The organism is Variovorax sp. VRV01, assembly GCF_014852545.1.
Lineage (GTDB): Bacteria > Pseudomonadota > Gammaproteobacteria > Burkholderiales > Burkholderiaceae_C > Variovorax > Variovorax beijingensis_A.
The window spans coordinates 339,484-395,770 of the sequence record NZ_JACVBS010000002.1; the positions used below are offsets into that span (position 1 = coordinate 339,484).

Annotated in this window: 54 protein-coding genes and 1 tRNA gene (2 of these 55 running past the window's edge); 35 read left to right on the forward strand and 20 right to left on the reverse strand. The window is 65.4% G+C overall.

The genetic code is table 11. The features are described from left to right. The 3 genes from IB278_RS05300 to IB278_RS05310 all read right to left on the reverse strand — a co-directional run. Positions 1-604 carry the 5' portion of a Bug family tripartite tricarboxylate transporter substrate binding protein gene (locus IB278_RS05300; protein ID WP_318646670.1) on the reverse strand. It extends 356 nt beyond the left edge of the window, so 604 of the gene's 960 nt are visible here — the first part of the coding sequence; its start codon is at positions 602-604; the stop codon falls past the left edge of the window. Positions 605-816: 212 nt separating this feature from the next. After that, entirely contained in the window at positions 817-1,743 is a 927-nt protein-coding gene (locus IB278_RS05305; protein ID WP_192322878.1) for a GntR family transcriptional regulator, read from the reverse strand. 45 nt (positions 1,744-1,788) lie between these two features. After that, entirely contained in the window at positions 1,789-2,772 is a 984-nt protein-coding gene (locus tag IB278_RS05310; protein WP_192322879.1) for a Bug family tripartite tricarboxylate transporter substrate binding protein, read from the reverse strand. 92 nt (positions 2,773-2,864) lie between these two features. On the opposite strand from IB278_RS05310, the gene IB278_RS05315 reads away from it, so the two are divergent. The 5 genes from IB278_RS05315 (at position 2,865) to IB278_RS05335 (ending at position 10,240) form a co-directional block, all read left to right on the forward strand. Then, positions 2,865-3,953, forward strand: a complete 1,089-nt coding sequence (locus tag IB278_RS05315) for a lactonase family protein (protein ID WP_192322880.1) — start codon at positions 2,865-2,867, stop codon at positions 3,951-3,953. After that, positions 3,950-5,137: a 2-methylaconitate cis-trans isomerase PrpF gene (gene prpF / locus IB278_RS05320; RefSeq protein WP_192322881.1), complete on the forward strand. Its 1,188-nt coding sequence runs from the start codon at positions 3,950-3,952 to the stop codon at positions 5,135-5,137. The genes IB278_RS05315 and prpF overlap by 4 nt, the downstream gene beginning before the upstream one ends. Positions 5,138-5,224: 87 nt before the next feature. Beyond that, the gene (locus tag IB278_RS05325; protein ID WP_192322882.1) at positions 5,225-5,896 is read left to right on the forward strand and encodes a transporter substrate-binding domain-containing protein; all 672 of its coding nucleotides are present in this window, start codon (positions 5,225-5,227) and stop codon (positions 5,894-5,896) included. Between the two features lie 751 nt (positions 5,897-6,647). After that, on the forward strand, positions 6,648-8,849 hold the full coding sequence (locus IB278_RS05330; protein WP_192322883.1) for a LamG-like jellyroll fold domain-containing protein: 2,202 nt from the start codon (positions 6,648-6,650) through the stop codon (positions 8,847-8,849). Positions 8,850-8,959: 110 nt separating this feature from the next. Further along, a complete protein-coding gene (locus IB278_RS05335; RefSeq protein WP_225612733.1) occupies positions 8,960-10,240 on the forward strand; it encodes a hypothetical protein in 1,281 nt (426 codons plus the stop codon). Between the two features lie 15 nt (positions 10,241-10,255). Here the strand turns inward: IB278_RS05335 and IB278_RS33830 are convergent, their stop codons facing one another. Beyond that, a complete protein-coding gene (locus IB278_RS33830) occupies positions 10,256-10,555 on the reverse strand; it encodes an SDR family oxidoreductase (protein ID WP_225612734.1) in 300 nt (99 codons plus the stop codon). On the opposite strand from IB278_RS33830, the gene IB278_RS05345 reads away from it, so the two are divergent. The 10 genes from IB278_RS05345 (at position 10,554) to dctA (ending at position 19,308) form a co-directional block, all read left to right on the forward strand. Continuing rightward, positions 10,554-11,501: an AraC family transcriptional regulator gene (locus IB278_RS05345; protein ID WP_192322884.1), complete on the forward strand. Its 948-nt coding sequence runs from the start codon at positions 10,554-10,556 to the stop codon at positions 11,499-11,501. The two genes, IB278_RS33830 and IB278_RS05345, sit on opposite strands and share 2 nt — an antisense overlap. Positions 11,502-11,602: 101 nt before the next feature. After that, a complete protein-coding gene (locus tag IB278_RS05350; protein WP_192322885.1) occupies positions 11,603-12,082 on the forward strand; it encodes an AzlC family ABC transporter permease in 480 nt (159 codons plus the stop codon). Next, a complete protein-coding gene (locus IB278_RS05355; protein ID WP_192322886.1) occupies positions 12,079-12,267 on the forward strand; it encodes a hypothetical protein in 189 nt (62 codons plus the stop codon). Before IB278_RS05350 ends, IB278_RS05355 begins: the two co-directional genes overlap by 4 nt. Next, entirely contained in the window at positions 12,264-12,587 is a 324-nt protein-coding gene (locus IB278_RS05360; protein ID WP_192322887.1) for an AzlD family protein, read from the forward strand. Before IB278_RS05355 ends, IB278_RS05360 begins: the two co-directional genes overlap by 4 nt. A 64-nt stretch (positions 12,588-12,651) precedes the next feature. Continuing rightward, entirely contained in the window at positions 12,652-13,116 is a 465-nt protein-coding gene (locus tag IB278_RS05365) for a YbaK/EbsC family protein (RefSeq protein WP_126025592.1), read from the forward strand. A gap of 460 nt (positions 13,117-13,576) precedes the next feature. Beyond that, the gene (locus IB278_RS05370; protein WP_192322888.1) at positions 13,577-14,437 is read left to right on the forward strand and encodes a MaoC family dehydratase N-terminal domain-containing protein; all 861 of its coding nucleotides are present in this window, start codon (positions 13,577-13,579) and stop codon (positions 14,435-14,437) included. 30 nt (positions 14,438-14,467) lie between these two features. Then, on the forward strand, positions 14,468-15,658 hold the full coding sequence (locus tag IB278_RS05375; RefSeq protein ID WP_192322889.1) for a CaiB/BaiF CoA transferase family protein: 1,191 nt from the start codon (positions 14,468-14,470) through the stop codon (positions 15,656-15,658). Between the two features lie 10 nt (positions 15,659-15,668). After that, a complete protein-coding gene (locus tag IB278_RS05380; protein WP_192322890.1) occupies positions 15,669-16,499 on the forward strand; it encodes an HpcH/HpaI aldolase/citrate lyase family protein in 831 nt (276 codons plus the stop codon). A 41-nt stretch (positions 16,500-16,540) separates the two neighbouring features. Continuing rightward, the gene (gene pcaB / locus IB278_RS05385) at positions 16,541-17,887 is read left to right on the forward strand and encodes a 3-carboxy-cis,cis-muconate cycloisomerase (protein ID WP_192322891.1); all 1,347 of its coding nucleotides are present in this window, start codon (positions 16,541-16,543) and stop codon (positions 17,885-17,887) included. 86 nt (positions 17,888-17,973) lie between these two features. Then, complete coding sequence (gene dctA / locus IB278_RS05390) at positions 17,974-19,308, forward strand: C4-dicarboxylate transporter DctA (RefSeq protein WP_192322892.1); 1,335 nt, start codon at positions 17,974-17,976, stop codon at positions 19,306-19,308. 22 nt (positions 19,309-19,330) lie between these two features. Here dctA and IB278_RS05395 read toward each other — a convergent pair whose 3' ends face one another. Continuing rightward, complete coding sequence (locus IB278_RS05395) at positions 19,331-20,284, reverse strand: LysR family transcriptional regulator (RefSeq protein WP_192322893.1); 954 nt, start codon at positions 20,282-20,284, stop codon at positions 19,331-19,333. Between the two features lie 156 nt (positions 20,285-20,440). Here IB278_RS05395 and IB278_RS05400 point away from each other — a divergent pair, with 156 nt between their 5' ends. The 6 genes from IB278_RS05400 (at position 20,441) to IB278_RS33835 (ending at position 27,546) form a co-directional block, all read left to right on the forward strand. Next, positions 20,441-21,406: a tripartite tricarboxylate transporter substrate binding protein gene (locus tag IB278_RS05400; protein WP_318646675.1), complete on the forward strand. Its 966-nt coding sequence runs from the start codon at positions 20,441-20,443 to the stop codon at positions 21,404-21,406. A gap of 13 nt (positions 21,407-21,419) precedes the next feature. Next, the gene (locus IB278_RS05405; protein WP_192322894.1) at positions 21,420-23,444 is read left to right on the forward strand and encodes a 4-oxalomesaconate tautomerase; all 2,025 of its coding nucleotides are present in this window, start codon (positions 21,420-21,422) and stop codon (positions 23,442-23,444) included. A gap of 923 nt (positions 23,445-24,367) precedes the next feature. Continuing rightward, positions 24,368-25,153 carry a hypothetical protein gene (locus IB278_RS05410; RefSeq protein ID WP_192322895.1) on the forward strand — a complete coding sequence of 262 codons (786 nt, stop codon included), beginning with the start codon at positions 24,368-24,370 and terminating at the stop codon, positions 25,151-25,153. Between the two features lie 134 nt (positions 25,154-25,287). Next, a complete protein-coding gene (locus IB278_RS05415; RefSeq protein WP_192322896.1) occupies positions 25,288-26,526 on the forward strand; it encodes a hypothetical protein in 1,239 nt (412 codons plus the stop codon). Between the two features lie 48 nt (positions 26,527-26,574). After that, positions 26,575-27,015, forward strand: a complete 441-nt coding sequence (locus IB278_RS05420; protein WP_192322897.1) for a hypothetical protein — start codon at positions 26,575-26,577, stop codon at positions 27,013-27,015. Positions 27,016-27,207: 192 nt separating this feature from the next. Beyond that, positions 27,208-27,546: a helix-turn-helix transcriptional regulator gene (locus IB278_RS33835; RefSeq protein WP_225612736.1), complete on the forward strand. Its 339-nt coding sequence runs from the start codon at positions 27,208-27,210 to the stop codon at positions 27,544-27,546. An 80-nt stretch (positions 27,547-27,626) separates the two neighbouring features. Here IB278_RS33835 and IB278_RS05430 read toward each other — a convergent pair whose 3' ends face one another. After that, entirely contained in the window at positions 27,627-30,881 is a 3,255-nt protein-coding gene (locus tag IB278_RS05430) for a DEAD/DEAH box helicase (RefSeq protein WP_318646671.1), read from the reverse strand. 127 nt (positions 30,882-31,008) lie between these two features. Here IB278_RS05430 and IB278_RS05435 point away from each other — a divergent pair, with 127 nt between their 5' ends. Continuing rightward, complete coding sequence (locus tag IB278_RS05435) at positions 31,009-31,239, forward strand: hypothetical protein (protein WP_192322898.1); 231 nt, start codon at positions 31,009-31,011, stop codon at positions 31,237-31,239. 134 nt (positions 31,240-31,373) lie between these two features. Here IB278_RS05435 and IB278_RS05440 read toward each other — a convergent pair whose 3' ends face one another. The 10 genes from IB278_RS05440 to thrS all read right to left on the reverse strand — a co-directional run bounded on the left by IB278_RS05440 (position 31,374) and on the right by thrS (position 40,908). Further along, complete coding sequence (locus IB278_RS05440; RefSeq protein WP_192322899.1) at positions 31,374-32,624, reverse strand: tyrosine-type recombinase/integrase; 1,251 nt, start codon at positions 32,622-32,624, stop codon at positions 31,374-31,376. 192 nt (positions 32,625-32,816) lie between these two features. Further along, positions 32,817-32,893 (reverse strand) — tRNA-Pro (locus IB278_RS05445). Positions 32,894-32,919: 26 nt separating this feature from the next. Continuing rightward, positions 32,920-33,399 carry a MerR family transcriptional regulator gene (locus IB278_RS05450; RefSeq protein ID WP_192322900.1) on the reverse strand — a complete coding sequence of 160 codons (480 nt, stop codon included), beginning with the start codon at positions 33,397-33,399 and terminating at the stop codon, positions 32,920-32,922. Positions 33,400-33,464: 65 nt separating this feature from the next. Further along, on the reverse strand, positions 33,465-33,836 hold the full coding sequence (locus IB278_RS05455; protein ID WP_145745860.1) for an integration host factor subunit alpha: 372 nt from the start codon (positions 33,834-33,836) through the stop codon (positions 33,465-33,467). Between the two features lie 5 nt (positions 33,837-33,841). Beyond that, on the reverse strand, positions 33,842-36,283 hold the full coding sequence (pheT, locus tag IB278_RS05460) for a phenylalanine--tRNA ligase subunit beta (RefSeq protein WP_192322901.1): 2,442 nt from the start codon (positions 36,281-36,283) through the stop codon (positions 33,842-33,844). Between the two features lie 43 nt (positions 36,284-36,326). After that, on the reverse strand, positions 36,327-37,403 hold the full coding sequence (gene pheS, locus IB278_RS05465) for a phenylalanine--tRNA ligase subunit alpha (protein ID WP_145745862.1): 1,077 nt from the start codon (positions 37,401-37,403) through the stop codon (positions 36,327-36,329). A gap of 112 nt (positions 37,404-37,515) precedes the next feature. After that, positions 37,516-37,875, reverse strand: coding sequence for a 50S ribosomal protein L20 (gene rplT / locus IB278_RS05470; RefSeq protein ID WP_012747009.1), 360 nt, complete (start codon positions 37,873-37,875; stop codon positions 37,516-37,518). Positions 37,876-37,899: 24 nt separating this feature from the next. Next, positions 37,900-38,103, reverse strand: a complete 204-nt coding sequence (gene rpmI / locus IB278_RS05475) for a 50S ribosomal protein L35 (RefSeq protein ID WP_007832497.1) — start codon at positions 38,101-38,103, stop codon at positions 37,900-37,902. Between the two features lie 171 nt (positions 38,104-38,274). Further along, positions 38,275-38,895 (reverse strand): translation initiation factor IF-3, encoded by a 621-nt coding sequence (gene infC, locus IB278_RS05480; protein ID WP_080515731.1) that lies wholly within the window; start codon positions 38,893-38,895, stop codon positions 38,275-38,277. A gap of 105 nt (positions 38,896-39,000) precedes the next feature. Beyond that, positions 39,001-40,908 carry a threonine--tRNA ligase gene (gene thrS, locus IB278_RS05485; RefSeq protein ID WP_145745863.1) on the reverse strand — a complete coding sequence of 636 codons (1,908 nt, stop codon included), beginning with the start codon at positions 40,906-40,908 and terminating at the stop codon, positions 39,001-39,003. On the opposite strand from thrS, the gene IB278_RS05490 reads away from it, so the two are divergent. Beyond that, entirely contained in the window at positions 40,895-41,293 is a 399-nt protein-coding gene (locus IB278_RS05490; RefSeq protein ID WP_192322902.1) for a hypothetical protein, read from the forward strand. The genes thrS and IB278_RS05490 overlap by 14 nt on opposite strands. On the opposite strand, the gene aceA is transcribed toward IB278_RS05490, so the two are convergent. Both aceA and IB278_RS05500 read right to left on the reverse strand, forming a co-directional pair. Beyond that, positions 41,203-42,522 (reverse strand): isocitrate lyase, encoded by a 1,320-nt coding sequence (aceA, locus tag IB278_RS05495; protein WP_145745864.1) that lies wholly within the window; start codon positions 42,520-42,522, stop codon positions 41,203-41,205. The two genes, IB278_RS05490 and aceA, sit on opposite strands and share 91 nt — an antisense overlap. A gap of 247 nt (positions 42,523-42,769) precedes the next feature. Then, positions 42,770-43,198, reverse strand: a complete 429-nt coding sequence (locus IB278_RS05500; RefSeq protein WP_145745999.1) for a gamma-glutamylcyclotransferase — start codon at positions 43,196-43,198, stop codon at positions 42,770-42,772. Between the two features lie 37 nt (positions 43,199-43,235). On the opposite strand from IB278_RS05500, the gene IB278_RS05505 reads away from it, so the two are divergent. Both IB278_RS05505 and IB278_RS05510 read left to right on the forward strand, forming a co-directional pair. Further along, complete coding sequence (locus IB278_RS05505) at positions 43,236-44,162, forward strand: DMT family transporter (RefSeq protein ID WP_145745865.1); 927 nt, start codon at positions 43,236-43,238, stop codon at positions 44,160-44,162. 155 nt (positions 44,163-44,317) lie between these two features. Then, entirely contained in the window at positions 44,318-44,761 is a 444-nt protein-coding gene (locus IB278_RS05510) for an SWIB/MDM2 domain-containing protein (RefSeq protein WP_012747003.1), read from the forward strand. A gap of 39 nt (positions 44,762-44,800) precedes the next feature. On the opposite strand, the gene IB278_RS05515 is transcribed toward IB278_RS05510, so the two are convergent. Continuing rightward, positions 44,801-45,583 (reverse strand): AraC family transcriptional regulator, encoded by a 783-nt coding sequence (locus tag IB278_RS05515; protein WP_192322903.1) that lies wholly within the window; start codon positions 45,581-45,583, stop codon positions 44,801-44,803. A 103-nt stretch (positions 45,584-45,686) separates the two neighbouring features. On the opposite strand from IB278_RS05515, the gene IB278_RS05520 reads away from it, so the two are divergent. Further along, on the forward strand, positions 45,687-45,983 hold the full coding sequence (locus IB278_RS05520) for a hypothetical protein (RefSeq protein WP_192322904.1): 297 nt from the start codon (positions 45,687-45,689) through the stop codon (positions 45,981-45,983). Here IB278_RS05520 and IB278_RS05525 read toward each other — a convergent pair. Further along, positions 45,946-47,673, reverse strand: coding sequence for a thiamine pyrophosphate-binding protein (locus IB278_RS05525; protein WP_192322905.1), 1,728 nt, complete (start codon positions 47,671-47,673; stop codon positions 45,946-45,948). The two genes, IB278_RS05520 and IB278_RS05525, sit on opposite strands and share 38 nt — an antisense overlap. Before the next feature lie 93 nt (positions 47,674-47,766). Between IB278_RS05525 and IB278_RS05530 the strand changes: the two genes are divergently transcribed. From IB278_RS05530 to IB278_RS05570, 9 genes are all read left to right on the forward strand, one after another. Continuing rightward, complete coding sequence (locus tag IB278_RS05530) at positions 47,767-48,423, forward strand: TetR/AcrR family transcriptional regulator (RefSeq protein WP_145745869.1); 657 nt, start codon at positions 47,767-47,769, stop codon at positions 48,421-48,423. 152 nt (positions 48,424-48,575) lie between these two features. Further along, positions 48,576-49,559: a tripartite tricarboxylate transporter substrate binding protein gene (locus IB278_RS05535; RefSeq protein ID WP_192322906.1), complete on the forward strand. Its 984-nt coding sequence runs from the start codon at positions 48,576-48,578 to the stop codon at positions 49,557-49,559. Between the two features lie 34 nt (positions 49,560-49,593). Beyond that, complete coding sequence (locus IB278_RS05540; protein WP_145745871.1) at positions 49,594-50,367, forward strand: ABC transporter permease; 774 nt, start codon at positions 49,594-49,596, stop codon at positions 50,365-50,367. A gap of 40 nt (positions 50,368-50,407) precedes the next feature. After that, positions 50,408-51,412 (forward strand): ABC transporter substrate-binding protein, encoded by a 1,005-nt coding sequence (locus IB278_RS05545; RefSeq protein ID WP_192322907.1) that lies wholly within the window; start codon positions 50,408-50,410, stop codon positions 51,410-51,412. Positions 51,413-51,457: 45 nt separating this feature from the next. Beyond that, the gene (locus tag IB278_RS05550) at positions 51,458-52,237 is read left to right on the forward strand and encodes an ABC transporter ATP-binding protein (RefSeq protein ID WP_145745873.1); all 780 of its coding nucleotides are present in this window, start codon (positions 51,458-51,460) and stop codon (positions 52,235-52,237) included. Positions 52,238-52,246: 9 nt separating this feature from the next. Then, positions 52,247-53,677: an enolase C-terminal domain-like protein gene (locus IB278_RS05555; protein WP_192322908.1), complete on the forward strand. Its 1,431-nt coding sequence runs from the start codon at positions 52,247-52,249 to the stop codon at positions 53,675-53,677. Positions 53,678-53,708: 31 nt separating this feature from the next. Beyond that, the gene (locus IB278_RS05560) at positions 53,709-54,872 is read left to right on the forward strand and encodes a Gfo/Idh/MocA family protein (RefSeq protein WP_192322909.1); all 1,164 of its coding nucleotides are present in this window, start codon (positions 53,709-53,711) and stop codon (positions 54,870-54,872) included. A 10-nt stretch (positions 54,873-54,882) separates the two neighbouring features. Then, on the forward strand, positions 54,883-56,070 hold the full coding sequence (locus IB278_RS05565) for a dihydrodipicolinate synthase family protein (RefSeq protein ID WP_192322910.1): 1,188 nt from the start codon (positions 54,883-54,885) through the stop codon (positions 56,068-56,070). A gap of 8 nt (positions 56,071-56,078) precedes the next feature. Continuing rightward, positions 56,079-56,287: the 5' portion of a sugar phosphate isomerase/epimerase family protein gene (locus IB278_RS05570; protein ID WP_192322911.1), read on the forward strand. It continues 670 nt past the right edge of the window; the window shows 209 of its 879 coding nt (coding positions 1-209); it begins with the start codon at positions 56,079-56,081; its stop codon lies off the right edge, out of view.

Sequence of the window (56,287 nt, forward strand, 5' to 3'; positions counted from 1 at the left end):
TGGCGGAAATGTGGCCACCGAGCGTCGCGGAGACCACCTCACCGCCACCGCCGAACGGGATGTAGTTCACCTTGGCGACGGGGACCCCTGCGGCGGCCGCAAGCTCAGCGGTACCGATGTGATCGACCGAACCCTTGGAGCCGCCGCCCCACTTCACCGAGCCTGGGTTCTTCTTGAAGTCCGCCATCAAGTCGGCAAAGGTCTTGTACGGCGAATCCTTGCGAACGGCGATGACGTTGTACTCGGTGAAGAGCCGCGCGATAGGCGTCGCGTTGGCCAGCGTGATTTGTGGCTTGTTCTGCACGATTCCCGTCACCATGATGGCGCCCATCACGCACAGCGCGTTCACGTCGCCCTTTGAACCGTTGGCGAACTGTGCCAAGCCCAGCGTACCGCCGGCGCCGTTCTTGTTGTCATACACGACGCTCTTCGCGGCGCCAGCGTCCTGCAACGCTTTCCCGAGGGATCGGGCAGTCTGGTCGTAGCCGCCGCCGGGCGAACCTGGCGCCATGAATCGAACAGTCTCCAAGGCTTGAGCCGACAGTGCAGTAGCCAGCACGCTAGCCAACGCGGCGCTGCGCAGGATGGACTTGATGGTGCTCACGGAATGTCTCCTTCATTCGGGTTGTGGGGCAGGCGCAATTCCGACGGTTTGCCATTGTCGCCTGGTTTGTATTTTTTAGTCAATTTCAACAATAATAGCCAAGGGCAAACCCGGACAGGAGGTAACGGGTTGTCGGGCGTGCGGCGGCCACGCGCGAACGCAGCTGCGCCACCAGGGCCTGTCCGGCCTGACGGTTTACGGGATTTCAGCCCTCAGGCTGCTTCGGAGAAGACGCTGGGGTCCAGCAGCTTGCCGCGCCGCGCACCGTTGAGGTGAGCCCGCATCAAGTTGGCGGCCTGCATGAAGTCCTGGCGTTCGATGGCGTCCAGGATCGCCAGGTGTTCGGACGCCTGGGTGTGTCGTGGGGTGCGCTTTGACGCCTGGCGGTACTCCACCAGCCGGCGCAGTTGGTTGATACGCCGGACCGACTGCAGGACGAACCGGTTGTGCCCCCACTCGGCAATCGTCTCGTGAAAATGGCTGTTCGCCTCGAACAGCTCAATGGGGGTCATCGTCTGGAACCCGCCGTCCACGATGCGCTGCTGCTCACGGCGCAGTTGCTTCAGTTCCGCAGGAACGAACGCAAAGGACGGCCCGAGGATGGCCCCCGGCTCGATGGACTGCCGGAAAAGGTAGCTCTCTTCGTAGGCGTCCGGCGAATCAATCATGGACAGGAACCGCCAGCCGTGCCCCATGCTCTGCTCAATCCAGCCCTCCTCGGAAATCCGAGACAAGACCTTGCGGAGGGTGCTTCGGGCGACGCCATAGCGACGCATCAGGTCAGCCTCGGTCACCTCGTCAGCCAAGCGGTCGGACTGGCGGTCGTTGGCAATGCGCAGGTACAGGGGGTCGTCGGTCGCCAAAAGGCTGGCCACCGACCCGTCCCAATCTTTGGCATCGACGCTGAGAAAGAAGCCCCGATTGGCGTCCTGCTGAAGGACACCCAGTTGGGCCAGGTGACGAAGTGCCGCTTGAATCGGCGACCGTGAGGTGCCGATGTGCTGGGCTAACTGAATCTCAGGGAGATGGTCGCCGGAAACACGGTTGTCCCGGCGCACGAGTGCCACGATTTCCCTGGCAACGCGCTGCTGCAGGGAGGTCAGTTCCGGGGCCGAGGCCGCTTCATTCGCCGAGGACATTCCTTGTAGTCTAGGCCAGCGGACTCCTGAACATCGCGCCGATGGTCAATCAATCTTCATGCCGTATTGCTTGATGAGTTTGGACCAGCGGTCGCCTTCTCGCTGAATCAGCTCGCCAAATTCCTTGGGTCCGGCCGCGACCGGCTCGGTCATCCCAGCCGACAGCTTCTCGGCGACCTCTTTCTCTTTGAGCGCCGCAGATGCGGCCACATGGATTTTCTGGATGACAGCGTCCGGCGTGGCCTTTGGAACAGTCAGCCCCATCCAGGACGAGAACTCATAGCCGCCGACACCGCTCTCGGCCACGGTGGGGACGTCCGGGAGCGCCTTCGAACGCTTTTTGCCAGTCACTGCCAGCGCCTTGAGTTTGCCTGCCTTGACGTGCGGCAGTGCCGCCAGCGGGAAAGCGACGACCGTGCTGATTTCACCTCCCAGCAACGCAACGATGGCCGGCGCACCGCCTTTGTACGGCACATGGGTGATGTCGACTTTGGCCATCGACTTGAGCATCTCGCCGGCCAGATGGTTCGCGCTGCCGTTGCCTGCCGTGCCATACGTGAATTTCCCCGGTTCCTTCTTGGCCAACTCCAGGAACTCCTTCAAGTTGTTCGCCGGGACGGAGGGATGCGCGACGATGACCAGGTCGATAGAAGTCAGCCAGGTCACCGGGGCAAAGCTGTCGACCTTGTAGCCCGTGTTGGGGTAAAGGCTGGGGTTCAGAGCCATGGTGCCCTGATTCACGAAGGTGACCGTGTAGCCGTCCGGTGCGGCCTTGGCGCCCAGGGCCGTTCCGATGTTTCCTCCTGCGCCGGCGCGGTTGTCAATGATGACCGCCTGACCCAGCACCTCCTGCATCTTCGTCTGGATGCTTCGGCAGACCACGTCGGCGTCGCCCCCAGCTGGCTGCGGGACGATGAGCGTGACGGGTTTACTGGGGAACTTGTCCTGGGAAAAGCTACGGCCGGCGAAGCCGAGGGGGAAGACGGCAGCACCTGCCTGCAGCAGCGCGCGTCGAGAGAGATGGCTCATGGTTTTGTCTCCAAAGAGGTGGAAGGAAAGGCATCGCTATTTTTGTATTGTCGAAAATAATCATATAATGCAATCCAACGACAGGTCAAACGATGGAGACGTATCCACATTCCGATCCTTGCGATGTCGCCTTCCGGGCGTACGTCGGCTGTCGGACGACCGCACTTAGACGGGCGCGTGGACGAGGGCTCGAGGTCTTCGATGTTTCGAGCGCAGGGAAATGGACCCATCGGTGGACAGTTCCTGCGGGCCACAACCCTTCCTTTTTCCTCATCGACGAGGCGCGGGGCGCGCTTCATTGCGTCCACGGGGACGGAAGCGAAGTCAGCAGCTTCAAAATCGACGTCGATGGCCGACTGTTCGGGCTCGGTACGCGAGCCACGGGTGGTACGAATCCGGTGCATCTGGCACTCAGCGCCGGCAATCGCTGGGTTCTGGTGGCGAACTACGCTACCGGCAGCATCACGAGCTTGCCGGTCGAGGAGAACGGTTCAATAGGACCGATGGCCCATCTTTTTGAGTTGCCGGCCAAAGCAGGCCCTCACAAGACCCAACAGCAGGGTGCGCATCCGCATCAAATCGTGCTGCACCCCTCCGGTCGCTGGCTCCTGGTCCCAGACAAGGGCGCCGACGCAGTCCATACCCTCGCACTCGACGAGGACACCGGTGCGCTGCAGCTCATATCAACGCTCGAAGTGGCGCCTGGCAGCGGTCCTCGCCATCTGGTGTTTCGGTCTGACGGCGCCGTGGCGTGGGTCGTACTGGAGCTATCGAGCCAAGTGCTCACGGCCCGATTCGACGCGGCTACCGGTCGGTTGGAGCCGGTGCGTCGCGCGACTACGGTCCCCGACTCCTTCGTTGGCGAGAACACAGGAGCAGGCATCGTTCTCTCCCGCGACGAATGCCAACTGTTCGTCAGCAACCGCGGGCACGGCAGCGTGGTCTGCTATGAGGTTGACGCGACGGACGGGGCGCTGAGCTCGCCGACCTGGACCAGGGCTCTGGGCACCGTGCCTCGCTTCATTACATCTCTTCCCGGCACCAACGCACTTTGCGTTGCAAACGAAGATGCCGATTCCATCGTCCGCGTCTCCGGCCCCTCCCAAGTCGAACCGCTGACCTCCACCGGAAGCCCCGTGTGCGTCGCGTTTACTCATTCATCGAAAGAAATTACCTCATGAGCAAGCAGATTGGCATTCGTGCAACCTATATGCGCGGCGGCACCAGCAAGGGCGTCTTCTTCACGCCGGATGACCTCCCGGCGCCCGCTCGCCAGCCTGGCGCGGCGCGCGACGCGCTGATGCTGCGCGTCACGGGAAGTCCCGACCCGTACGGCAAGCAAATCGACGGAATGGGCGGCGCGACCTCAAGCACGAGCAAGGTCGTCATCGTCGGCCCGAGCGTTCGCCCAGACTGCGACGTGGACTACCTGTTTGGCGCGGTTGCCATCGAATCGCCTATCGTCGACTGGAGCGGCAACTGCGGCAACCTGACCTCGGCGGTCGGACCCTTCGCAATCGAGCGCGGCCTGGTTTCAGCACCAGAGAACGGCATCGCCGTCGTGCGCATCTGGCAGGCCAACATCCAGAAGAAAATCATCGCGCACGTCCCCATGTGCGACGGCCAGGTCCAGGAGACCGGCGACTTCGAACTCGACGGAGTGACCTTCCCTGCGGCCGAAATCAAGCTGGAGTTCCTGGACCCCGGCGCGGACGAAGACGGCGAAGGCGGTGCGATGTTTCCCACCGGAAACATGATTGACAAGCTCGACGTGCCCGGCGTGGGCGTCGTCGAGGCCACCCTCATCAATGCAGGCAACCCGACCATCTTCGTCGATGCCGTCACCCTGGGCTTGAGCGGGTCGGAACTGCAGCCTCGCGTCAACACGGATGCCGAATTGCTGGCAAAGGCCGAAACCATCCGAGCAAACGCGACTGTGGCCATGGGCCTGGCGGCCACGGCGGCCGAGGCCACTGAAAAGCGCCCACACACGCCGAAGCTGGCTTTCGTTGCACGGCCAACCGGATACACGGCATCCAGCGGCAAGGACGTGAGTTCCAACGACATGGACCTGTGCGCCCGTATCTTCTCGATGGGCAAACTCCACCATGCCATGACCGGCACTGGAGCCGTTGCGATCGCAGTTGCCGCGGCAATCCCGGGCACCTTGGTATCTCGCGTTCTCGGTGGCAACCGCCATGACGAAGTTCGATTCGGCCACCCCTCGGGCACGCTGAAGGTCGGCGCCGATGCCGCAGAGCAGGATGGGACCTGGGCAGTGACCAAAGCCCTGATGAGCCGTAGCGCGCGACGTCTGATGGACGGCCAGGTCTTCGTCAGCTCGGATTGGTCCCCAAAACAATGAGGTCTATCGGTGCACTACTCTGCGCATGACGTCGAAGCACTTGCTCCAACGGGAGTCCTCCGAGCAACCATCAATCTCGGCAATCCCATGCTGGCCCGTCAAGACGCAGGCAATGAGCCCACCGGCGTCTCCGTGGACTTGGCTCGTGCGCTCGCTGCACGCCTGGAAGTTCCTCTCGAACTCCTGGTCTTCGATGGCGCGGGCAAGGCTGTCGACGCTGTAGCCAGCACGAGAGCCGACGTCGGGTTCTTTGCCATCGACCCATTGCGCTCCCAAGGAGTTCAGTTCACTGCGCCCTACGTTCTCATCGAGGGTTGCTACCTCGTCCGCAATGAATCATCGTTTCGAACGCATCAGGACGTCGAGCAACCGGGCGTAAGCGTCGTTGTCGGCAAAGGCAGCGCCTATGACCTGTACCTCACCCGTACCCTCCAGAAGGCCGAACTGATTCGAAGCCCGACGTCTCCGGGCGTCGTGGATATGTTCATCGAAGGAGGCCACGCTGTAGCGGCAGGCGTCAAGCAGCAGCTTGAATACGATGCAAATCGCATTGGAGGCCTGCGCCTTCTGCCCGAGCGCTTCATGGTCATTCAGCAAGCCATGGGCCTTCCCTCTGTGCGAGGCGCGCTGGCGGCATCGCTGCTTCATCAATTTGTCGAAAGCTGCAAGGCATCCGGGTTCGTACACGAAGCACTTCGGCGGAATGGCATTGATGGAGCAACGGTCGCGCCGAAAGGCATTGAGTCAGCACCCACGTGATGGCTTGGCGCCCATCGCGGACTTTGCGACCATGCAAGTAGTGGTCGCTCCGATACGCCAAGAGGAAGCTGTCTGACAGCAGCCTCGACCCCGAAACCGCTACTTGAGACCGACGGAAGTCTTCCAACTTCCGACTCGACCTCAAAAGATGCGCAGCTGCGATTCCCTTCGCGGTGATTCCGCGCTTCATACGTCCGTACGCGAGTTCATTCGCGCTAGAGCCCCTCTGCACTCTCAATCATTCCGAAAATGAAATTCAGCCGCTCATTTTCAGAGGCAATCCGACGCGCGATTTCTTCATCTTATGGGCCACACTAGGCGCCCGATGGAGGTTCCCTCCAGCCAGTCCGGTTCGATTTCAGGATCGGCTCTTTCCTCAGACAAGCAAGTGCCGACGCGAGTCGAGCCTTGCCCGAACGTGGGAGTGAACTCCGCAGCCTGATCGAGTTGCAAGCTGGAGATGCGACTCGACGCCATGCGCTGTCGTGTGGGCTTACGTCCGCATGCTGCATGGCGAAGCGCTGGCCGTGCCTGTCGAACATGCACGGACAAGGCGGCGGGCGATGACATTCAGTGGCGTTGCCGCACATCGGAAGTGACAACGAATGTCACTTCCTGTCGTTACACGTCGCCCGCGATGCATGCAATGTACCCATCGGTTTTACCGATTTCATCGCACGGAGCAATCAGGACTCGTGGCACGCAGCTTGCGGAATCATTTCATTGCATATTTACGAAAAATGACGCACTCATGAGCGATGAGAAGAACGCCAACCTGCTGGATCGACGCACTTTCTTCCTCGGGACCGCAGGTGCCATGGCACTGGGCACGACAGCCTGTGGAGGAGGAAGCGGGGGCAGCAGTTTCTCGCCCATAGGTGGGGCGGCCGCGCAGCAGACACCTGCTGCGGTCGCCGGTGTCGATTCCCCCGCTACCCCTGAAACCCCGGCGGCCGAGCCGGCAGCCCTTGAGCCCGCAGTACGCAAGATCGTGCACCCAGGCCTGCTGGTCACGGAGGAGGATCTGCAGCGCATCCGTGACAAGCTGGCCGCCAAGGCGGAGCCTTGGGTGGGCGGCTTGAACATGATGCTCAAGACGAACAATACCAACCTCGATGCGAAGCCACGCCCGCTGGCGGTCGTGATACGCGGCGTCGAGGGCGAGAACTACGGCCAGATGATCGGCGACATGGTGCGTGCCCTTCATCTCGCCTTGCGCTGGAAGATCTCGAACGACGAGAGCTATGCGAAGAAAGCCGTGGAGTTCCTCAATGCATGGTCGTCGACCTTGACCGAGCTGGGCGGCAACTCGAACGTCTTCCTCGCCTCGGGCCTCTATGGCAACCAGTGGGCCAACGCCGCGGAACTGATGCGGACCTACCCCGGCTGGGCGAAGGAAGACGTCGCGCGCTTCCAGGCCATGCTGCTGAACGTGTTCTACCCGAAGGCCCACGACTTCCTGGTCAACCACAACGGCACGGAGATCAGGAAGGTCACCCACTACTGGGCGAACTGGGACCTGGCCAACATCTGCGCCATCTACGCGATCGGCGTGTTCTGCGACCGGCCCGACCTGGTCGCCGAGGCGAGCAACTACTACAGGAGCGGCCGCGGCTGCGGCGCGAGCGCCAACAACGTCTACCACGTACACCCCGGTTACCTCGGGCAATGGCAGGAGAGCCACCGCGACCAGGGCCACTCCACCCTCGGTATCTCTCTGGCCGGCATGCTGTGCCAAATGGCATGGAACCAGGGCGAGGATCTCTTCGGCTACTGGAACAACCGGCTGCTGGCCGGCGCGGAGTACGTGGCCAAGACGAACCTGGCGGATGCCAATGGCAACGCGCTGTACACGATGCCGTTCGCTCCCTACAACGGCGTCCACGGATCGGGGACCGCTGCTGCGGGCACGAACAGCCTGCGGCCCAACTGGGACCTCATCTACAGCCACTATGTGAGCCGCAAGGGACTCTCGGCCCCCTGGACCCAGGCGATGCTCGACAAGATCCGGCCCGAGCGCGTCGACGGCGGCGACCAGCCGGGCATCGGCACGCTGCTCTATGCACGCGATCCGGTCCCTGCCGCCCCGCCAAGCGGCTTGAGCGCATTCCTGAACGATGGAAAGGTGCAGCTGTCCTGGTGGGGCACCGCAGGCGCGTCCCAGTACCTCGTGCAGCGCGCTGATTCGCCGAACGGTCCGTTCACGACCCTCGCGCCGGTCACCGAACCGCGCACCTACACCGACGATCCCGGCCAGGGCACCTGGTACTACCGGATCGACGCGGTGACCGACGCCGGGGAGATGACCGGCGCAGATACCCTGCGTGTGGCGGTCCCCGGCGAGTTGTGGCTGCACCTGCCGCTTGACGGCGATGCCAACGACGCCAGCGGCCGCGGCCTGCATGCGCAGTTGAAGGGCGGCACGAGCTGGGGCGAAGGACGAAATGGCGGACGCGCCGTGCAGCTCGACGGCCGCAGCGGCCACGTCCAGCTGCCCGACGGAGCCGTGTCGGCCCTGGGCGATTTCACGATCGCGGTGTGGGTCTACTGGGATACAGCCTCGGTCATCGCGCGCGTTTTCGACTTCGGCTCCAACGACGTGGCCTACATGATCCTGATCCTGCGCGACGGCAACAAACAAATGCGCTTTTCAGCCTCGCGCAATCAGTTCTACAAGGAAGAGTCGGTAGCCGGCGGCGAGACGCCCACCGGGCGCTGGGTGCACCTGGCGGTCACGCTGTCGGGTACCGTCGGCACGCTCTACATGGATGGCGCGCAGGTCGCCACCGCGGACGGCATCTGGATCAATCCTTTCCAGCTCGGCAACACCACCCGGACCTGGCTGGGCCGTTCCCAGTACGGCGGCGATCCGTATTTCAAGGGCCGCATGCAGGACTTCCGCATCTACAGCGGTGCGAAGGACGCGGCCTTCATCGCGGACCTCGCCCGCTGACGGCCGCCGGATTGCTGCGCGGCGCAACCGACCCTGAACTTCAACCCACCCGCGTGCGCCTTCCAGGGCGCGTCGGGGCTTTCTTGACTTCGACCTTTCGGATTTCTCTCATGGACATTCCTTCTCGACGGTGCGCTTGCGCGCTGATGGCCTCGCTGCTGCTCTTCGGCTGTGGTGGAGGCGGCGGTGGCGGTGGAGGGGCCGGCATTCCGCTGGTCGGCAGCCCGACGGGCCAGGCCGGCACCGGAGGACAGAACGACGGTGGCCAGGTGGCCGGCAACACCTCCGGCAGCGGCACCCAGGGCGGCAATGGAGGCTCGAGCGGCGGCTCCGCGCCTGTGCCGGCCACCATCGCCATGGCCAACAAGCTCGGCAAACCTTCCCGTGTGCTGTTCGGTCTGGGAGCGACCTCCATCGACGACATGAAGAGCCAGGACATCCACCCTGACATCGTCGAGCGCTATCTGGTGGGTGTCGGCCCGGGGTCCTGGCCCACCTGGAACAGCCCCGATGGAGCCTATGTCACCTTCACCGCACAGGCTGCCGATGCCTATGGTGCGGTGCCCATGTTCACGCTCTACCAGATGACGGCGAACGGCGAGGGCAACCTCAGCGGCATCAGCGATGCGGCCTTCATGGATAAGTACTGGGGTCAGGTCCGCTTGATGTACCAGCGCATCGCGGAATGGGGCAAGCCTGCGCTCGTCAACGTGGAACCGGACTTCTGGGGATTCGCCGCGTCCCAGGCGCCCGGCCGCGATCTGACGAAGATGGCCGCCGCAGTGAGCGGCCAGCCGGAATGCAGCGCGCTGCCCGACACCGTCGCGGGCCTCGGCCAGTGTTTCGTTCAGATGGGCCGCAAGGTCGCGCCCAAGGCGCTGATCGGGTTCCCGCCCGCGTTCTGGAACGGCACTCCCGTCGAGGTTGCGGGGATGATGCGGGCCGCCGGTGCGAACCAGGCGGACTTCATCGTCGCCCAGACCAGCGATCGCGACGCGGGCTGCCGCGAAGTCGCATCACCGCCGCCGGAATGCCAGAACGGAAGCGCTCCGTTCTATTGGGACGCGAGCAACAAGACCAGCCCGAACTTCCACGATTCGCAGAAGCAGTATTCGGACTACCGCGCAGCGCTGGGCAACGGCCTGCCGATCCTGTGGTGGCAGACGCCGATGGGCGTGCCTTCCGACACGCCCGGGGGCAGCGACCAGCACTACCGCGACAACCACGTCGACTACATGCTGACCAACACCCAGGAATACGGCGACATGCACACCATCGGGATGGTCTTCAGCGCAGGCGGCAGCCACCAAACCTCGATCAGCACGGACGGCGGCCAGTTCGCGCGCCTCTCGGCGCAATACCTCGCGCGAGGCGGCGCTGCGCTGAAGTAGCCGGTTGCTGCCGCTCTATCGCGCCGAGGCGCCGCCATCGACGGGGATGACCGCCCCTGTCATGTAGCTCGAAGCAGGCGAGGCCAGCAGCAGGGCCAGTCCCTTAATCTCGTCGACTTGGGCCAGGCAAGTCTTGAGCAGCGAGTGCACAGCCGCGGCAAACTCCCTTGTGGAAGGCCAAGGATAGGAGATCGTTGCACGCAGAGAGATCGGTGGCGAGGCTTCCATGTGTTCTGCTCCGCGATGAATCATCCGTTCCGACACGCTTCTTCGTCCCTTGCCGATCTCCATGATGCGGCGACGGCGTCGGATCATGCATGTCAATTTTCTTCAAGACAGGCGTTTCCTGCGCTGCAAGAATGGCTTCATGCGAGAAGACGGACACCGTGAAGAAGCACCCGGGCCTAATGGCCCCCGATCCCGCAACGCGCTGCGGGACGACGCACGCTTCTTCACGTCGGGGTGCATGACAGGCGAGGAACGGGTGGATTGCCTGACCGCAACCTTCAGGAAGCACCGCTATGCCCTGCATGCGCACGAGACTTTCGTGATCGGAGCGATCACCTCGGGCTGCGGCACCTTGTGGCTTCAAGGTACGCGGCATCGCGCCAGCCCGGGAGACCTGACGCTGCTCAACCCGGAAGACGTGCACGACGGGACGCCCCATGACGACACGGGCTACAGCTACCGGGTGACCTACCCTTCCGCGCCGCTCGTTCGGCGCCTGGCGGCCGAGATCACCGGCCATGAAGTCCAGCCGCATTTCCGGTGCCGGGTGATCCGGGACCCCGCCGCGGCCACTCGCCTGGTGGCCGCGCACCTGGCACTGGAGACCTCCGGCTGGTCGCTGGGCACGGAGGAAGCGCTGCTGCTGGCCTATGCCTGCTGCCTCGAGCGACACGCCGAGGGCTTCCGCCCCGAGGCCCCGCGAGGCCGGGAGCAGCAGCGAGTGTCCAGGGTCAAGTCGATGCTGGAAGATCAAGCCACGTCGAGCGACGTGTGCCTGGCCGACCTCGCCGGCGAAGTCGGCGTGAGCCGGTTTCACCTGATCCGCATGTTCCGCAATGAAGCGGGGACCACACCGCACGCCTATCTGGTCGGCCGCCGCATTGAGGCGGCAAAGCGCCGCCTGCGCCGGGGAGAAGCGCCGGTCGCCGTGGCGTCGGCAACCGGCTTTGCGGACCAGGCCCACCTGACACGCGTCTTCAAGGCCAGGATCGGCGTGACACCTGGTGCCTACAGGGACGGGGTGTCGAAATGAGGTCGCGCGAAGGCCCCGCCTCATCCGCGGCTCCACCGGATCGCCGACCCTCCTCGCTCGCCACAGCCGCCGAAGGCGCAAGGGACATCCTGCCTGCGGTGATGGTCGCGGTTCCGATCGGCCTGCTGCTCGGAGCCCTGTGCAGGTCCAAGGGCATCCAGGCCGCGGAGGCCGGATGGATGTCCCTGCTCGTCAACGCGGGCGCATCGCAGTTCGCGGCGGTCCAGCTGTGGGCGAACGACGGGCCGCGACTCGGGCCGATCCTGCTGTCCACCTTGCTGATCAATGTGCGCCACGCGCTGATGAGCCTGACCCTCGTTCCGAAGCTCGCGAAAGCCGGCATGACGCGCCTGCGCATGTGCGTGGCGCTGGCCTTCCTCACCGATCCGACATGGGGATTCGCAGAGCAGCGTGCGCGCGCGGGCCTGCCGGTCACCTGGTCCTACTGGATGGGCCTGGCGCTCGTCTTCTCGGCCGCGGGGCTGGTGCGACCATGGCCGGCGCGTGGCTGGGCGCCTATCTCGGCGATCCCCGGCGGATCGGCGCGGACTTCGCGCTGGCGGCCTTGTTCATCGGCATGACGGCCAGGTTCTGGATGGGGTGGCGGCGCACCGGTTTTGCCATCGCCGCCAGCGGCCTGTCGTCGGCGGCCGTGTTCCACACTCTGGGTGCGCCGTGGCACGTGATGGCCGGCGCCATGGCCGGCATCGCGGTGGCCTACATCGCGGCGCGGCCGGAGCAAGCACAGGAGCCGCAGCCCGCATGACGTTCCACGCGACAACCCTCGAGGCGATCGCGGCGATGGCCGTCGTCACCTATCTCACCCGGGTCGCCGGCATGCTGTTGGTGCGCGGGGATCGGTTCGCCGTCCGCGGCCGCGCGAAAGCAGCCCTGGATGCCATACCGCCCGTCATGTTCGTCACGATCATCGCGCCGACCCTGCTGGTCACCGGCTGGCCGGAAACGCTGGCAGGCCTGCTGGCGGCGGTGGCCTCGGTCCGCCTTCCGCTTCTCGGAACGATCCTGGTGGGCGTCGTTGCGGTGGCCGTGCTGCGTCTTGGCCTCGGCATGGCAGGTGCGCCATGAGTGTCCGCGAGTACGGCAACAACGGCTCGGATCGGCTTCCCGGTTCCTCGATACCCTGGATGCGATGAGCCCGGCCATACATTCCTTCCTGACGTCGAGCGATGCGATCTTCGAAGTGCACGACCACGACGCCGTGGTGAGCTTCGCTGAAGCGCAGCGCCTGCTTCCCTTCGATCCCGACGCAATGGTCAAGAGCCTGGCCTTCCGCTTGCCGGGCGATCGCTACGCGATTGCCGCCATGCGAGCGGCCGAGCGCGCGGACTACAAGAAGATCGCCGATGCACTTGGCGTGAGGAGAGCGGATCTCCACATGGCAACGGACATGGAACTGGCACAGTTCCTCGCGATGGTCCCGGGAGGCGTCGTTCCCTTGCCGATCAACGGGGCACGGGTAGTCGTCGATTCGGGAGTGACGGCAATGGAAACGATCTATTGCGGCACGGGGCGGAATGATTCGACCCTGCAGATTCGCAGTGCCGAACTTGTCCGGGTAAGTCGCTGTGCGCTGCACGACCTCGTCAAGCGGTGAGCGATGTCGGCGATCGTTCGCGACATGACTGGGTGTCCCGGAGAGGCCTCCTCGTGCTGATGGGGGTGCGGACAAAAACGGTTCAGTTCCCGAGATGCCGACGCGCTCGCCAGGCAGCGACTGCAGCGCGGGCGCCGGCTCCGACGCATCTCCGGATACCGATGCCGGCATCACTGCAGGTCGCAGCGATGCAAGGAACTTGGAAACCCAGGGCTTCATGAATACGCCTTCAGGTGGGGCCCGCCTCTTGGCGGCGGGCTGGTCGAGTGGCGATGGACTGTAGGAATACGCCGTCACGCGGTCCAATAAAGGAGTGCGCGAGCCATTGACGGCCCGTTTCTTTGTTCCATGAAATGCATCAATAGCCTCAAATAATGCAATTCACTTGGCGTTCGATGCGCCGCACACTCCGTTCCCAGTCCTGCTGCCGCTGGGTGCAGCAAACCAAGGAGACACGAGAGTGGACGTACATCCGGATCAGTTGCAGTCATGGATCGGGCGCAGCGAGCGCCTCGAGGACACCATCCATCCCACGCCCGTGGCGGCCTTGACGGCGACGCTCGACCACCCGGCCGCGCCGGTGCCGATCGGCACGGCGCTTCCGCCCCTGTGGCACTGGCTCTACTTCCTGCCCATGCACCGCCAAAGCGAGATCGGCGCCGACGGCCACGCCAAGCGCGGCGGGTTCCTGCCGCCGGTGCCGCTGCCCCGCCGCATGTGGGCCGGCAGCCAGTTCGAGTTCCGCGCGCCGATCCGCGTGGGCGACCAGGTCACGCGAACCTCGACCATCGACGACGTCACGCTGAAGGAAGGCCGCACCGGCAAGCTCGTGTTCGTCAAGGTGCGGCACGAGATCCGCTGCAATGGCGAGGCTGCGCCGGCGCTGGTCGAGTTCCACGACATCGTCTATCGCGAGGCCCAGGGCCCGCACGACGTACCCCCGCCCCCGCAGGCGGCGCCGACAGAGGCCGCGTGGCGCCGGCAGATCGTTCCCGACGACGTGCTGCTGTTCCGCTATTCGGCACTGACCTTCAACGGCCACCGCATCCACTACGACCGCCAGTACGTCACGCAGGTCGAGGGCTATCCGGGCCTGATCGTGCACGGCCCGCTGATCGCGACGCTGCTGATGGACCTGCTGCGCCGCCAGCTGCCTGATGCAGACGTGGCGAGCTTCCGCTTCAAGGCCGTGCGGCCCACCTTCGACCTCGACGCCTTCCACGTCAGCGGCCAGCCGCAGGCCGACGGCAAGACCATCCGGCTCTGGGCCTCGGACCACGAGGGCTGGCTGACGATGGACGCCACCGCCGTCCTGCGCTGACTCGTTTCGCAACGCAGAAGGAAACACGCCATGCAGCCACTCAAGGGCATCACCGTCGTCACGCTGGAGCACGCGATCGCGGCTCCCTTCGCCACCCGCCAGCTCGCCGATCTCGGCGCACGCGTCATCAAGATCGAGCGTCCCGGCTCGGGCGACTTCGCCCGCGGCTACGACGAGCGGGTCCGCGGCCTGGCGTCGCATTTCGTCTGGACCAACCGCTCCAAGGAGAGCCTCACGCTCGACGTGAAGCATCCCGAGGCCGCCCGCGTGCTCGAGCGCCTGGTCATGGAAAAGGCCGACGTGGTCGTGCAGAACCTGGCACCCGGCGCGGCTGCGCGCCTGGGCCTGGGCTTCGACCGGCTCTCGCGTGCCAAGCCAGGACTCATCATGTGCGACATCTCCGGCTACGGCGACGATCCCGAACGCCCCGGGCCGTACCGCGACAAGAAGGCCTACGACCTGCTGATCCAGAGTGAAGCCGGCTTCGTCTCGGTCACCGGCACGCCGGAGGAACCCTGCAAGGCGGGGCCCTCGATCGCGGACATCGCCGCGGGCATGTACGCCTACAGCAACATCCTCGCCGCGCTGCTGCAGCGCGGCCAGACCGGCAGGGGCCAGCGCATCGACATCTCGATGCTGGAGTCGCTGGCGGAGTGGAACAGCTACCCGCTCTACTACGCCTTCGAAGGCGCGGAGCCGCCGCCGCGCACCGGCGCCAGCCACGCGACGATCTACCCGTACGGCCCATTCCCGGCCGGCGACGGCACCACCGTGATGCTGGGCCTGCAAAACGAGCGCGAGTGGGCCAGCTTCTGCGACAAGGTGCTGCAACAGCCCGAGCTCGCGAAAGACCCGCGGTTCACCGCCAACTTCAAGCGCGTGGCGCAAAGGGCCGCACTGCGCGAGATCATCGTCGAGGCTTTCGCCTCGCTCAGCGGCAGGCAGGTGGTCGAGCGGCTGGAACTCGCGCAGATCGCCAACGCCCAGGTCAACACGATGAAGGAGGTCTGGGCCCATCCACAGCTGCAGGCGCGCGGCCGCTGGAGCGAAGTGGGGACGGCGAAGGGCCCCGTGCCCGCGATGCTGCCGCCCGGCACCTGGGACACCGGTCCGCGCATGGACCCGGTGCCCGCGCTCGGCGAGCACACCGAAGCGATCCTCGCGGAACTCGGCTACGGCGAAGCCGAGATCGCGGCGCTGCGCGCGTCGAACGCCGTCTGAGGGCCACGCCATGCCTGGTGAACATAGGCATTCCGCCCGCACCTACCTCTTCGTGCCCGGCACGCATCCGGACCGCTTTGGCAAGGCGCTGGCCAGCGGTGCCGACCGGATCGTGCTCGACCTCGAGGACGCCGTCGCCCCTGCCGACAAGGCCGATGCGCGCGCCATCGTCATGACGTGGCTGCAGGGTGTGAGCCCTGCCGACAGGTCGCGCACCGTGGTGCGCATCAACGACGCCGGCTCTCCATGGTTCGGCGCCGATCTCGCCGCGCTGGCCGACGCGGCTGCGGCCGAGGTGCTCCTGCCCAAGGCCGAATCGGCCGCGCAAATCGCCCGCGTGCGTGCCGCGCTGCCCGGCGCGGCCGTCCTCGCCCTCATCGAGAGTGCCCAGGGCGTGGCGCAGGTGGAGCCCATCGCGGCCGCCGGCGTGCAACGCCTGGTGTTCGGCACGCTCGACTTCGCGCTCGACCTCGACATGGACATCGCGACGGACGCCCGCGGCCTCGCCTACGCGGCCAGCCGCATCGCCATCGCCTCCCGCGTGGCGGGCCTGCCCCCACCGGTGGCGGGTGTCACGCCGCAGCTGGACGACGAGGCGCGCCTCCTGTCGGACCTTGCCGAGGCGCGGCAGATGGGCTTCGGCGCCAAGCTGTGCATCCATCCGCGCCAGGTGCAGCCGATCCACGCGGCGCTGCAGCCGAGCGCGCAGGCGCTGGACTGGGCCCGGCGCGTGCTGGCCGCCGATGCCGCGTCGCCGGGTGCCGCGCGGCTGGACGGCCGCATGGTCGACCGGCCCGTGGTGCTGCAGGCGCAACGCACGCTGGCCCTCGCCCGCGACTGACTTCATCCATCCACCTCCATCGCAGAAGGAGACAAAGCATCATGGCTTCCACCATCATCGATTCGCGGATATTCGGCGACATGTTCAGCGACGCGCGCATGCGCGAAGTCTGGTCCGACGAGAACCGGACCGCGAAGTACCTCGACATCGAGCGCGCCCTTGCCAAGGTCCAGGGCGAGCTCGGCATCATTCCCAAGGAAGCGGCCGACGAGATCGTCCGGAACTGCAACCTCTCGCAGATCGACTGGGCCAAGCTGAAGGCCAAGACAGAGCAGATCGGCTATCCCATCATCGCGGTGGTCAACCAGATCAACGCCAACTGCAGGGACAAGCTCGGCGAGTACTGCCACTGGGGTGCGACCACGCAGGACATCACCGACACGGCCGCTGTGCTGCAGATGCGCGAAGGGCTCGCCCTCGTCGAGCAGGACCTCGACGAGATCGGCGAAGCGCTCGCGGCCCTGGCGCGCAAGTACCGCGACACGCCGATCATCGGCCGCTCGAACCTGCAGCAGGCCACGCCCATCACCTTCGGCTACAAGATGGCGAGCATCCTGGCCGGCATCGACCGCCACCGCGAGCGCCTGCAGCAGCTCAAGCCGCGCGTGCTGATGGGCGAGTTCGGCGGCGCATCGGGCACGCTGTCCTCGCTGGAGAAGGGCGCGATGGAAACGCAGGCAGGGCTGATGAAGGAACTGGGGCTCGCGCAGCCGCTGATCTCCTGGCACACGGTGCGCGACACCGTCGCGGAGGTCGGCGCGTTCCTGGGGCTGGTCGGCGGCTCACTCGGCAAGATCGCGATGGACGTCAAGCTGATGATGCAGACCGAAGTGGCAGAGGTGTTCGAGCCCTTCGCGCCGGGCCGCGGCTCGTCGTCGACCATGCCGCAGAAGCGCAACCCGATCTCCTGCCTCTACATCCACGCCAACATCTCGGTGGCCCGCCAGCACGCCGCCGCACTGATGGACGCGATGGTGGCGGACCACGAGCGTTCCACCGGCCCCTGGGAGATCGAGTGGGTGTCGCTGCCCGAGATCTTCTGCCTGATGTCGGGCGCCCTGAAGCAGACCAGGTTCATCCTGAAGGGCCTGGAGGTGGACGCCACCCGCATGCGCGCGAACATCGACATCACCAACGGCCTGGTGATGTCCGAGGCCGTGATGATGGGCCTGGGCCCCTACATCGGCCGCGAGTACGCGCACGACCTGGTGTACGACCTGTGCCGCCAGGCCATCGCCGAGAACCGGCCCCTGATCGAGATCCTCGCTGCGCACCCCGAGATCGGCAGGCACGTGACGCGCGTGCAGCTCGAGGCCATGTGCGAGCCGGCCAACCACCTCGGCCAGGCCGGCGTCATGGTCGACCGCGTGCTGGCCGCGCGCGGCTGAGCGCCGCCCCCGCATCCTTCACCGCAGCAGACAGAGCCGGCGCAGACCGGCATGCATTCGCGCGCCCCCACCCCGGAGACAAGGTCATGAACATCCGCAAGCTCTCGAAACTTCTCTACGTGCAGGTTCTCGCGGGCCTGATCCTCGGCATCGCGGTGGGCCACTACTGGCCCGAGTTCGGCGCCGCGCTCAAGCCGCTGGGCGACGGCTTCGTCAAGCTGGTCAAGATGATGATCGCCCCGGTGGTGTTCTGCACCATCGTGAGCGGCATCACCTCGCTGGGCGACTCCAAGGAAATCGGCAAGACGCTGCTCAAGGCGATGGGACTCTTCTACGCGCTGACGGTCCTGGCACTCCTCACCGGCCTGGTCACCGTGTTCCTGCTGCAGCCGGGCGCCGGGATGCACATCGACCCCAGGAACCTCGATGCGTCGGTCGCCACGCGCTTCGCGAACCAGGTCCACATCCACGGGTTCACCGACTTCGTGATGCACATCATCCCCAACGCCTTCGTCGGTGCGTTCGCCGAGGGCGAGGTGCTGCCGGTGCTGCTGCTGGCGGTGCTCTGCGGCTTCGGGCTCACCCGCATAGGAAGCGCCGCCAAGCCCGTGCTCGACGGCATCGACGGCTTCTCCCACATGCTCTTCGCCGCCTTCGGCATCATCATGCGGCTCGCGCCGATCGGCGCCTTCGGAGCGATGGCCTTCACGGTGGGCCGCTACGGCATCAAGTCCATCGGATCGCTCGGCCTGCTGATCGGAACCTTCTACGTCGCCTGCATCTTCTTCGTCGTCGTGATCCTCGGCGCACTCGCGCGCCTGCACGGATTCAAGCTCTGGCAGCTGCTGCGCTACATCAGGGAGGAACTGCTGGTGGTGCTGGGCACCTCGTCCAGCGAGCCGGTGCTTCCGCGGCTCCTGCAGAAGCTCGAACGGCTCGGCTGCAAGAAGGGCGTGGTCGGGCTGGTGCTGCCGACCGGTTATTCGTTCAACCTGGACGGCACAGCCATCTACCTGACGCTGGCGTCGATGTTCATCGCCCAGGCCTGCGACATCCACCTGTCGTGGCTCCAGATCGGCTCGATGCTGGGCATCATGCTGCTCACCTCCAAGGGCGCGGCGGGCGTGACGGGCAGCGGCTTCGTCGCGCTGGTGGCCACGCTCACCGTCATGCCCGACCTGCCCGTGGCCGGCGTCGCGCTGATCGTGGGGATCGACCGCTTCATGTCCGAGGCACGCGCACTCACCAGCACCATCAGCAACGCGGTGGCGTGCATCGTCGTCTCCATCTGGGAAAAGGCCTGCGACCGGAAGGTGCTGCAGCGCGAGCTGGCCGCGAACTACGCCAGGACCGAGCACGAGCTCGAAGAAGGCCCAAAGGACTTCGCCGCGCCGCTGGGGCACGCCGGCCCGACGCCCTGATCGCCCAGGCGGCCGGCGGGCCTCAGGCGCGCGTGCCCTCGGCCTTTGCACTATCCGCGCGGCGGCCTCCCGGCTTGCCGCGCTTCGCCTTCATCTCGGAGAAGAAGGCGTAGAGCTGCTGCGCGGCCGGAGAGAGGCTTCGGCCCTTGCGCCGGATGAGGCCGATCGTGCGGGTGATGGTGGGGTCGTGGAGCGGAACGCTCACCAGCAGCGGATGGTCCGCGTCAGGCATGGCGATCGAGGGGACCGCCGCGACCCCCAGACCCGCCTCGACGAGGCCGAGCATCGTCGTCACATGCTGGGTCTCGTAGATGCTCTGCGGGCGGCCGGCCACCCCCGAGAGCGCCTGGTCCAGCAGCAGGCGGTTGCCGGACGCCTTGCTCACCGAGATGTAGTCGTACTGCGCCAGCTCGGTCCAGCTCACACGGCGCTTCCTGGCGATCGGATGGTCGCGCCGGCAGGCCGCGACGAAGCGCTCCTCCAGCAGCGGCTTGAATTCGATGTCCGGCTCCTGCCCACCCACGAAGTTGAGCCCGAAGTCGGCCTCCCCGCTGGAGACGGTCGCCAGCACCTCGTTCGCGCTCGCGTCGAGGACCTTGACCCGGATCTTCGGGTAGCGCTCGTGGTAGCGCGAGATCACCTGCGACAGGAAGTAGTAGACCGTCGACGGCACGCAGGCGATCTTCACCTCGCCCATGCGCGTGGCCGCGACACCGCGGATGCCCAGCAGCGTGTGATCGAGGTCGTCCAGCAGCTGCTGCACCTTGCGGTCGAATTCGCGCCCCACGGAGGTCAGGTTCACGCGACGGGTGGTGCGGTCGAGCAGCTTCACGCCGAGTGCCTCCTCCAGCTTCTCGATGCGGCGGCTGAACGCAGGCTGCGAGACGTGCAGCGCCTCGGCGGCCTTGCGAAAGCTGTTGAGTTCCGCCACCGCGCGGAACGCCTGCAGGTCGTTGAGATTGAAGTTGATGGCCATGGCATTGCTCCGACTCGATCTGATTGATAGACAGTGTGCATCAATCGATCCTAAACATGCAATTTACAGAACTCAGGCATCGGAAGAACATGCGCACCAGGGCCACGCAAGAGCCTCCCGAGCTTTCAAAAATCCACCGGAGCAGACAAATTGAAGATCCAGAAAATTCGCTTCCTCGGCGCCGTCGCGCTGGGGGCATGCCTGACCTGCGCAAGCGCGGCCGCCGCCTTTCCTGAAAAGCAGATCACGCTGATCGTGCCGACGGCCGCGGGCGGCGCCAACGACGCCATGGCGCGCGTCGTCGGCCAGGCCATGTCAGCCATCCTCAAGCAGCCCGTCATCGTCGACAACAAGGCGGGCGCCAACGGTGCCATTGCCAGCGAGTACGTGATGCGCGCGGCGCCCGACGGCTATACGCTCATGCTCGGCTACATCGCAACGCACGCGATGAACCCGGCGCTGCAGAAGCTGCGCTACGACCCGGTCAAGGACTTCGAGCCGGTCGGCATGCTGGGATCCTCGGCCACGGTGATGGTGGTCAACCCATCCGTCAAGGCCGCCAGCGCGAAGGAGCTCGTGGCCATGCTGAAGGCGGCGCCGGACAAGACGAGCTACGCCTCGGCCGGCAACGGCACGGCGCCGCACTTCGCGGCCGAGATGTTCAAGCTCTCGACGGGCACGAGCATGCTGCACGTTCCCTACAAGGGCTCCGCACCGGCCATCACCGACACCCTCGCCGGGCAGACGCAGGTGATGTTCCCGAGCCTCTTCACGGCGGTGCCCTACGTCAAGGCCGGCAAGCTCAAGGCCCTGGGCGTGGCCGGCGCCAAGCGCTCGGCGCTCATGCCGGACGTCCCCACGCTGCAGGAGCAGGGCATCGCGGATGTCGACGTCTCGCAGTGGTACGGCATCTTCGCGCCGGCGAAAACGCCCGCACCCATCGTCGCGCAGCTCAACAAGGTGCTCAACGAAGTGCTCGCGGACAAGAGCGTGATCAAGCGGCTGGAGGATCACGGCGCCGAGGTCTCGACCATGACCCCCGAGCAGATGCGCGCCTACGTGGCGCAGGAGCAGGTCAAGTGGAAGAAGGTGGTCCAGGCCGCCAGGATCAGCGCGGATTGAGCGCGGATTGAACATGAACAGATCGATTCCCTGCGTGCTGATGCGCGCCGGCACCTCGCGCGGGCCGTTCTTCCTGCGCGAATGGCTGCCGGACGGCGACGAGGCGCGCGACCAGGCGCTCATCGGCGCGATAGGCGCCTCCGACCCGCTCCAGCTCGACGGCGTGGGCGGCGGAAGCACCCTGAACAGCAAGGTGGCCATCGTCTCGCGTTCGTCGCGGCCTGAGTGCGACGTCGACTACCTGTTCGCGCAGGTGGGCGTCGGGCATCGCTCAGTGGACACGCGGCCGAACTGCGGCAACATGCTATCGGGCGTCGCGCCTTTCGCGATCGAGCAGGGCCTGGTGCCGGCCGGGAACGGCACCACCCTCGTTCGCGTGCACAACGTCAACACCGGCTCGCGCATCGACGTGACGGTGCACACCCCTGGCGGTCGCGTGACGTACGAAGGCGATGCGCGCATCGACGGGGTGGCGGGCACGGCGGCGCCGATCCTGCTGAACTTTCTGGACGCCTGGGGCGCGGTCACGGGCCAGGTCTTCCCGACCGGCAGGCGCATCGACACGATCGACGGCGTGGAGGTGACCTGCATCGACGCCGCCATGCCGTTGATGATCGTGCGCGCCAGCGACCTGGGCCTCACCGGGCGCGAGAAGCCCGCCGCGCTCGACGCCAACATCGGACTGCTCGAGCGCCTCGAGACGCTGCGACTGGAGGCGGGCCGCAGGATGGGCCTGGGCGACGTGTCTGACAGCGTCGTGCCAAAGCCGGTGCTCGTGAGCGCGGGCGATACGGACGACAGCATCACCTCGCGCTACTTCACGCCGCGCAAGTGCCACGCCTCGCATGCGGTGACGGGCGCCATCGGCGTGGCGAGCGCCTTCGCGCTGCCGGGAACGGTCGCCAGCGGCGTCGCGCGCGCCGCCGGAACCCACAGGCTGGTCGTGCTGCATCCGGCGGGGCAGATCGACATCGAGGTCGAGCTCAAGGGCACCGGCGACACCGCCGCGGTGGATCGCGCCGCGCTCCTGCGCACGGCGCGCAAGATCATGCAGGGCGAGATGTACCTGCCCGACTACGTGTTCTCGCGGCCGCAGCCGCAGGCCGCGAGCACTTCCCGGTTCCCGCACAAGGCGCTGACGATCATCGTGCCCACGCGCGCAGGCGGCGGCAACGACACGATGGCCCGCATCATCGCGGCGAAGCTCGGGCCGCTGCTCGGCCAGGAGATCCTGGTCGACAACCGCGCCGGAGCCAACGGTGCCATCGCGAGCGAGTACGTGGCCAGGGCAACGCCGGACGGCCACACGCTGATGTTCGGCTATGTCGGCACCCACGCGATGAACCCCGCGCTGCAGAAGCTGGCCTACGATCCGGCCGCCGATTTCGAGCCGGTAGGGCTCGTGGGCTCTTCCTCGACCCTGATGGTCGCCCATCCGGACGCGGGCATACCGCAAGTGCAGCAACTGATCGAGCGGCTGAAGACGACACCCCGCAGCCTGAGCTACGCCTCCGCCGGCGACGGCACGCCGCCGCATTTCGCGGCCGAGCTCTTTCAGCTCAGCAGCGGCACTTCGATGGCCAGCACGACCTGCGAGGGTGCCGCGCCTGCGATCGCGGAGACGGTGCAGGGCCGCTCGCAGATCATGTTCCCGAGCCTGTTCACGGCCTATCCGTTCATCCGCGCAGCCCAGTTGTGGGCCCTGGCCGTGGCGGGCTCGAAACGCCTCGCCGCCCTGCCGGACGTGCCGACACTTTCGGAGCTGGGTGTCACTGGGGTGGATGTCGTCCAATGGTATGGACTGTTTGCGCCGGCGGGCACGCCCGCCGCGGTCGTCTCGCACCTCGATCAGGCGCTGAACGAGGTGCTGGCCGATCCGGACGTCGTCCGGCGCTTCGAGAGCCAAGGCGCGCTGGTCGAGCCCGGCAGCCCCGACGCACTCGCGCTGCGGATGAAGTCGGACCTGGCGCGCTGGCGCGAAGTCGTGCGTCAGGCCGGCATTGCGCCGAAGGAACAGCGCCAGTTCGCGCTGGATTGATCCGCCGCGCCGTAGCTACGGCCCTGCGGAGGCCACCAGCGCAAACATGGTGCGCACGGGCTTCATGAAATAAGGCCGCACGCGATCGCTCCAGCTCGTCATCGTTGTTCCAGAAGCGCTGGGCGCGTATGCAGCCCCGCGCCGCAGCCAGCGCGGGCAGGTGCCCCCGGTCGTACCAGCGCAACAGTTCGAGACCCCAGCCGGGCTCGGGCTTCATCTCGACAACGTAGTGGAAGCGCGGTCGCGTCCGCTGGCTCCAATCCAGGCCTTGCCGGTCTCCTTGGCAAGCTCGATCGGGCATCCGACAAGGGATTTTCCGAGCGCAGCACCGGCGAGTGGTTCGCGAAACGGGATGCAAGTTGCATGGTCTTTCTCCTGACGAAGTTGGCTGTTGAAAACAGCCTCACCGGATTCCTAGATTCGGAGCCCTCTTCGGGTTTTCCGGTGGGGTCGGCACGAAGAACCCGGTAGGCCTCGTTGCCACCGTCTTTCCTGAGTTCATCGCCCGCGGCCCAAGGAGCGCGCGCCGGGGCGCCGTCAAGGAAGAAGCGCCAGGGCTGGTGCGGCCCGCAGCCGAAGGCGAGGACACGGCCTGGCGCGCCTTGACGGCGTCCCGGCGCGCGCTACGGTCGCGGACAAGGTGATGAGGGAAGGAAAGATGGCTGGACAGGCAATGGCCGCCTTCGTCGCCGACACCACGCAAGCGAAGCGCGCAGGCCCGGATCAGCGAACCGGGCCGAAGGCGTCAGCCGAGCGGCGCGAGGGAACGATGGAAGCCCGAAGGGGGCGAGACGCCAGGGGTGGCTCGATGCGCAAGCACGACAGCGCGGCCGGCCATCACCGCCACGGCCGGAGACGCCCTGCGTCAGCCAGAATGACATTCGCCGGATATTTCGACGAACTGATTCGCCCACTCAAAATCGATGCTCAAGCCCGACTCTCTCGATCCACTGTTCTCGTTGCTGCAGGAAATGACGCTGGTTCAGCGCGAAGACAGCGCGTTTCAGCCCTCTGCGCAAATGCGTCGCCTGGAAAAGGCGATCCTCTGCGGCTACTTGGCCACCATGGCACTACTGCTGAGTGCCGCATGGGGGCGGCACGCATGGCCTTCGCAAAAGCTCGCTGCCAGCGTCTCCCCGCTCTATACCGTCATGCTCCTGTTTGGACTGGCTTATCTGCTGACCGCCACCTTCAATGTGGGGCATCTGCTCTGGCGTCATCGCAGGCAACGGTTTCCCGGGCTGCTCGCGCGCATCAAGCTCGACATTCAGGCCGATGCAGACTTCCTGACCCAGTTAGGCAGCTACGACAAGGCGACGCTGGAATATGCGCTGCTGCAGTACCGCCACCGATGGGACATCTTCGATGGGCGGGTCGGCCTGCTCACAGGCGACTTGCGAAAGCTCGGCCTGTTCCCCGCATTGACGGCGTCAGCCATGGCGGCGTCGACATTGCTCAAGTACGACAGCAACATGTACCTGTGGATGCCATTGATATTGGCGGCCTGTTTCTACCTCGTGGCCTTCCACGCCCATGGCCGGCGTGAGCGACCCCAGCAGGTGGTAGACCTGCTCGACTATGCCGTTCGCCACGCGAAGGTCGAAGCCGAAACTGGCCGGGCGTCCCGCCGGAGAGTGGGGACTTCGCGAATAAGGGCAGCCCGAGTTCCGCAAACAACAGGATCTTCGGCCCCGGCCATGGTCGGGTGATCAAGCGCCGGCAGCTCCGCCAGCGCCAGTGTGCTCTTGAGCGTCTGCGTCAACAGCCCACCCGCCGGCGACGGCTCGGCGACGCTCATCGGTTTGGCCGGGAGCCTTCGTTTTGTCTGACGATGGAGATGTGCGTGAAACGATCCGAACTGTATGCCTTGGTCTGGCAGACACCGCTTCGCCATCTGGGGCCGAATCTCGGCCTGTCCGATGTCGGACTCTCCAAGCTCTGCCGCCGATACAACATCCCTGTTCCACCAGTTGGCTATTGGACCCGTCTCGCGGCCGGCAAGATCTGTGTGCAGGCCCCGCTGCCGCCTTCCGACGTCGATCACGAAATCCACCTGCCGGAGAAAGACACCACGGCGGCCCGCTCCTCCGACGCCACGAGGATTCAGCAGGTCCAGCAAGCGTTTTCCCGGGCCAGGGACGCAGTTGTGCTGCAGCCCATTGATGTACCGCCCTCACTCGACCATTGCCACCCGCTGGTGGCGAAGACCGCTCGCTTTTTTCAGTCCATCGAGCGCGATGAGGCGAAGTTGGCGGTGCAGGCGGAAGAAGCCAGGCGACTGCGCAAGCCCTTCTTCGGCGGCATGTCGAGCCACAGGATGACCACGGGCCGGTACGTCGCCGGCAGCGGTTGCCTGCGCATCACCGCGACCCTGGCCCACATCGACTGGATTCTGCGTTTCCACGAAGCGCTCATCCGGGGACTGATCGCCGGAGGCTGCCAGGTCGTCGCTGGCCGGGGAGACGCATCGAACACGGTTGAGATCCGGCGCGCGGGCGGCGCCATCAGGCTGAACTTCTCCGAACAGGTGGAGAAGATTGCGCAACCCAGGCGCCAGGATTTCCTCTTTCATCGAGATGAGTACAAGCCCCTCGACAGCTACAAGCTGAAGCTGGAGAGAGACTGGCACGTCATCGCCCGTCAATGGACAGGCAGTCGTGAGCAGTTGGAGCAACAGCTTCCGGAGATTACACGCGCCTTGATCGCATTCCCGGAAGCCGAAGCACTCAAGTCCAAGCTGCTGGCCGAAGAAGCCGCCATCCGACGACAGCAGGAGCGGGAAGCAGCCCGGGCACACGACATCGCGATGGCCGCAGAGCAGGCGCATGCGCAGCGCCGGGAAGCGCGGGCGAATCAACTGCCTCGCGCCGTCGCGGTCGGCCAATCCCTGGCGGCCTATCACAGCGCCCTGGATGTGCTGTCGCGCCTCGAGGGGATTGCCGGCGATCAACCCGAGGATGACGCATTGCGTACATGGGTTGCACTCGTGCGCAGCAGCCTCAAGGACCCCGCGCATGAGCTGGCCGACGCATTGCGTGCCGAAGCGGCGCAGCCGGCACGGCCGCTTTGGTGGCCGGAATGAGGCGCGGCCCCACATTACCAACCTTCGCAGAAACGATCGGAACCCGACATGGCCGAAAACCGCCGAATCCTTGCGCACGTTCTCATCGAGATGAACCCGCTCGCGGGTCAGGGCGCGGAGGCCACCAAGGCCGCACTGCGATCGGCAATTCAGGTGGGCCTGAATGCCCAAGTCCTGGAGCTGAACGTCTATCCGATCGCCGCGGAAGATAGTGCGCGTCATGTGAAGGCCCAGATCCCGCACTCAGACCCCTCCGACCACGACCAAGTCGTCGAAGAGTACTTGCACAGCGGCATGCAGGTGCAGATCTATCGCGATGCTGGGCCTAAATCGCCGCCCACCTACTACGCCGTGGTCACGAACCCGAACGTGAAGAACCCCAGCGGAGCGGTTATCGAGTCAAAGTCCTATGCTGAACTGAAGCAAGCCGCCGACGCACGAGCCGAGCGCAAGGCATTCCTGCTGGAAAGGAAGAGGGAAGGTCGTTGAGAGGGGATCGGTCATAGGGCAGAGAGCTTGAACGCTCGCCATGCACTGAACGCCCTTCTCCGATTTCCACGCCTATGCTGTCGTGCGCCTCGCATCGCTCTGGCGAGTTGGTTCCAGCAGACATCGCTGACAACCTACGGACGTCCCGCAACGGCATTGAACGCGCTGCGGAAGAACCGAAAGGTAATGCCCATGCGAACCCATACCCTCAACGAACCGAGCGCGCGCGTCGCCGCCGACCCTAGCGTTCAAAGAGCCCTGCAGGCGGCTCATCTGCTGCAAGAGGCGCTCACGCTCCTTCGCGGTGACGCAACGACGCCGCCGATGCAGACGGCAAAGCGCGCCTCCGACAGGCTTCTGAGACTGCCCGAAGTCGAGCGCCTCACCGGCCTGTGCAGGTCGGCTATCTACGAGCAGATGCGCAGGGGCATCTTTCCTCGCTCGGTGAAAACCGGACAGCGCGCCGCGGCGTGGCCAGAGAGCGCCGTGCAATCATGGATCGCGGATCGCATGGACGAGCGCGCGACATGAATACTGCATGCAGCCCGTCTGCTGCGCGCAACGCAACAGCGAAGTCGACGCCGAGTGTGGGAGCAGCCGGTGCGGCCGGTCTATCCGCAATACACCTTGAGCGGCGTCTGGTAGGTCTCGGACAGGAAGCGGTCCGTTACGCCGAGCAGGGCGAGCTGATGATCAGCTGCCCCCGTCTTGGAAAGGCCTGGCTGGACGATATAGACCCTCAACGTGACGGCACAGATGCGGCTGAGATCACGGATCTGTGCCAAGCGGTCTTTGGAGCCAACCTCAAAGCGCGTTGGCCGGCCGCCCTCTACACGGTCCGCGTCCCGCTTAAGGAGATGTGCAAAGAGGTCAGTGCGACGCTCCTTGTTGTGGAGCCACATGACACTGCGCTGAGCTTGCCCGCAGACAACGTACATGTCGTCAATGCGCGCCCCGGGCACATCGCCGCCCGAGTACTTGCAGTGGTAGAGGTCTACCGTGATGAGTCGGGGCTGGCCCTGGCTGTCCAGATTGATGCCGACGATGTCCGCGGCTTCGCCGGCGCCATCGTCATCGAACACAATTTCGTGCCTGTTCTCCGCCTTGATGTGCTCAATCATTCGGTACTGAACGGAGTCCTTGCGGCGTTCCTCTCTCTGTGATTCCTTGGTGATGTCAATGCCTGTCCAGTCGAGCACTTCCAAGCGGTCTCGCAAATACAGCTGCGCCGAGGTGCGCAGCTCGACGTGTGTGTTTCCCTCCAGCTTTGATCCGTCGGCGAACCAGATCGTCGGAGGATGCTCAGTCAGGTAGGCGCAAAGGTCGTAGTCGCCCCCGCGATGAATCGTTGCGGTCGCGGCACCTTCGTAGACGAACTCAAAGTCGGCGGCCCTGCCACGCGTCACGAAATTGAGCCGGACCTGAATTTCCCGGGACTCGCTGTACACGCGCAGGACGATCGGGCCGGTCGAGTTGAAGTCCCGAACCTCGATGCTGACGTTGGTCAGATGCTCCTCGACCGTGTAGACGAAGGAGATCTTGGTCGCCGACTCCACCAAGTCGAGCAATTCCACGGGCCAGTCCACACCTACTGGCACCGAGGCCGGCCGCGCACTCACAAGCCGGGGTATCAACGTGCCCTTCAGGACCTCCTCGGGGTCAATGCTGTCGTCGACGAGCTTGGCACCGACATGCTTGCACCAGGCGGCAAATTCGTTGACCTTCAGCCGCAAGGTTGCCCACACGCGCCCCTTCTTGCCCGCACCGATCGAGGCAGGGCCGCCGTTTTCAAAGCCGAACCCGGCGAGGACGGCTTTCGTGGTCGTCTCCAAGGTTGTATCGGTCAAGCGTGCCCCGACGTCGGGGCCCATGCGGCCCGTGTACCGCACCTGGCGACCGAACTGCTCGTCGAGGCCGACGTTCATCAACATCAACCGATTGATGCCCGCAAACGCTCTGAAGACGCCGGGCGCTTGGATCAGCTCGACGTCGTCCCCGCACAAGGCACGCGCGAACGGGGCGTAGTTGCCCGTGTTCGTGGATCCGTGGATGAAAAGTAGTGACTGGTCTTTGTCCCAGACTGCGATGCAAAGCTCCCAGACCAATCCCTCGACAGCTGGTACGGCGGTCCACGCCACGCCTTGCCTTTTGGCCGCGATGATGATGAGCGTCCTTTCCTTCTCGTTGAGGATGGGGTAGATCTCTTCGCCTTCAGCCAGCCCCGGGAAAGCCTTGTTGTGCTCGGAAGGCTTCCATTGGGCACAGTGCGTCCGATAGGCCACCATGCTTGCGGCCGGCCTGATCTCGTTTACCGGGATCTCGTCCAGCTGGTTGTCGAACCCGCCCATGAAGCGCTGTGCCTCCAGTTCCTGTCCGATCGCACTTTCGCTCAGGCTGGGGAGCAGGAGATTCCAATCGGGATCTTGGGTGTAAAGAGTTCGGAGTTCTTCGCGCAGGTTGACGTCGGCGATGTTCGCGATGAACACCGGATCGCCCAGGTCGTCCCTGGACCGCGTGAAGCGGCCGGCAAGTTGCAGCGTCACCGCCAGGCTCTTGCGGAGATCGTGGAAGGCCGCGATCTTCAACTCCGGCATGTCGAAGCCTTCGCCGAGCATGTCAACGCAAACGACGATGCGCGACCTGCGCTGGTCCAGCTGGCTGCGTGCTGCCTGAGCGTCAGCCTTCGTCATGCCGCTGTGAAGCATCACCGGATTGAACTGGCCAAGCTCCTGGTAGATCGCGAGCACCTGTGCAGCCCGTATTTGCGTGGATACGCGTGCCATGGCAACGTGCAGGCCTGTGGCATCGGCGTTGAGCTCCTCGATGACCTTGGCGGCGATGTCGCGGTCGGCTCTGGCGTTATTGAAGGAATACACCGAGCTGAACCTGATGGCTCGGAAATAGCCCTCTCGCTGCGCCTGCCTCATTGGATAGACGTAGACGATCTCTCCGTCCAGAGGCACCCCGTCTTCGCGGAATGGCGTGGCGGTGAACTGCAAGACATGCCGCTTGTGTGCCTTGAAAACCGACTTGAATGCGTGCCAGGTCGGTGCTTCGGCGTGATGGGCTTCATCGATGAACAGATGCGTGCAGAGCTCAGCCATCCTGACCTGCACCTCGTGGCTGCACTTCCCTGCAAGTACGCTGGTTGTCACGATGACGTTGCACCGTTTGAACAGCTCATCCACCTCCTCGACGGTCGTGGGCCGCTTCTCAAGCGTGCCGACGACAGGCCTCAGCACGTTCGCTGCGAGCAGCACGGAGCGGGGATCCTTCAGAATGCCCAGCGAGAAGAACTTCAACGCGATCTGCGTCCTCAACGCGTCGGTGGGCACGATCACCATGACCCGCGTGCACAGGGCGGAGATCATCGTGGCCAACATCGTCTCGGTTTTGCCCGTACCGGTCGGCATGACGACGGTCGCAACATCGCTCTTGGTAGACCAATGAGCGTGAATTGCATGAAGCGCTCCCAGCTGAGGGCGGCGCAAGCCGACTTGTCCTCCGCGGAGCTGGTCCTCGCCAATGAAGTTAAACGCGGCGAACCAGCTGTCCCGCGCCTGGGCGGCCGTGGGACCAGTGCCGAGGTCCGGGTGGGCGAGCCATTTGCCTTGGCTTAGGTCGGCCTCAACCGCACCATCAGCGACGTCGCCGAGCAGAACGGGCCCGTCGTTTGGCATCTGACTTGTCGGCGGTGCCTTAGGAAAGACATACAGGACGCGACCGTCAGCGCCGCTCAGCTTCCATCCTGTTCGCGAGGGCACCGTGAACTTTGTCAACGCGCCCTCGACAACCTCAGAGGGATGCGCGAGCTGGCCGATAAAACCCCGCAAAGTCTTGGCATCGACGCCCTTGACGGACGGCACGGTTAGTCGGATCACAGGTCCTCCCAAGGGGTCGGCTAGAACGGGTTCTTCTGACGTGTGTCTAATCGTAAATCAGGTTATGAAGGCGCGCCCATGCATGCGTCGATGGCCGTGGCTCACAACTTCCATGACCTCCTACCTGACGCTGCTCTGCTCAGCCGCCCCCAGCGACCGCTTGCCGGCAGTAAGCACGAAAAAGATCTGGTCCAACCGAAGACCGCAACTGCCGCAAAGCCGCCCCCAATCGCAGACGCGCAGCCAGCCAGAGCGTGCAGAATCATCAATAAGAGAGGACAGCAGACACTTTCCCGGCGATCCATTGCGCGCGATCCCGCTTCGCACCTTGGCCGAGACCTGATTGATACCTCGTCGCCGTCGCCTTGCGCGGCCGCTCGAGAACGATGACGCCGCCTCCAGGCACCAGCGCACCGCGACATACTGCTCGAACGGCGCTCTCGGAGGTGCCGTGCTATCACCCGACAAGAGTCGTTCTCAGGCGGCCGTTTTCAGCTCAGCCAGTGGAGAACCCGCTTTGGTAGCCAGCACATCCAGATAGTCCGCCCACCGCTGGAGCATCACGGTCCGCTGCTTGAGATACTGCGTACGGTTGTAGGCACGGCCATTGGCGTCCTTGACGGCGTGCGCCAACTGGGCTTCGATCACCAGCGGATCGATCTCCAGCGTTTCTGCCAGCAAGGTCCGGGCTGTCGCCCGGAAGCCATGCACCGTCTGCACGGTGGGGCCGTACCCCAAGGTCAGAAGCGCTGCACGCAGAGTGTTGTCCGAGATCGGTCGCTCATGACTGCGCTCGCCCGGAAAGACCAGCGTACTGTGGCCCGTAATGGGATGCAGCTTGCGCAGCAACTCCACCGCCTGCCTGGGCAGGGGCACCAAGTGCGGATCACCATGTTGCTTGCCATCGACGCGCCGCTTCATCCGCGCAGCGGGCACGGTCCAGAGCGCCCCGTCGAGATCGATCTCGGCCCAGGCCGCCGCTCGCAGCTCGTTCGGGCGTTGAAAAAGCATGGGCGCCAGTTGAAGCGCCGTACGCACGATGGCTCCGCCTTGGTAGCCCCGGATGACGCGTATCAGCGTCCCCAGCTGGGCCGGATCGGTGATCGCCGCAAAGTGCCGCTTCTTGTGGGGTGTCAGTGCCCCCTTGAGATCTGCCGTGATATCGCGCGGCGCCCGCGCAGTCGCCACCGCGTAGCGCCACACCGCGCGTGCCGTCATCAGCACACGGCCGGCCACGTCAAGCGCACCACGCTCCTCGACACGGCGCAAGGCCGCCAACAACTCGATGGCCTCGATTTCGCTGATGCGACGAGCAGCAAAGTACGGAAAAAGATCCTTTTCCAGGTTGCGCTTCTCGCGGGTGGCGTAATGGCCGCTCCACCGTGTATGGTGCTTGTCGAACCACTCGAGCGCGGTCTCTCGAAAGGTATCGCCGGTGTTCACGGCCGCTTTGAGCTTGACGACCTGGCGCGCCTGTATGGGGTTGATTCCGGAAGCCTTCTGGGCCTTGGCAACGTCACGCGCCTTACGCGCCGCCGAAAGGCTCACGTCGGGATAGGAGCCCAGGGCGAATTTCTTCTCGACCCCCTCGATCCTGAACTTCCAGAACCATCGGCGAGATCCCGAGGCAGAGACTTCCAGATAGAGGCCACCTGCGTCGGCGTAGCGTGCCTGCTTTCGGTCAGGCGGACAGGAAGCATTGCGGCATGCGGCATCGGTCAACGGCATGGGGTACATCCAGGGGATGGGGGTACAAAACCGCCGTACCAGGGGGTCCAGGAGGTTTGTACCCCCTTTTGTACCCCCACTTGGGGCTGGCAGTCACCAGATTTCAGTGTATGCCTCCGGACCGGATTCGCCCAGCTCCCCAATGACAAAGGGCGTCCGGTGGATGAAACCGGACGCCCTTGGACGTTTTGTTGGTCGGTGTGAAAGGATTCGAACCTTCGACCCCTTGCACCCCATGCAAGTGCGCTACCAGGCTGCGCCACACACCGAAGCTCTCAATTATAGCCGGCTGGAATCACCGTCCGACGGTCAGCAGCTCACGAATTTCAAAAAGCTCGCGGCGCAGGTGCAGCAACTGCGATGGATCGACCGTGCGAGGCGCGGTCTTGGGCTCGGTCTCGAGGCTGGCCCTGTCTTCTTCCTGGTGGATGGCCGCCTCGAACTCTTCCTGGTCGATCTCGACGGCTTCCATGCCCTCGAGCGGCACCACGCCGGCCTTGCGCCGCTCGCGCTCGCCCTGCACCAGCTCCTGCAGCTTGTTGCGCGCGCCGCTGATGGTGAAGCCCTGGTCGTAGAGCAGGTCGCGGATGCGGCGGATCATGAGCACCTCGTGGTGCTGGTAGTAGCGCCGGTTGCCGCGCCGCTTCATGGGCCGCAGTTGCGTGAACTCCTGCTCCCAATAGCGAAGCACGTGCGGCTTGACGCCGCAGAGCTCGCCCACCTCACCAATGGTGAAGTAGCGTTTGACGGGAATGGGCGGGAGCGTTTTCTCCATTGAAATCAAGACCGTGCGCGGGAAACCTTAGAGATTACTCTACGCACGCGCCGGGCACCAAGCACTTATTCGGCGCCCAGGCTCCACTCGACCTCGGAACTGCCGCCCTGCTCGATGCTTCCGTGGATTTGTTCCTTGAGCTTGGCGCTCGCATGGAAGGTGGCCACGCGCCGCTCGCCGATCGGAATGGCCTCGCCGGTGCGCGGGTTGCGGCCCGGCCGCGGCGCCTTCACGCGAATCTGGAAGTTGCCGAAGCCGGAGATCTTGACGTCGGTGCCCTCGATCAGGCTGTTGGCGATCAGGTCGAAGAAGGCCTCGACCATGTCCTTGGATTCGCGCTTGTTGAGGCCGATCTGTTCGAACAGCAGATCGGCCAGGTGCGCCTTGGTGAGTGCGGGCGTTTCGAGAGCTTCGAGCGTGAATTCCGCAGCGTTCATTCTCATCAACCTCTCAGGCGTGCGCCGAGTCTGGCGCTCAGTTGTTCGACGATGGCACGCACGGCCGGTTCCACCTGCTCGTCGGTGAGCGTGGCGCTGTCGTCCTGGAAGCTCAGGCGGACCGCCATGCTCTTCTCCCCTTGCGCCAGGCCGCCGGATGCCGGCACCGCACCGTCGCGCGCAGGTTGCGGACGATAGATGTCGAACAGCGTGGCGTCACGCAACAGCCCTTGCGCTGCCGGCGCCGAATGAATGGCCTGCATCAGCGCATTGTGCGTGACGGCTTCGGCCACCACCACGGCAATGTCGCGCTCCACCGCCTGGTGCCTGGGCACCGGCTGGGCCACGGGCACGGGCCGCGCGGCGACGGCATCGAGGTCGAGCTCGAACAGCACCGGCGCCAGCGCGAAGTCCCACTTCTGGCGCCAGCGCGGATGCAGTTCGCCGATGAAGCCGATGGCCCTGCCGTCGACCAGCACGCGCGCCGAGCGGCCGGGGTGCAGGGCCGGATGCTCGGCCGGCTCGAAGCTCGGCACCCGCGGTGCGAGCAGCGCTTCGACGTCGCCCTTGGCATCGTAGAAATCGACGCGCTGCGGCTTGCCGTCCCAGCGCGCTTCCTCCGCGTCGCCCCAGGCGAGGCCGGCCACGCGCATGGGCTGGTCGACGCCGCGCACGGTGCTGTCGGTGGTGGCCACGCTGTCGTCGCGCATGAACACGCGGCCTACTTCGAATACGCGAACGCGCGGCGCCTTGCGGTCGAGGTTGAACTTGAGCACCTGCAGCAGCGAGCCCAGCAGGGACGAACGCATCACGCTCATCTGGCTGGCAATGGGGTTGAGGAGCTTCACCGGATTGGCGTTGCCGGCCAGGTCCTGCTCCCAGTGCGCCTCGACGAAGCTGAAGTTGATGGTTTCCTGGTAGCCGAGCGCGGCCAGGCTGCGGCGCACCGCGAAGCGGCTGCGCCGGGCCTCGGGCCGCACGCGCGCGGTGATGGGCGCGAGCGGCGCGGTGGTCGGCAGGTTGTTGAAGCCGACCAGGCGCGCGACCTCTTCGATCAGGTCTTCCTCGATCAGCAGGTCGAAGCGATGCGGCGGCGGCGTCACGGTCAACGTGCCCTCGCCTTCGCTCAGCGCAAAACCGAGGCGGCGCAGCGCATCGGCGCATTGCGCCTGGGTGAGCGGCATGCCGATGACGCGCGCGGCGCGCGCCACGCGCAGCGTGACGGGCATGGCCTCGGGCACGTTCAGGATCTTGTCGTCCATGGCGCCGGCCTGGCCGCCGCAGATCTCGATGATGAGCTGCGTGATGCGCTCGATGATTTCCACCGTGCGGCTCGGATCGACGCCGCGCTCGTAGCGATGCCCCGCATCGGTCGAGAAGTTGAAGCGGCGCGAGCGGCCCTGCACGGCTTCGGGCCACCAGAACGCGGCCTCGACGTAGATGTTGCGCGTGTCGTCGGACACCGAGGTGGCATCGCCGCCCATGATGCCCGCGAGCGATTCGACGGCCTGGTCGTCGGCGATCACGCCGACCTTGTCGTCGACGCTGATGGTGTTGCCATTGAGCAGCTTGAGCTGCTCGCCCGCCTTGCCCCAGCGCACCGTGAGGCCGCCTTGGATCTTGTCGAGGTCGAAGATGTGGCTGGGCTGGCCGTATTCGAACATGACGTAGTTCGAGATGTCGACCAGCGGCGTCACGCTGCGCTGGCCGCAGCGCGCCAAGCGATCGACCATCCACGCGGGCGTGGCCACCTTGGTGTTCACGCCGCGCACGATGCGGCCCGAAAAACGGCCGCAGAGTTCGGGCGCTTCCACCTTGACCGGCAGCACGTCGGCAAACGAGGTGGCCACCGGCGCGATGGCGGGCGTCTTGAGCGGCGCACCGGTCAGCGCCGCAAGCTCGCGCGCCACGCCGTACACGCTCAGGCCATGCGCGAGGTTGGGCGTGAGCTTGAGCGTGAGCAGTGCGTCGTCGAGCTTGAGCACGTCGCGCACGTTGGCGCCAATGGGCGCGTCGGCGTCGAGTTCGAGCAGGCCGCCGTGGTCTTCGCTGAGCTTCAGTTCGCGCGCCGAGCACAGCATGCCCTGGCTTTCCACGCCGCGCAGCTTGCCGAGCTTGATGAGGAAGGGCTTGCCGTCTTCACCGGGCGGCAGTTCGGCGCCGACCAGCGCGCAGGGCACCTTGATGCCGACGCGCGCATTGGGCGCGCCGCACACGATGTTGAGCAAGGCGCCCTGCCCCGCGTCGACCTGGCACACGCGCAGGCGGTCGGCGTTGGGGTGCTGCACGGCTTCCTTGATTTCGCCGACCACGATGCGGCTGAAGGGCGGCGCCACGGGGCGGCGCTCCTCGACCTCGAAGCCGCCCATGGTGAGCGTTTCGGCCAGTGCGGCGCTGTCGAGGGGCGGGTTGCAGAACTCGCGCAGCCAGGATTCCGGGAATTGCATCTCTTCGATCTCGTATTCGGTTTCTGTTTCTATGGACGGGTGCTTACTGGAACTGCGAGAGGAAGCGCAGGTCGCCGTCGAAGAAGAGGCGCAGGTCGTTCACGCCATAGCGCAGCATGGTGAGCCGGTCGGGGCCCATGCCAAAGGCAAAGCCGATGTAGCGCTCGGGGTCGAGCCCCATGTTGCGCACCACGTTCGGATGCACCTGGCCCGAACCCGCGACCTCGAGCCAGCGGCCGGCCAGCGGGCCGCTCGCAAACTGGATGTCGATCTCGGCGCTGGGCTCGGTGAACGGGAAGAAGCTCGGACGGAAGCGCAGCACGAGGTCGTCGCTCTCGAAGAAGGTGCGGCAGAAGTCGGTGAACACGACCTTCAGGTCCTTGAAGCTCACGTTCTCGCCGAGCCACAGGCCTTCGCACTGGTGGAACATGGGCGAGTGCGTGGCGTCGCTGTCGACGCGGTAGGTGCGGCCGGGTGCGATCACGCGGATCTCGGGCGCCTTGACGGTGCCGGTGGCGTCGGCGGCCGCGGCTGCAAATTCAGCCGCGTACTTCTTGATGTGCTGATGCGCATAGCGCACCTGCATCGGGCTGGTGTGCGGACGCAGGTTGTAGGGAATGCCGTCGTCGCCGTTCAGGTCGACGTAGAAGGTGTCCTGCATCGAACGCGCAGGATGGTTCGGCGGGTTGTTGAGCGAGGTGAAGCTGTGCCAGTCGCTCTCGATCTCGGGGCCGTCGGCCACGTCGAAGCCCATGCTCGAGAAGATCTCCTCGATGCGCTCCAGCGTGCGGCTCACGGGGTGCAGGCCACCCGGGATGCGGCGGCGGCCGGGCAGGCTCACGTCGAGCGCCTCGGCGCGCAGCTGCAGCGAAAGCTCTTCGTCGGCCAGCTGCTGGCGCCGTTCAGTCAGCGCGGACTCGATGGCCTGCTTGGCCACGTTGATGGCGGCGCCGCGCGACTTCTTCTCGTCGACGCTGAGCGCGGCCATGCCCTTCATCAGCTCGGTGATGCGGCCCGACTTGCCGAGGAACTGGGCCTTGGCGTTTTCGAGCTCGGCGGGCGTTTTCGCTTCGGCGAAGGCGGCGCGGGCGGTGGCGACAAGGGAGTCCAACTCGTTCATAGCAACAAAAATTAGGCGGGAAATAAAAAAAGAGCTGGAGCCTTTTCAAGCGCCAGCCCTTGTGCCGTGGGCGCAGGAAGCCGCCCGAAGGCGGCACCCCTGCTGTGCAGAATCAAGCAGCCAGCTTGGCCTTGACCTGCTCCACGATGCCGGCAAAAGCGGCCTTGTCGTGCACTGCGATGTCCGCAAGCATCTTGCGGTCGATCTCGATCCCGGCCTTGCGGATGCCGTTTGCGAACTGGCTGTAGGTCAGGCCCAGTTCGCGCGAGGCGGCGTTGATACGCGCGATCCACAGTTGACGGAACACGCGCTTCTTGGTGCGGCGGTCACGGTAGGCATATTGCCCAGCCTTCATCACCGCCTGCTTGGCGATGCGGAAGACATTGCCGCGGCGACCGCGGAAACCCTTGGCGAGTGCGAGAACTTTCTTGTGGCGGGCGCGAGCCGTTACACCACGTTTGACGCGAGGCATGTGTGTACTCCTTGTTCGTCTGAGTTAAATGCCACGGCCGGGCAGCATGGCGGCGACAGAAACCATGTTGGTCTCATGCACTGCGACTGCACCACGCAGGTGACGCTTGTTCTTGGTGGTCTTCTTCGTCAAGATGTGACGCTTGAAGGCTTGACCGCGCTTGACGGTGCCACCGGGACGAACGCGGAAACGTTTTTTCGCGCTGCTCTTGGTCTTCATTTTGGGCATGTGAATGCTCCTTTAATTTGTGCTCGTGAGGCGCCGCGGATACTCCACGGACTTGTTGGCCCCGAGACACTTCTTTATCCCGCCCCTGCCTGCCCTTCTTGCGAAGCGCCGGCAGCGGCGAAATTCTTCAAACCCTGCTGACTCTCTTTACCTGCCGCCGTGGCGGCCTTTTCAGGCCGCCGCGGGCGCCGATGCTTCCGAAGAAGCCGGCTTTGCGGCACCACCGCCGCCACCCGGCTTCTTGCGGCCCGGCGCGATCATCATGATCATTTGCCGGCCTTCGAGCTTGGGGAACTGCTCCACGACGATCAGGTCGCCCAGCTCATCACGGATTCGCTGCAGCAGCGCCAGGCCGAGCTCCTGGTGCGTGATCTCGCGGCCGCGGAAGCGCAGCGTGATCTTGCATTTGTCGCCCTCTTCAAGAAAGCGCTTGATGTTGCGCATCTTGATGTTGTAGTCGCCGTCGTCGGTACCGGGGCGGAACTTGATTTCCTTGACCTCGATGACCTTCTGCTTCGACTTGGCCTCGGCCGCCTTCTTCTGCTCGTGGTACTTGAACTTGCCGTACTCGATCAGACGGCACACGGGCGGATTGGCCGCGGCAACGACCTCTACCAGATCCACGTCAGCCTCACCGGCGAGGCGCAAGGCCTCGGAGAGACTCATAACACCCAATGGCTCGTTTTCCGGGCCTACAAGGCGGACTTCCGGGGCCATGATTTCCCGGTTCAGGCGGTGTTGGCGTTCCTCGCGGTGGCGGCGGTCGCGAAATGCAGTAGCGATGGTCAGAATCCTTCAAAAATTGCTACAAAATCTGTAGCGGAAGCCGGGTCAGTCCTCGCGGACAAGCGGCATGATTGGGACGAGAAGCACATATGAGGGTGCTTCCGGGACAAATCAACGCTTGTCAGCAACATCCTGGACGAGCCGTTGCACGAACGATTCGAGGGACATTGCACCGAGGTCTTGATTGCCCCGGGCGCGCACTGCGACGGCACCAGCTTCCTTCTCTTTGTCGCCCACGACAAGGATGTAGGGAAGCTTTTGCAACGAATGCTTGCGTATTTTATACGTAATCTTCTCGTTGTGCAGATCCAGCTGGACCCTAAGCCCTTGATTCTGCAGCGTTTTCGCCACTGAAGCGGCGTAGTCGGCCTGTCCTTCGCTGATGTTGAGCACCGCCACCTGCACCGGAGCGAGCCATGCGGGCAGCGCGCCGGCATGGTGTTCGATCAGCATGCCGATGAAGCGCTCGAGGCTGCCGACGATGGCGCGGTGCAGCATGACGGGGTGGGCGCGGCCGCTCGTTTCCGTCACGTATTCGCCGCCCAGGCGCTCGGCCGTGTTGAAGTCGACCTGCATCGTGCCGCACTGCCACTGGCGGCCCAGCGCGTCCTTCAGCGTGTATTCGATCTTGGGGCCGTAGAAGGCGCCGTCGCCGGGCGAGATGATGAAATCGACGCCCGAGCGGCGCAGCGCCTCCATCACGGCGTGCTCGGCCTTGTCCCAGAGTTCGTCGGAGCCCACGCGGTTGTCGGGGCGCGTGGCCACCTTGTAGAGGATGTCCGTGAAGCCGAAGTCGGCATAGACCTTCTGCAGCTGCGCCGTGTAGGCCACGCACTCTTCGAGGATCTGGTCCTCCGTGCAGAAGATGTGGCCGTCGTCCTGCGTGAAGCCGCGCACGCGCATGATGCCGTGCAGCGCGCCGCTGGGTTCGTTGCGGTGGCACTGGCCGAACTCGCCGTAGCGCAGCGGCAGGTCGCGGTAGCTGCGCAGGTCGCTCTTGAAAATGAGCACGTGGCCCGGGCAGTTCATCGGCTTGAGCGCGTATTCGCGCTTTTCCGACTCCGTCGTGAACATGTTGTCGCGGTAGTTCTGCCAGTGGCCCGTTTTCTCCCACAGGCTCTTGTCGAGGATCTGCGGGCCTTTCACTTCCCAGTAGCCCGTGTCGCGGTAGATGCCGCGCATGTACTGCTCCACCGCCTGCCACACGGCCCAGCCCTTGGGGTGCCAGAACACCACGCCCGGCGCCACTTCGTCGATGTGGAACAGGTCCAGTTCCTTGCCGAGCTTGCGGTGGTCGCGCTTCTCGGCTTCCTCGATGCGCTGGATGTACTGGTCGAGCTGCTTCTTGTCGGCCCAGGCCGTGCCGTAGATGCGCTGCAGCTGCTCGTTCTTGGCGTCGCCGCGCCAGTAGGCGCCGGCGAGCTTCGTGAGCTTGAAGACCTTCAGGAAGCGCGTGTTCGGCACGTGCGGGCCGCGGCACATGTCGACGTATTCCTGGTGGTAGTACAGGCCCATGGCCTGCTCGTCGGGCATGTCCTCGACGAGGCGCAGCTTGTAGTCCTCGCCGCGCGACTTGAAGACCTCGATGACCTCGGCGCGCGGCGTCATCTTCTTGACCACGTCGTAGTCCTGCGCAATGAGCTCGCGCATGCGCGCCTCGATGGCGGCCATGTCCTCGGGCGTGAAGGGGCGCTCGTAGGAGATGTCGTAGTAGAAGCCCTCCTCGATCACCGGACCGATGACCATCTTGGCCGTCGGGTAGAGCTGCTTCACCGCGTGGCCGACCAGGTGGGCCGTCGAGTGGCGGATGATCTCCAGGCCCTCGTCGTCCCTGGGCGTGATGATCTGCAGCCTGGCGTCATGGTCGATGACGTCGCTGGCATCGACGAGCTTGCCGTCGACCTTGCCGGCCACCGTCATCTTGGCGAGCCCGGGTCCGATGGACTGGGCAACTTCGGCCACCGAAACCGGGCCGGGGAACTCGCGGCGCGAGTTGTCGGGAAGCGTGATCTGGATCATGGAAAACCTCGGGCGAAAAAACAAAAAGCGCGGTGACTGGCCGCGCTTTGCTTGGGATGAGAGCTGGAAGAAACCAGCGAGCGCGGGCTACCGGCCCTTTTCTTCGGAGACGAAGAAAAAGCCGCTGAATCCTTGCGGAGTAGTTCGCGGTGTCATAACCAAGGTGCCTTTCTCGCTCTTGTTGGGTGCAGAGACCGCAATTCTATCCGCTGGCCGCCGGGCACAAAAAAAAGCCCGGCGCTCGGCCGGGCTCGAAGGTGACAGCGAAATTGTTGTGATGGCGGATTCAGCGGATCAGTGGAATTGCTCTTCCTCGGTCGAGCCGGTCAGCGCCGTGACGCTGGACTTGCCGCCCTGGATGACCGTGGTCACCTCGTCGAAGTAGCCGGTGCCGACTTCCTGCTGGTGCGAGACGAAGGTGTAACCGCGATCGCGCGCTGCGAACTCGGGCTCCTGCACCTTCTCGACGTAGGCGGACATGCCGCGCTGCACGTAGTCTTGCGCCAGGTCGAACATGTTGAACCACATCGAGTGGATGCCGGCCAGCGTGATGAACTGGTACTTGTAGCCCATGGCGCCGAGTTCCTTCTGGAACTTGGCGATGGTGGCGTCGTCGAGGTTCTTCTTCCAGTTGAACGACGGCGAGCAGTTGTAGGCCAGCATCTTGCCGGGGTGCACCTTGTGGACCGCGTCGGCGAACTTCTTGGCGAACTCGAGGTCGGGCGTGCCGGTTTCGCACCACACCAGGTCGGCGTAGTGGGCGTAGGCAATGGCGCGGCTGATGGCCTGGTCGATGCCCTTCTTGGTCTTGTAGAAGCCTTCGGCGGTGCGTTCGCCGGTGAGGAAGGGCTTGTCGTTCTCGTCGTAGTCGCTGGTGATGAGGTCGGCGGCTTCGGCGTCGGTGCGGGCAATCACGAGCGTCGGCGTGCCGCAGACGTCGGCGGCCATGCGCGCGGCGATGAGCTTCTGCACGGCCTCGGTGGTGGGCACGAGCACCTTGCCGCCCATGTGGCCGCACTTCTTGACCGAGGCGAGCTGGTCTTCGAAGTGCACGCCGCCGGCGCCGGCCTTGATCATGGCCTTCATCAGCTCGAAGCCGTTCAGCACGCCGCCGAAGCCGGCCTCGGCATCAGCGACGATGGGGGCGAAGTAGTCGACATAGCCCTTGTCGCCGGGGTTCACGTTCTTGGACCACTGGATCTCGTCCGCGCGCCGGAAGGTGTTGTTGATGCGCTCGACCACGGTCGGCACCGAGTCCACCGGGTACAGCGACTGGTCCGGGTACATCGACGAGTAAGTGTTGGCGTCCGCGGCAACCTGCCAGCCCGACAGGTAGATGGCCTTCACGCCCGCCTTCACCTGCTGCATGGCCTGGCCGCCCGTGAGCGCGCCGAGGCAGTTGACGTAGGGCTCGTTGTTCACCAGCTCCCAGAGCTTCTCGGCGCCGCGGCGCGCCAGCGTGTGCTCGATGGGGAAGGAACCGCGAAGGCGCACGACGTCGGCGGCGCTGTAGCCGCGCTTGATGCCCTTCCAGCGGGGATTGGTGGCCCATTCTTTCTCGAGGGCGGCAATTTGCTGTTCGCGGCTCAATTGTTCGGTGAGGGTCTGGGGCATGGTCACTCCGTGAGGTTGATTGAAAGGATCGGGCGCTGCGGCCGTGGAGCTACTCTAAACCGAAGCCGGACTCTTATGTCTTATAGAAGACATATTTTTAATCCATGAAAATCAACCACTTACAAAGACATTTCTCAATGCAAAATTATTTTTCTCATATCGAGAAAAAATATTGCGCCGCAGCAGCCGTCTTTTTCGCAATGTGCAATCGATCTTTCAGGCGTGAAAACCGAACGCCGAAAACACCTCAGCTGGCCGCGGCGTGCGCCATCCAGTCGCCGCTGTCGATCACCGCGCGCCCTTCGATGCGCGACGGATGGATCTCGTAGACCAGGCATTCGAAGCGCTGCGCACCCGCTTCCACGATCAGGTGGCGGCGGATGTATTCGCCGGAGCCGTCGTCGGCGACGCCCTCGAGCCGGTCGAGCTCGGCCTCCACCTGTTGCGCGATGCGGTAGATCTCGCCAACCACGCGCCGCTCGCCGCCGAGGACCGCGCCGGGGTAGGCACCCAGGTCGTACAGCGTGGCGGCAATGCACGCGTCGGCCACGTGGACCGGCGCGGGCCGGTAGCGTGCGATGTCGTTGCGCCCGCCGCGGCGCAGGGTGCCGTAGACAAAGACGTGGTGCTGCGCGCTTGCGTCCGGCACGCCATCGGGCTCGGGGGATTGGGGCATCATCGAATCCATCGTTCCAACAAAGCCGTCCAGTCTATTGAACACCACTGCTCCCGCCAGCCGCCTGCTGGCCTATGGCTGCCTGGCCCTGAGCATGTCGCTCGTCGGCGGCTACGTCGCCCTCTCCAAGCCCCTTGTAGCGGCCTTTCCGGTGCTGCTGCTCGCCTGGCTGCGCTTCGGCATCGCGGCGCTGGCCATGCCGCACTGGCTGCGGCGCGCACCGGGCGAGCCGCCGATGAGCGCACGCACGCGCGGGCTGGTCTTTCTCGAATCGTTCCTCGGCAACTTCCTGTTCTCGATCTGCATGCTGTTCGGCGTGAGCCTGACGAGCGCGGTGTCCGCGGGCGTGATCATGGCGTCCATCCCGGCGGCCGTGGCGGTGGCGAGCTGGCTGTTCCTGCGCGAGCGCATCACGTTGCGCATCGGCCTGGCCATCGGCTGCGCTGCCATCGGCATCGGCCTGCTGGCCTTGACGCCAGCGCATGCACCAGCGGCGGGCAACAACGGCGCCGCTGCGCCTTCGATGCCGTGGCTCGGCAACCTGCTCGTGTTCTGCGCGGTGCTCTGCGAAACGGCCTATGCGGTGATCGGCAAGTCGCTCACCGGCCGCCTCGGCCCCAAGCGGATCTCCTCGCTCATCAACCTGTGGGGCTTCGTGCTGTCGATGCCCTTCGGCATCTGGTTGGCGCTGCAGTTCGACTTCACGGCGGTGCGCCTTGGAACCTGGGCGCTGCTCGTGGTCTATGCGCTGGCCGCGAGCATCTGGACCGTGTGGCTCTGGATGACCGGATTGCGCCATGTGCCTGCTGCGCAAGCGGGCGTGTTTGCCGTGATGCTGCCCGTGAGCGCGGCCCTCGTGGGCGTGCTGGTGCTCGGCGAAAGCCTCTCTGCGGCGCAGTTGCTGGCATTCGCTCTTGCACTGGTTGGCGTGGTGCTGGCGACCTGGCCCGCGCCCCGAAGCTGAAAACCGCGGGTTCTCCCCTCTGAAAAAACAACAACTCCCAATGAAAAAACCGCTTTTTCCCTTGGAAACGCGTTTTTTCTCCTTTAGCATCCGCAATGCCACTGGAGACGCAAGTTTTTCATTGGTGACTGTTTAACCAAAAAAGGAAATCAACCATGGCAACTGCAAAGAAGGCTCCGGCCAAGAAAGCTCCGGCAAAGAAGGCCGCTCCCGCAAAGAAGGCTGCGGCTCCTGCGAAGAAGGCCGCACCGGCCAAGAAGGCGGCTCCCGCAAAGAAGGCTGCTGCTCCTGCGAAGAAGGCTGCACCGGCGAAGAAGGCTCCTGCAAAGAAGGCCGCTCCCGCCAAGAAGCGCACGCCCAACGCTGCGTTCATGAAGGCCCTGACCCCCAGCCCGGCACTCGCCGCCGTTGTGGGCTCGACGCCTCTGCCGCGCACCGCAGTCGTGAGCAAGCTGTGGGACTACATCAAGAAGAACAACCTGCAGGACAAGGCCAACAAGCGCAACATCAACGCCGATGCCAAGCTGAAGGAAATCTTCGGCAAGCCGCAAGTGTCGATGTTCGAACTGGCCGCGCTGATCGGCAAGCACGTCAAGTAAGCACCCGGGGGCCCCGCGCTCCCGCATCAGAAAGCCGGCTCATGCCGGCTTTTTTTTCGCCTGCGGCAGCGCCGCATCCTCCTCGAAGAAGCGCGCCGGCGTGCAGCCGAAGTTCTTGCGGAAGGTCTCGATGAACGCGCTCACCGAGCTGTAGCCGACCGTCAATGCCGCGGCCGTGACCGACTCGCCGAGGCTCAGCCGCTCGACGGCCTTCAGCAGGCGCGCCTGCTGCCGCCACTGCGCAAAGCTCAATCCGGTCTCGCGCGCGAAGCGGCGCGTGAGCGTGCGGCGCGCCATGCCGATGCGGTGCGCCCACTGGTCGATGGTGTCGGGCATGGCCGGATCGTTCGCGAGCGCCGCGGCCATCGCCGCCAGGCGCTTGTCCTCGGGCATCGGCAGGTGGAGCGACGGCGTTGTTGCGCTGGCAGCCAGTTCGTCGATCAGCACGGCGGCAAGGCGCAGGCGGCGCTCTTCGAACGCCGCCCGCGGAGCATCGAGCGATGCCAGCCGATCGACCAGCGCCCGGATCAGCGGCGTCGTGGCGAACACATGCGGACCGCCCGGCAGGCCCGCCGCCATCGCCGGTTCGATGTGCAGGCTCCAGCCCACGGTGGCGCCGAAGCTCTGCGCCGCATGCGCGCAGCGCGGTGCGATCCAGCCGATCCACCCCGGAGGCTGCACCCAGCGCCCCGATGGCGTCTCGATGAGCTGCAGCCCCTTGCGCAAGGCGAACAGCTGTCCGGTCTGGTGCGCGTGATAGCCGGTGCCACGCGGCCCCTCGGAGGCGTTGATCCAGAGGCTGACCGGTGCCTCAGCCAACATGCCTGGCCCGCCGGAGGTATCGATTGGCCCCGTGCCGCAAGCCGCAGGGCGCACCGCTGCCTAGCATCGGGTCCATCTTCTCGACGCCTTCAAAGGAACGCACATGCAAGCCCAGGATGTATTGCCCGACGGACAGGATTTCGTGACCAGGAACGGAATCCCCTTGCGCAAGGGTTCGGTCGCCGCCTTTCTCGCGAACGCGCAGTTGCTGCAGGACCCCGGCGCGACCGCCGAGGCAATGCAGGCTGCCGAGCGCGACCTGGTCGCGCTGCTGCCCACGCTCGAAGCACTCGGCCTCTTCGACGTGTTCGAGTTGCGCTCGCCCGCCCTGCGCGACAAGGTGGCGCGCCATCGCGCAACGCTCATCGGTTCTGCGCCTGCTGCTGCGCCGCGCGCCTGATCGAGCCCAGCGTGCCGCGCGTGGTGATCACCTCGGGGTCCAGCGGGATCTCGATCAGCGTGCCGGTGTCGGCCGCCAGCGCGCGCAGCAGCGCGGCCTCGAACTGCGCGGTTTCGCTCACGCGCTCGGCCGCGTAGCCGTAGGCCCGCGCGAGGCCGCAGAAGTCGGGGTTGCGCAGCGCGGTGCCGCTCTCGCGCTCTGGATATTCGCGCTCCTGGTGCATGCGGATGGTGCCGAACATGCCGTTGTTCAGCAGCACGATGATGCTCTTGCCTCCGTGCTGCGCAGCAGTCGCGAGCTCCTGTCCGGTCATCAGGAAATCGCCGTCGCCCGCAATCGTGAAGGCCACCCGGCCCGTCGCCAGGTTGGCGGCGATGCCCGCCGGCACGCCGTAGCCCATCGCGCCGCTGGTGGGCGCCAGCTGCGTCTTGTGGCCCTTTGCCAGGCCGTGGTAGCGGAAGTAGCGGTGCACCCAGCTCGCGAAGTTGCCGGCGCCGTTGGTGACGGCCGCGTCCGGTGGCAGGTGCTTCTGCAGCAGCGCGACGACCGCCGCCATGTCGACCGGGCCGCGCGGGGCTTCGGCCGGCATGCCGGCGAGCGCCTGCGGCTCGAGGTTCGCCTCGTAGTCGGCATGGGCCTGTACCGCCCACTCCTCCCACGGCAGCGTGGGCGGCGCGCTCAGCACTTCGAGGCTGCGCGCAGCGGCGCTCATGCCGGCGTTGATGGCCAGGTCGGCCTGGTAGACGCGGTTGAGCTCCTCGGCGCTGGCATGGATGTGCACCAGCGTCTGCTTCGCCTTGGGTGCCTCGAGCAGCGTGTAGCCGCCGGTGGTCATTTCGCCGAGCCGCGGGCCGATCGCGAGGATGAGGTCCGCATCCTTCACGCGCTGCGCGAGCTTCGGGTTGATGGCGATGCCGACGTCGCCCGCATACAACGGATGGTGGTTGTCGAAAGTGTCCTGGAAGCGGAAGGCATTGGCCACCGGCAGCCGCCAGTTCTCGGCAAAGCGCTGCAGCGCCTGCGCGGCCTGCGCCGTCCAGCCGCCGCCACCCGCGATCACCAATGGCCGCTGCGACTTCAGCAGCAGTTCGCGCAGCGTGCGCAGCGCGCCCGGGTCGCTCCAGGGCTGCACCGCCTCCACGCGCTTCAGCGGCCGCGCCGCGGTCTGGCTGCGCAGCATGTCTTCCGGCAGTACCAGCACCACCGGCCCCGGCCGGCCGTTCATCGCGGTGGCGAAGGCGCGCGCCACGTATTCGGGAATGCGGTTGGCGTCGTCGATGCGCTCCACGCGCTTGGCAAAGCCCTTGGTGCCCGGGCCGAAGAAGCTGCCGTAGTCCACTTCCTGGAAGGCTTCGCGGTCGCGGAAGTCGCTGCCGACGTCGCCGACGAACAGCACCATCGGCGTCGAATCCTGGAAAGCGGTGTGCACGCCGATCGATGCATTGGTGGCGCCGGGTCCGCGCGTCACGAAGCACACGCCCGGGCGGCCCGTGAGCTTGCCGTGCGCCTCGGCCATGAAGGCCGCGCCGCCCTCCTGCCGGTTGACGATGAAGCGGACCCGCCCGCGGTAGGCGTGGAAGCCGTCGAGCACCGCCAGAAAGCTCTCGCCGGGAACGCCGAACGCGATCTCCATGCCCTGCTCGACCAGGCATTCGACGATCAGGTGGCCGGCCGGTTGTGATGTACTCATGGGAAGTCGAACCTCAGCTGCAATGTCTCCGGCAATTATGTGCGCCCGCCCCCAATGCCTTGCGTTAATTCACCAATTGGTTAAATTCGCGCCATGAAGGCCTCCAAGGAATCCCCGTCCGAAGCGGCCGAGCCGCGTTCGCGCGATGCCGACCGCTCGCAACTGGCCATCCTTGCGTCGGCGCGCGACGAGTTCGCCCAGCGCGGCCTGGCCGGCGCACGCATGGACAGCATCGCCGAGCGCGCGGGCCTCAACAAGCGCCTCATCTACTACTACTTCGGCAGCAAGGACGACCTGTTCCTGGCGGTGCTCGAGCGCACCTACGCCGACATCCGCGAGGCCGAGCAGCGGCTGCACCTGGACGAGATCGATCCGGTCGAGGCCATTCGCCAGCTGGTCTCGTTCACCTGGCACTACTATCTCGAGCACCCCGAGTTCATCACGCTGCTGAACAGCGAGAACCTGCATTGCGCGGCGCACCTGAAGCGCTCCGAGCGCATCCAGGAAATGAACTCGCCGCTGGTGCAGATGCTGGACACGGTGCTCGAGCGCGGCCGGCGCGACAAGCTGTTCCGCGCCGGCGTGGACCCGGTGCAGCTCTACATCTCGATCGCCTCGCTGTGCTACTTCTACCTCTCGAACAACCACACGCTCTCGGCCATCTTCGGCCGTGACCTGCGCGCGCCCAAGGCGATGGCCCAGCGCCTTTCGCACATGACCGACCTCGTGCTGGGCTACGTCCTGCACTGAGCCTGCGCCCCCCTCCAGGCCCCGATCCTCCGGGTATTCACTAGGCAGCGGCGGTTGACGCTGCGGCGCAGCCCTTCCTAAAATCGCTAATTCACTTATTGGTGAATTGATCGATTCAAGACAGCGGCACCACCGCGCGGAGACAACCGACCATGAAGCAACTCGTACGCACCACCGCCCTTGCGGCGCTCACCTGCCTGGGCGCCCTGCTGCCCGGCCTCGCCTCCGCGCAGAACGGCTATCCCAGCAAGCCGATCCGCGTGATCGTGCCGTTCGCGGCCGGCAGCACCACCGACATCATTGCCCGCGCGATCGCCGACAAGATGGGCGCGAGCATGGGCCAGCCGCTCGTCATCGACAACCGCGGCGGCGCAAGCGGCACCATCGGCCAGCAGGCGGTGGCCACGGCCGCGCCGGACGGCTACACGATCATGATCCACTCGTCGTCGCACACGGTGAGCCCCTCCACCTTCGCCAAGCTGCCGTTCGACACGGTGGGCGACTTTGCCGGCATCACGCCGATCTCGTCGCTGCCCAACGCGCTGGTGATCTCGCCGGCGAAGAACATCAAGACGCTGCCGCAATTGCTGGCCGCCGCGCGCGCCAAGCCCGGCAGCATGAACTTCGCATCGGCCGGCCAGGGCAGCGCCACGCACCTGAACGCCGAGAAGTTCAAGATGGCCGCGAAGATAGATGCCACCAACATCCCCTTCAAGGGATCGGGCGAGGCCGTCACCGAGGTGCTCTCGGGCCGCGTCGACTACTACTTCTCGCCCATCGCGCCGGTGATCGGCCAGATCAAGGAGGGCCAGCTGCTCGCGCTCGCCGTCGGCTCGCCCAAGCGCGCCGCCGCCCTGCCCGACGTGCCCACCACCAGCGAGGCCGGCGTGCCCGGCTCGGAGTTCAATTTCTGGATCGGGATGATGGCGCCCGCCAAGACGCCGCGCGACATCGTCCACCGCCTGCACGACGAAGTGGCAAAGGCGCTGGCCACGCCCGAGGTGAAGGAGCGCTTCCTCAAGCTGGGCGCCGATGCCTGGACGCTCAAGCCCGAGCAGTTCGACGCCTACATCAAGGACGAGATCGCGAGCAATGCCCAGCTCGTGAAGGCCGCGGGCCTCTCGGTCCAGCAATAGCAAGCCTCCTTCGAAAAGCCCCCGGGTCGTCTTCATGCTCCGCAAGCTGCTGCTTTCTCCGGCCCTGCGCCCGTTCCTCTTGATCCTGTTGCTGCTGGTGCTGTGGGACTTGGCGATCCGGCTCTTCAGGATTCCGGCCTACCTGATTCCGCCGCCGTGGGAGGTGGTGAAGCAGCTCGTGGCCGAATGGCCGCGCCTGCTGGCCGAGAGCTGGAAGACCACGCTCGCCACGCTCGGCGGCTTCGGCCTGACGATCGTCATCGGCATTCCGATTGCGATGGTCATCGCCTACTCGCGGCTGGTCGAGTCGTACGTGTACCCGCTGCTGGTGTTCTCGCAGAGCATTCCCAAGGTGGCGATCGCGCCGCTGTTCGTGGTGTGGTTCGGCTTCGGCATCTTTCCGAAGGTGATCAGCGCGTTCCTGCTGGGCTTCTTTCCGGTGGTGGTGTCGACGGTGATGGGCTTCAAGTCGGTCGAGCCCGACATGCTCGACCTGGCCCGCTCGATGGGCGCGAGCCGGCTGCAGACTTTCTTCAAGATCAGCCTGCCGCAAGCCATGCCCGCGATCTTCAGCGGCCTGAAGGTGTCGGTGACGCTGGCCGTGGTGGGGGCGGTGGTCGGCGAGTTCGTCGGCTCCAACTCGGGCATCGGCTACGTGCTGCAGGTGGCCAACGGCAACTTCGACCTGCCGCTGATGTTCGCCGCGCTGGTGGTGCTGTCGAGCATCGGCGTGATTCTTTTCGTCGCGGTCGACCTCATCGAGCGCGTGATGATTCCGTGGCACGCCTCGCAGCGCCACGCGAACTGAGTTCCTTCGCCATACCCAGAAAACTCCAGGAGACAACGCCATGAAGAAACTGCTTCCCTCGCTGCTCGCCACCGCGGCCCTCGCCAGCTTTGCCATCGCTCCCGCGCATGCGCAGGGCGACAAGCCCAAGGACAAGGTCACGCTGATGCTCAACTGGTACCTGTACAGCGAGCACGCGCCCTTCTTCCTCGGCAGGGAGAAGGGCTTCTACGCCGACGAGGGCATCGACCTGGAGATCCAGGAAGGCCGCGGCTCCGCCGTCACCGCGCAGGCGGTGGCCGCCAAGTCGGCCACCTTCGGCTACATCGATGTCACGACCATGATCAAGGCCGCCGCCAAGGGTGCACCGCTCAAGTCGACCGGCGTGCTGTTCCAGGTGAGCCCGATGTCGGTCATGGGCTTCAGCGAGAAGAACATCAAGACGCCCCAGGACATCATCGGCAAGACCGTGGCCGTCACGCCGGGCGACTCGATGTCGCAGATGTGGCCCCTTTTTCTCAAGGTCAACAACATCAAGCCCGAGCAGGTGAAGATCGTCTCGGGCGACGGCCAGACCAAGCTCAATGCGGTGATCAACGGCCAGGCCGACCTGCTGCTGGGCTATGTGATGGACCAGGCCATCAAGCTGCAGGACGCCACCGGCAAGCCCGTGACGCCGATCCGCTTTGCCGACTCGGGCGTGAACCAGATCAGCTCCGGCATCATCGCCAACAAGAACCTGCTGGCCGAGAACCCAGACCTCGTGAAGCGCTTCATGCGCGCCTCCACCAAAGCGGCCGAAGCCGCAGAGAAGAGCCCTGAAGCCGCCGTCGACGCCATGCTCAAGGCCAACCCCAAGGCCGGCGTGCGCGACACGCTGATCGTGGGCATGAAGCAGAGCGTGGCGCTCTATCACACGAAGGACACGGCCAACCAGCGGCCGTTCCGCGTCGCGATCAAGAACGTGAACGACTCGCTCGATTTGCTGGTGCAGTACGGCGGCATGGATGCGTCCACGCGCGGCAAGCCGGAAGACTACGTGACGCTCGAGTTCTTGCCGAACTGACCTCTCCCGTCCGCGCACCCGCTGTTGCCACCTTTCACGCATTCCATGTCCCAAGTCAACCTGATCGAAGCGCACGGCGTCTCGAAGACCTACCAAAGCAAGGACGGACCGGTCGAGTCGCTGAAGCCGCTGGACTTCGCCATCCAGGAAGGCGAGTTCGTCTCGGTCGTCGGACCTTCGGGCTGCGGCAAGAGCACCCTGCTCAAGATGGTGGCGGGCCTGCTGCCGATCAGCGGCGGCGAACTCACGCTGGCGGGCAAGCCGATCCAGGGCCCTCAGAAGGACGTGGGCATCGTGTTCCAGAGCGCGGTGCTGCTGCCCTGGCGCAGCGTGCAAGACAACATCCTGCTGCAGGCCGAGATGCGCCACCTGCCCAAGGCGGCCTCCGAGGCCCGGGCGCGCGAGCTGATGGAGATGGCGGGCCTCAAGGGCTTCGAGGGCAAGTACCCCTGGCAGCTTTCGGGCGGCATGCAGCAGCGCGCGTCGATCTGCCGTGCGCTGCTGCACGACCCCTCGGTGCTGCTGATGGACGAGCCCTTCGGCGCGCTCGATGCGATGACGCGCGAGAAGATGAACCTCGAGCTGCAGCGCATCTGGATGGCCTCGAAGAAGACCGTGATGCTGATCACGCACAGCATCCCCGAAGCGATCTTTCTCTCGGACCGCGTGATCGTGATGAGCGAGCGCCCCGGCTCGATCGCTGCGGTCTACGACATCGACCTGCCGCGCCCACGCACGCTTGACGTGATGGCCTCGGCCGAATTCGGCGCCTACACCAGGCAGGTGCGCGCGCACTTTTTCTCGCAGGGCATCCTGGACCACTGAGCCGCATCCATGGACGCGCCCCGTTTCCACGTCGAGGAGATCCGGTTTGCCGAGCGCGATGTCGCGCTCAGGCTGCCGTTCCGCTTTGGCGCCGCCACCGTCACGGCCTGCCCCCAGGTGTACGTGCGGGCGCGCATCCGCTTCGAGAACGGCCGCACGGCCGAAGGCTCTGCGGCCGAGATGATGGTGCCGAAGTGGTTCGACAAGAACCCCGCGCTGACCAACGAGCAGAACTTCGAGCAGCTTCGGTTTGCGCTGCGCGATGCGCGCGAAGCCTATCTGGCCGAGGACGAAGCGCAGACCGCCTGGACGCATTTCGCGTCGAACTACGCCGCGCTGCAGGCCCGCGCGAAGGCCAAGGGCCTGCAGGCGCTGGTGGCGGGCTACGGCCCCGCGCTGATCGACCGCGCGCTGATGGATGCGCTGTGCCTGCACACGGGCCAGAGCTTTGCCGCGGCGATGAGCGCCAACCTGTGCGGCATCGACATCGCCGGCAGCGGACTGGCCGAGGACCTCGCCGGTTTCGACATGCCTGGCTTCCTGGCCAGCCGATCGCCGCGCGCCAGCATCGCGGCGCGCCACACGGTCGGCCTGGCCGATGCCATCGACGACAGCGACGCACTGCCCGATGCACCCACCGACGGCCTGCCCACCACGCTTGCCGCGGCGGTGCAACGCTACGGCCTCACGCATTTCAAGCTCAAGCTCTGCGGCCGCACGGCGCAGGACATCGCGCGCCTGGAACGCATCGCCCGCGTGATCGACGGCCACGCGCAGCTCGTGACGCTCGACGGCAACGAGCAGTACGCCGACGCCGGCGACTTCGCCGTCTTCCTCGACCGCATGCTGTCGACGCCCGTGCTGTGGAAGCTCGCGCAGAAGACCGCCTTCGTCGAACAGCCGATCCGCCGCGATGCCGCCCTGCAACGCGACGTGGCAGCGCTGGGCAAGCGCATCCCCCTGCTCATCGACGAATCCGACGCCACGCTCGATGCCTTCGTGCAGGCCCGTGCGCTGGGCTACACCGGCGTGTCGAGCAAGAGCTGCAAGGGCTTCTACAAGTCGGTCGTCAATGCGGCACGCTGCGCGCACTGGAACGCCCTGGAGAAGGCGAGCCGCTATTTCCTGTCCGGCGAAGATCTGACCATGCAGGCCGGCATCGGCGTGCAGCAGGACCTCGCGCTGGTCGGCTGGCTCGGCCTCTCGCATGTCGAGCGCAACGGACACCATTACGTCAACGGCCTTGCGGCCGTGCCCGAGGCGGAGCAGCAGGCCTTGCTGAAGCTGCATCCCGGCCTCTACGAACCGAGCGACGGCGCCGTGCGCCTCGCCATCCGCGGCGGACAGCTCGACCTGTCGCCGCTCGCCACCGCGCCCGGCTTTGCCACCGGCAAGCCCGGCGCCGGCATCTCGTGGGACGCCATGCGTTCCGTCTACTGAAGCACCCCTCTCGCACCCAAGGAAGAAAACGATGGCCACCCAACGACTCGGAATCATCATGCACGGCGTCACCGGCCGCATGGGCATGAACCAGCACCTGATCCGCTCCATCTGCGCGATCCGCGCGCAAGGCGGCGTCACGCTGTCCAACGGCGACAAGGTGATGCCCGACCCGATCCTCATCGGCCGCAACGCCGAGAAGATGGAAGCACTCGCAGCGAAGCACGGCATCGCGCGCTGGGGCACCGACCTCGACGCGGCGCTCGCCAACAAGGACGACACGATCTTCTTCGACGCCGGCACCACGCAGATGCGCCCCACGCTGCTGGCCAAGGCCATCCGCGCCGGCAAGCACGTGTACTGCGAGAAGCCGATCGCCACCAACCTCAACGAGGCTGTCGAGATCGCGCGCCTGGCCGAAGGTTCGGGCCTGAAGCACGGCGCCGTACAGGACAAGCTCTTCCTTCCGGGCCTGCGCAAGCTCGACATGCTGCGCCGCGCCGGCTTCTTCGGCCGCATGCTCAGCGTGCGCCTGGAGTTCGGCTACTGGGTGTTCGAGGGCGACCTGCAGCCCATCCAGCGCCCGAGCTGGAACTACCGCAAGGAAGACGGCGGCGGCATGATCCTGGACATGATGTGCCACTGGCGCTACGTGCTGGACAACCTGTTCGGCGAGGTGAAGTCGGTCTCCTGCATTGGCGCCACCCACATCCCCAAGCGCTGGGACGAGGCCGGCAAGCCCTATGAAGCCACTGCCGACGACGCGGCCTACGCCACCTGCGAGCTCACCGGCCACAACGGCGAGCCCGTCATCGCGCAGATCAACATGAGCTGGGCCACGCGCGTGCGCCGCGACGACCTCGTGACCTTCCACGTCGACGGCACCGACGGCTCGGCCGTGGCGGGCCTGTCGAGTTGCCGCGCCCAGTCGCGCGTGGCCACGCCGCGCCCGGTGTGGAACCCCGACGAGAAGCAGATGATGAATTTCTTCGACCAGTGGCAGGAGATTCCGGATTCGCAGGTCTGCGACAACGGCTTCAAGATCCAGTGGGAGCACTTCATTCGCCATGTGGTCGAGAACGAGCCCTACAAGTGGACCTTGCCCGAAGGCGCCAAGGGCGTGCAGCTGGTCGAGGCCGCGCTCGCGTCGTGGAAGGACCGGCGCTGGATCGACGTGCCGCAGCTGAAGATCTGAGGCGGCGGGCATGGCACTCACCCTGAACCTCCCCACCGCGAGCGGCTCGCTCGCGCCCTACGCCCTGCGCGGCACCGCGCCGGTGAAGCCCGATGCGGGCGTCAAGTTCAACCGCATCGCCTATTCGGCCGCGCACGTGGTGGCCGACCCGCTGGCCGCGATCGACCCATGGCTGCAAAGCGCGGTCGACTGGGACGCGACCATCGCCTACCGCCGCCACCTGTTCTCGCTGGGCCTGGGCGTGGCCGAAGCCATGGACACGGCGCAGCGCGGCATGGGCCTGGACTGGCCGACCTCGCTCGAGCTGATCCGCCGCTCGCTCGACGCGGCCAGGGACGTGCCCGGCGCGCGGGTCGCCTCGGGCTGCGGCACCGACCACCTGAACCTCGACGAGGTGAAGCGCGTCGACGACGTGATCCGCGGCTACGAAGAGCAGATGGCCGCCATCGAAGCGCTGGGCGGCCAACTGATCGTGATGGCGAGCCGTGCGCTGGCGCGCGTGGCGCAGAGCCCCGCCGACTACGAGTGCGTGTACGACCGCCTCCTGTCGCAGGCGAAGCAGCCGGTGGTGCTGCACTGGCTGGGCGACATGTTCGACCCCGCACTGGCGGGCTACTGGGGCACGAAGGACGTCGACGCCGCGATGGACACCGCGATCGGCATCATTGCGGCGCATCCCGACAAGGTCGACGGCATCAAGATCTCGCTGCTCGACAAGGACAAGGAAATCGCGATGCGCCGCCGCCTGCCAAAGGGCGTGCGCATGTACACCGGCGACGACTTCAATTACGCCGAGCTGATTGCCGGCGACGGCTTCGGCAGCGAGCCCACGCACGGAAAGAGCGATGCGCTGCTCGGCATCTTCGACGCCATTGCTCCCGCAGCGAGCGCTGCCCTGGGCGCACTGGCGCAAGGCAACACCGAGAAGTTCGACGCGATCCTCGGCCCCACGGTGCCGCTGTCGCGCCACATCTTTGCGGCGCCCACGCGCTTCTACAAGACGGGCGTGGTGTTCATGGCCTGGCTCAACGGCCACCAGAAGCACTTCACGATGGTGGGCGGCCAGCAGAGCACGCGCTCGCTGCAGCACTTTGCCGAGCTGTTCCGGCTGGCTGATGCGGCCAACCTGCTGGAGCAGCCGGAGCTCGCTGTGCGGCGCATGAAGACGCTGCTGGCGCTGCACGGCGTGGAGAGTTGATCGAAGCCATGCGCGACTTCTCACAGAACCACGACTGGCTGTCGATCAACACCGCCACCGTGCGCAAGCAGCTGGGTGCCGAGGTGCCGCTGGACCGCATCATCGACCAGTGCGCCGAACGCGGCATCCGCGCGATCAGCCCCTGGCGCGACCAGGTGGCGGCGGTCGGGCTCGACAAGGTCGCGAAGCAGCTGAAGGCGCACGGCATCGGCCTCTC

Bases quoted from the DNA above. Each gene is read 5' to 3' on its own strand.
- IB278_RS05305 (WP_192322878.1), bottom strand. From the start codon at position 1,743: ATGTCCTCGGCGAATGAAGCGGCCTCGGCCCCGGAACTGACCTCCCTG.
- IB278_RS05310 (WP_192322879.1), bottom strand. From the start codon at position 2,772: ATGAGCCATCTCTCTCGACGCGCGCTGCTGCAGGCAGGTGCTGCCGTC.
- IB278_RS05315 (WP_192322880.1), top strand. From the start codon at position 2,865: ATGGAGACGTATCCACATTCCGATCCTTGCGATGTCGCCTTCCGGGCG.
- prpF (WP_192322881.1), top strand. From the start codon at position 3,950: ATGAGCAAGCAGATTGGCATTCGTGCAACCTATATGCGCGGCGGCACC.
- IB278_RS05325 (WP_192322882.1), top strand. From the start codon at position 5,225: ATGCTGGCCCGTCAAGACGCAGGCAATGAGCCCACCGGCGTCTCCGTG.
- IB278_RS05330 (WP_192322883.1), top strand. From the start codon at position 6,648: ATGAGCGATGAGAAGAACGCCAACCTGCTGGATCGACGCACTTTCTTC.
- IB278_RS05335 (WP_225612733.1), top strand. From the start codon at position 8,960: ATGGACATTCCTTCTCGACGGTGCGCTTGCGCGCTGATGGCCTCGCTG.
- IB278_RS05345 (WP_192322884.1), top strand. From the start codon at position 10,554: ATGCATGTCAATTTTCTTCAAGACAGGCGTTTCCTGCGCTGCAAGAAT.
- IB278_RS33830 (WP_225612734.1), bottom strand. From the start codon at position 10,555: ATGATCCGACGCCGTCGCCGCATCATGGAGATCGGCAAGGGACGAAGA.
- IB278_RS05350 (WP_192322885.1), top strand. From the start codon at position 11,603: ATGGTCGCGGTTCCGATCGGCCTGCTGCTCGGAGCCCTGTGCAGGTCC.
- IB278_RS05355 (WP_192322886.1), top strand. From the start codon at position 12,079: ATGACGGCCAGGTTCTGGATGGGGTGGCGGCGCACCGGTTTTGCCATC.
- IB278_RS05360 (WP_192322887.1), top strand. From the start codon at position 12,264: ATGACGTTCCACGCGACAACCCTCGAGGCGATCGCGGCGATGGCCGTC.
- IB278_RS05365 (WP_126025592.1), top strand. From the start codon at position 12,652: ATGAGCCCGGCCATACATTCCTTCCTGACGTCGAGCGATGCGATCTTC.
- IB278_RS05375 (WP_192322889.1), top strand. From the start codon at position 14,468: ATGCAGCCACTCAAGGGCATCACCGTCGTCACGCTGGAGCACGCGATC.
- IB278_RS05380 (WP_192322890.1), top strand. From the start codon at position 15,669: ATGCCTGGTGAACATAGGCATTCCGCCCGCACCTACCTCTTCGTGCCC.
- pcaB (WP_192322891.1), top strand. From the start codon at position 16,541: ATGGCTTCCACCATCATCGATTCGCGGATATTCGGCGACATGTTCAGC.
- dctA (WP_192322892.1), top strand. From the start codon at position 17,974: ATGAACATCCGCAAGCTCTCGAAACTTCTCTACGTGCAGGTTCTCGCG.
- IB278_RS05395 (WP_192322893.1), bottom strand. From the start codon at position 20,284: ATGGCCATCAACTTCAATCTCAACGACCTGCAGGCGTTCCGCGCGGTG.
- IB278_RS05405 (WP_192322894.1), top strand. From the start codon at position 21,420: ATGAACAGATCGATTCCCTGCGTGCTGATGCGCGCCGGCACCTCGCGC.
- IB278_RS05410 (WP_192322895.1), top strand. From the start codon at position 24,368: ATGCTCAAGCCCGACTCTCTCGATCCACTGTTCTCGTTGCTGCAGGAA.
- IB278_RS05420 (WP_192322897.1), top strand. From the start codon at position 26,575: ATGGCCGAAAACCGCCGAATCCTTGCGCACGTTCTCATCGAGATGAAC.
- IB278_RS33835 (WP_225612736.1), top strand. From the start codon at position 27,208: ATGCGAACCCATACCCTCAACGAACCGAGCGCGCGCGTCGCCGCCGAC.
- IB278_RS05435 (WP_192322898.1), top strand. From the start codon at position 31,009: ATGACCTCCTACCTGACGCTGCTCTGCTCAGCCGCCCCCAGCGACCGC.
- IB278_RS05440 (WP_192322899.1), bottom strand. From the start codon at position 32,624: ATGCCGTTGACCGATGCCGCATGCCGCAATGCTTCCTGTCCGCCTGAC.
- IB278_RS05450 (WP_192322900.1), bottom strand. From the start codon at position 33,399: ATGGAGAAAACGCTCCCGCCCATTCCCGTCAAACGCTACTTCACCATT.
- IB278_RS05455 (WP_145745860.1), bottom strand. From the start codon at position 33,836: ATGAACGCTGCGGAATTCACGCTCGAAGCTCTCGAAACGCCCGCACTC.
- pheT (WP_192322901.1), bottom strand. From the start codon at position 36,283: ATGCAATTCCCGGAATCCTGGCTGCGCGAGTTCTGCAACCCGCCCCTC.
- pheS (WP_145745862.1), bottom strand. From the start codon at position 37,403: ATGAACGAGTTGGACTCCCTTGTCGCCACCGCCCGCGCCGCCTTCGCC.
- rplT (WP_012747009.1), bottom strand. From the start codon at position 37,875: ATGCCTCGCGTCAAACGTGGTGTAACGGCTCGCGCCCGCCACAAGAAA.
- rpmI (WP_007832497.1), bottom strand. From the start codon at position 38,103: ATGCCCAAAATGAAGACCAAGAGCAGCGCGAAAAAACGTTTCCGCGTT.
- thrS (WP_145745863.1), bottom strand. From the start codon at position 40,908: ATGATCCAGATCACGCTTCCCGACAACTCGCGCCGCGAGTTCCCCGGC.
- aceA (WP_145745864.1), bottom strand. From the start codon at position 42,522: ATGCCCCAGACCCTCACCGAACAATTGAGCCGCGAACAGCAAATTGCC.
- IB278_RS05500 (WP_145745999.1), bottom strand. From the start codon at position 43,198: ATGCCCCAATCCCCCGAGCCCGATGGCGTGCCGGACGCAAGCGCGCAG.
- IB278_RS05510 (WP_012747003.1), top strand. From the start codon at position 44,318: ATGGCAACTGCAAAGAAGGCTCCGGCCAAGAAAGCTCCGGCAAAGAAG.
- IB278_RS05515 (WP_192322903.1), bottom strand. From the start codon at position 45,583: ATGTTGGCTGAGGCACCGGTCAGCCTCTGGATCAACGCCTCCGAGGGG.
- IB278_RS05520 (WP_192322904.1), top strand. From the start codon at position 45,687: ATGCAAGCCCAGGATGTATTGCCCGACGGACAGGATTTCGTGACCAGG.
- IB278_RS05525 (WP_192322905.1), bottom strand. From the start codon at position 47,673: ATGAGTACATCACAACCGGCCGGCCACCTGATCGTCGAATGCCTGGTC.
- IB278_RS05530 (WP_145745869.1), top strand. From the start codon at position 47,767: ATGAAGGCCTCCAAGGAATCCCCGTCCGAAGCGGCCGAGCCGCGTTCG.
- IB278_RS05535 (WP_192322906.1), top strand. From the start codon at position 48,576: ATGAAGCAACTCGTACGCACCACCGCCCTTGCGGCGCTCACCTGCCTG.
- IB278_RS05540 (WP_145745871.1), top strand. From the start codon at position 49,594: ATGCTCCGCAAGCTGCTGCTTTCTCCGGCCCTGCGCCCGTTCCTCTTG.
- IB278_RS05545 (WP_192322907.1), top strand. From the start codon at position 50,408: ATGAAGAAACTGCTTCCCTCGCTGCTCGCCACCGCGGCCCTCGCCAGC.
- IB278_RS05550 (WP_145745873.1), top strand. From the start codon at position 51,458: ATGTCCCAAGTCAACCTGATCGAAGCGCACGGCGTCTCGAAGACCTAC.
- IB278_RS05555 (WP_192322908.1), top strand. From the start codon at position 52,247: ATGGACGCGCCCCGTTTCCACGTCGAGGAGATCCGGTTTGCCGAGCGC.
- IB278_RS05560 (WP_192322909.1), top strand. From the start codon at position 53,709: ATGGCCACCCAACGACTCGGAATCATCATGCACGGCGTCACCGGCCGC.
- IB278_RS05565 (WP_192322910.1), top strand. From the start codon at position 54,883: ATGGCACTCACCCTGAACCTCCCCACCGCGAGCGGCTCGCTCGCGCCC.